At 66.2% G+C, this 55121-nt stretch carries 59 protein-coding genes and 7 tRNA genes (2 of these 66 cut by a window edge); 17 read left to right on the forward strand and 49 right to left on the reverse strand.

The features are described from left to right. The 41 genes from G4G00_RS02565 to G4G00_RS02760 all read right to left on the reverse strand — a co-directional run. On the reverse strand, positions 1–178 hold the 5' portion of the coding sequence (locus G4G00_RS02565) for a lysozyme (RefSeq protein ID WP_049397868.1). It extends 269 nt beyond the left edge of the window; the window shows 178 of its 447 coding nt (coding positions 1–178); the start codon lies at positions 176–178; its stop codon lies beyond the left edge, outside the window. After that, positions 175–366, reverse strand: coding sequence for an LPXTG cell wall anchor domain-containing protein (locus tag G4G00_RS02570; RefSeq protein ID WP_049434054.1), 192 nt, complete (start codon positions 364–366; stop codon positions 175–177). The genes G4G00_RS02565 and G4G00_RS02570 overlap by 4 nt, the downstream gene beginning before the upstream one ends. Positions 367–374: 8 nt before the next feature. Next, positions 375–2039 (reverse strand): phage terminase large subunit, encoded by a 1665-nt coding sequence (gene terL, locus G4G00_RS02575; RefSeq protein WP_240336068.1) that lies wholly within the window; start codon positions 2037–2039, stop codon positions 375–377. 8 nt (positions 2040–2047) lie between these two features. Beyond that, complete coding sequence (locus G4G00_RS02580; RefSeq protein WP_032961803.1) at positions 2048–2293, reverse strand: hypothetical protein; 246 nt, start codon at positions 2291–2293, stop codon at positions 2048–2050. Next, positions 2290–2559: a hypothetical protein gene (locus G4G00_RS02585; protein ID WP_005412393.1), complete on the reverse strand. Its 270-nt coding sequence runs from the start codon at positions 2557–2559 to the stop codon at positions 2290–2292. Before G4G00_RS02585 ends, G4G00_RS02580 begins: the two co-directional genes overlap by 4 nt. A gap of 26 nt (positions 2560–2585) precedes the next feature. Further along, the gene (locus G4G00_RS02590) at positions 2586–3071 is read right to left on the reverse strand and encodes a hypothetical protein (protein WP_164271027.1); all 486 of its coding nucleotides are present in this window, start codon (positions 3069–3071) and stop codon (positions 2586–2588) included. Beyond that, positions 3071–5875 (reverse strand): tail fiber domain-containing protein, encoded by a 2805-nt coding sequence (locus G4G00_RS02595; RefSeq protein ID WP_164073061.1) that lies wholly within the window; start codon positions 5873–5875, stop codon positions 3071–3073. Before G4G00_RS02595 ends, G4G00_RS02590 begins: the two co-directional genes overlap by 1 nt. A gap of 25 nt (positions 5876–5900) precedes the next feature. Then, on the reverse strand, positions 5901–8438 hold the full coding sequence (locus tag G4G00_RS02600; RefSeq protein ID WP_164271029.1) for a phage tail fiber protein: 2538 nt from the start codon (positions 8436–8438) through the stop codon (positions 5901–5903). Positions 8439–8477: 39 nt separating this feature from the next. Next, complete coding sequence (locus tag G4G00_RS02605; protein WP_164271032.1) at positions 8478–11642, reverse strand: hypothetical protein; 3165 nt, start codon at positions 11640–11642, stop codon at positions 8478–8480. A 6-nt stretch (positions 11643–11648) separates the two neighbouring features. After that, positions 11649–13823, reverse strand: coding sequence for a hypothetical protein (locus tag G4G00_RS02610; RefSeq protein ID WP_164073064.1), 2175 nt, complete (start codon positions 13821–13823; stop codon positions 11649–11651). Between the two features lie 3 nt (positions 13824–13826). Then, entirely contained in the window at positions 13827–14273 is a 447-nt protein-coding gene (locus tag G4G00_RS02615) for a hypothetical protein (protein WP_164271034.1), read from the reverse strand. Beyond that, positions 14258–14731 carry a hypothetical protein gene (locus G4G00_RS02620; protein WP_164073065.1) on the reverse strand — a complete coding sequence of 158 codons (474 nt, stop codon included), beginning with the start codon at positions 14729–14731 and terminating at the stop codon, positions 14258–14260. The genes G4G00_RS02615 and G4G00_RS02620 overlap by 16 nt, the downstream gene beginning before the upstream one ends. Then, entirely contained in the window at positions 14728–16860 is a 2133-nt protein-coding gene (locus G4G00_RS02625; protein ID WP_164271036.1) for a hypothetical protein, read from the reverse strand. The genes G4G00_RS02620 and G4G00_RS02625 overlap by 4 nt, the downstream gene beginning before the upstream one ends. Continuing rightward, a complete protein-coding gene (locus G4G00_RS02630; RefSeq protein WP_005412402.1) occupies positions 16860–17450 on the reverse strand; it encodes a hypothetical protein in 591 nt (196 codons plus the stop codon). Before G4G00_RS02630 ends, G4G00_RS02625 begins: the two co-directional genes overlap by 1 nt. Positions 17451–17549: 99 nt before the next feature. Beyond that, positions 17550–18503, reverse strand: coding sequence for a capsid protein (locus G4G00_RS02635; RefSeq protein ID WP_088476075.1), 954 nt, complete (start codon positions 18501–18503; stop codon positions 17550–17552). A gap of 26 nt (positions 18504–18529) precedes the next feature. After that, positions 18530–19315, reverse strand: coding sequence for a capsid assembly protein (locus tag G4G00_RS02640; RefSeq protein WP_164271040.1), 786 nt, complete (start codon positions 19313–19315; stop codon positions 18530–18532). Next, positions 19315–19458 (reverse strand): hypothetical protein, encoded by a 144-nt coding sequence (locus G4G00_RS02645; protein WP_004154577.1) that lies wholly within the window; start codon positions 19456–19458, stop codon positions 19315–19317. The genes G4G00_RS02640 and G4G00_RS02645 overlap by 1 nt, the downstream gene beginning before the upstream one ends. 16 nt (positions 19459–19474) lie before the next feature. Then, positions 19475–21031, reverse strand: coding sequence for a portal protein (locus tag G4G00_RS02650; RefSeq protein ID WP_005412405.1), 1557 nt, complete (start codon positions 21029–21031; stop codon positions 19475–19477). Continuing rightward, positions 21024–21176 (reverse strand): hypothetical protein, encoded by a 153-nt coding sequence (locus G4G00_RS02655; RefSeq protein WP_005412406.1) that lies wholly within the window; start codon positions 21174–21176, stop codon positions 21024–21026. The genes G4G00_RS02650 and G4G00_RS02655 overlap by 8 nt, the downstream gene beginning before the upstream one ends. Before the next feature lie 20 nt (positions 21177–21196). Beyond that, positions 21197–21376 carry a hypothetical protein gene (locus tag G4G00_RS02660; RefSeq protein WP_049434071.1) on the reverse strand — a complete coding sequence of 60 codons (180 nt, stop codon included), beginning with the start codon at positions 21374–21376 and terminating at the stop codon, positions 21197–21199. Positions 21377–21440: 64 nt separating this feature from the next. Then, on the reverse strand, positions 21441–21977 hold the full coding sequence (locus G4G00_RS02665; RefSeq protein ID WP_164271042.1) for an adenylate kinase: 537 nt from the start codon (positions 21975–21977) through the stop codon (positions 21441–21443). Between the two features lie 297 nt (positions 21978–22274). Further along, positions 22275–23183, reverse strand: a complete 909-nt coding sequence (locus G4G00_RS02670; protein ID WP_240336069.1) for a phage exonuclease — start codon at positions 23181–23183, stop codon at positions 22275–22277. Further along, on the reverse strand, positions 23180–23329 hold the full coding sequence (locus tag G4G00_RS02675) for a hypothetical protein (protein ID WP_005412410.1): 150 nt from the start codon (positions 23327–23329) through the stop codon (positions 23180–23182). Before G4G00_RS02675 ends, G4G00_RS02670 begins: the two co-directional genes overlap by 4 nt. Then, positions 23326–23616, reverse strand: coding sequence for a hypothetical protein (locus tag G4G00_RS02680; protein ID WP_109337041.1), 291 nt, complete (start codon positions 23614–23616; stop codon positions 23326–23328). Before G4G00_RS02680 ends, G4G00_RS02675 begins: the two co-directional genes overlap by 4 nt. Then, positions 23613–23837 (reverse strand): hypothetical protein, encoded by a 225-nt coding sequence (locus tag G4G00_RS02685; RefSeq protein WP_164073070.1) that lies wholly within the window; start codon positions 23835–23837, stop codon positions 23613–23615. Before G4G00_RS02685 ends, G4G00_RS02680 begins: the two co-directional genes overlap by 4 nt. Continuing rightward, positions 23834–23959 (reverse strand): hypothetical protein, encoded by a 126-nt coding sequence (locus G4G00_RS22075; RefSeq protein WP_275426988.1) that lies wholly within the window; start codon positions 23957–23959, stop codon positions 23834–23836. Before G4G00_RS22075 ends, G4G00_RS02685 begins: the two co-directional genes overlap by 4 nt. 28 nt (positions 23960–23987) lie before the next feature. Then, positions 23988–24353 carry a hypothetical protein gene (locus tag G4G00_RS02690; protein WP_005412414.1) on the reverse strand — a complete coding sequence of 122 codons (366 nt, stop codon included), beginning with the start codon at positions 24351–24353 and terminating at the stop codon, positions 23988–23990. Beyond that, the gene (locus G4G00_RS02695; protein ID WP_050483582.1) at positions 24350–24688 is read right to left on the reverse strand and encodes a hypothetical protein; all 339 of its coding nucleotides are present in this window, start codon (positions 24686–24688) and stop codon (positions 24350–24352) included. Before G4G00_RS02695 ends, G4G00_RS02690 begins: the two co-directional genes overlap by 4 nt. Further along, entirely contained in the window at positions 24670–26544 is a 1875-nt protein-coding gene (locus G4G00_RS02700; RefSeq protein WP_164073071.1) for a DNA polymerase, read from the reverse strand. Before G4G00_RS02700 ends, G4G00_RS02695 begins: the two co-directional genes overlap by 19 nt. A gap of 12 nt (positions 26545–26556) precedes the next feature. Further along, positions 26557–27207 carry a hypothetical protein gene (locus tag G4G00_RS02705; protein WP_088476070.1) on the reverse strand — a complete coding sequence of 217 codons (651 nt, stop codon included), beginning with the start codon at positions 27205–27207 and terminating at the stop codon, positions 26557–26559. Between the two features lie 10 nt (positions 27208–27217). After that, positions 27218–27466, reverse strand: coding sequence for a hypothetical protein (locus G4G00_RS02710; RefSeq protein WP_005412417.1), 249 nt, complete (start codon positions 27464–27466; stop codon positions 27218–27220). 165 nt (positions 27467–27631) lie between these two features. Next, a complete protein-coding gene (locus tag G4G00_RS02715) occupies positions 27632–29098 on the reverse strand; it encodes a toprim domain-containing protein (RefSeq protein ID WP_005412418.1) in 1467 nt (488 codons plus the stop codon). Between the two features lie 151 nt (positions 29099–29249). Continuing rightward, a complete protein-coding gene (locus G4G00_RS02720) occupies positions 29250–29429 on the reverse strand; it encodes a hypothetical protein (protein ID WP_004154591.1) in 180 nt (59 codons plus the stop codon). Further along, the gene (locus tag G4G00_RS02725) at positions 29426–29812 is read right to left on the reverse strand and encodes a helix-turn-helix domain-containing protein (protein WP_004154592.1); all 387 of its coding nucleotides are present in this window, start codon (positions 29810–29812) and stop codon (positions 29426–29428) included. Before G4G00_RS02725 ends, G4G00_RS02720 begins: the two co-directional genes overlap by 4 nt. An 11-nt stretch (positions 29813–29823) precedes the next feature. Further along, a complete protein-coding gene (locus G4G00_RS02730) occupies positions 29824–30186 on the reverse strand; it encodes an N-acetylmuramoyl-L-alanine amidase (RefSeq protein ID WP_004154593.1) in 363 nt (120 codons plus the stop codon). Then, entirely contained in the window at positions 30187–30624 is a 438-nt protein-coding gene (locus tag G4G00_RS02735; protein WP_049444495.1) for a RusA family crossover junction endodeoxyribonuclease, read from the reverse strand. Beyond that, positions 30608–31273, reverse strand: coding sequence for a hypothetical protein (locus G4G00_RS02740; protein ID WP_004154595.1), 666 nt, complete (start codon positions 31271–31273; stop codon positions 30608–30610). The genes G4G00_RS02735 and G4G00_RS02740 overlap by 17 nt, the downstream gene beginning before the upstream one ends. Further along, on the reverse strand, positions 31273–31431 hold the full coding sequence (locus G4G00_RS02745; RefSeq protein ID WP_164073075.1) for a hypothetical protein: 159 nt from the start codon (positions 31429–31431) through the stop codon (positions 31273–31275). Before G4G00_RS02745 ends, G4G00_RS02740 begins: the two co-directional genes overlap by 1 nt. Then, positions 31431–31715 (reverse strand): hypothetical protein, encoded by a 285-nt coding sequence (locus tag G4G00_RS02750; RefSeq protein WP_005412421.1) that lies wholly within the window; start codon positions 31713–31715, stop codon positions 31431–31433. Before G4G00_RS02750 ends, G4G00_RS02745 begins: the two co-directional genes overlap by 1 nt. Beyond that, complete coding sequence (locus G4G00_RS02755) at positions 31708–31851, reverse strand: hypothetical protein (RefSeq protein ID WP_164073076.1); 144 nt, start codon at positions 31849–31851, stop codon at positions 31708–31710. The genes G4G00_RS02750 and G4G00_RS02755 overlap by 8 nt, the downstream gene beginning before the upstream one ends. A gap of 44 nt (positions 31852–31895) precedes the next feature. Next, positions 31896–34331, reverse strand: coding sequence for a DNA-directed RNA polymerase (locus tag G4G00_RS02760; protein ID WP_005412423.1), 2436 nt, complete (start codon positions 34329–34331; stop codon positions 31896–31898). A gap of 563 nt (positions 34332–34894) precedes the next feature. Here G4G00_RS02760 and tig point away from each other — a divergent pair. The 11 genes from tig to G4G00_RS02815 all read left to right on the forward strand — a co-directional run bounded on the left by tig (position 34895) and on the right by G4G00_RS02815 (position 42125). Then, positions 34895–36190, forward strand: a complete 1296-nt coding sequence (tig, locus tag G4G00_RS02765) for a trigger factor (RefSeq protein WP_108748712.1) — start codon at positions 34895–34897, stop codon at positions 36188–36190. Positions 36191–36266: 76 nt separating this feature from the next. Then, positions 36267–36893 carry an ATP-dependent Clp endopeptidase proteolytic subunit ClpP gene (gene clpP, locus G4G00_RS02770; RefSeq protein ID WP_079220811.1) on the forward strand — a complete coding sequence of 209 codons (627 nt, stop codon included), beginning with the start codon at positions 36267–36269 and terminating at the stop codon, positions 36891–36893. 127 nt (positions 36894–37020) lie between these two features. Next, on the forward strand, positions 37021–38310 hold the full coding sequence (gene clpX, locus G4G00_RS02775) for an ATP-dependent Clp protease ATP-binding subunit ClpX (RefSeq protein ID WP_164271045.1): 1290 nt from the start codon (positions 37021–37023) through the stop codon (positions 38308–38310). A 142-nt stretch (positions 38311–38452) separates the two neighbouring features. Continuing rightward, the gene (lon, locus tag G4G00_RS02780; RefSeq protein WP_164271048.1) at positions 38453–40903 is read left to right on the forward strand and encodes an endopeptidase La; all 2451 of its coding nucleotides are present in this window, start codon (positions 38453–38455) and stop codon (positions 40901–40903) included. Positions 40904–41121: 218 nt separating this feature from the next. Then, positions 41122–41394, forward strand: coding sequence for an HU family DNA-binding protein (locus G4G00_RS02785; protein ID WP_004146343.1), 273 nt, complete (start codon positions 41122–41124; stop codon positions 41392–41394). Positions 41395–41405: 11 nt separating this feature from the next. Continuing rightward, positions 41406–41480, forward strand: a tRNA-Val gene (locus G4G00_RS02790). 26 nt (positions 41481–41506) lie between these two features. After that, positions 41507–41583 (forward strand) — tRNA-Asp (locus G4G00_RS02795). Positions 41584–41665: 82 nt separating this feature from the next. After that, positions 41666–41742, forward strand: a tRNA-Asp gene (locus G4G00_RS02800). An 82-nt stretch (positions 41743–41824) separates the two neighbouring features. Next, positions 41825–41901, forward strand: a tRNA-Asp gene (locus G4G00_RS02805). A 40-nt stretch (positions 41902–41941) separates the two neighbouring features. Next, positions 41942–42018: transfer RNA gene (locus G4G00_RS02810), tRNA-Asp, on the forward strand. A gap of 30 nt (positions 42019–42048) precedes the next feature. Continuing rightward, positions 42049–42125: transfer RNA gene (locus tag G4G00_RS02815), tRNA-Asp, on the forward strand. A 106-nt stretch (positions 42126–42231) separates the two neighbouring features. Here G4G00_RS02815 and G4G00_RS02820 read toward each other — a convergent pair. From G4G00_RS02820 to G4G00_RS02835, 4 genes are read right to left on the reverse strand one after another with little or no spacing between them, the layout of a single operon-like run. Then, a complete protein-coding gene (locus G4G00_RS02820) occupies positions 42232–43470 on the reverse strand; it encodes a nucleotide disphospho-sugar-binding domain-containing protein (protein ID WP_164271051.1) in 1239 nt (412 codons plus the stop codon). Then, positions 43467–44054 (reverse strand): hypothetical protein, encoded by a 588-nt coding sequence (locus tag G4G00_RS02825; RefSeq protein WP_164271053.1) that lies wholly within the window; start codon positions 44052–44054, stop codon positions 43467–43469. The genes G4G00_RS02820 and G4G00_RS02825 overlap by 4 nt, the downstream gene beginning before the upstream one ends. Next, a complete protein-coding gene (locus G4G00_RS02830) occupies positions 44047–45204 on the reverse strand; it encodes a glycosyltransferase (RefSeq protein WP_164271056.1) in 1158 nt (385 codons plus the stop codon). Before G4G00_RS02830 ends, G4G00_RS02825 begins: the two co-directional genes overlap by 8 nt. Then, on the reverse strand, positions 45201–46148 hold the full coding sequence (locus tag G4G00_RS02835) for an NAD(P)-dependent oxidoreductase (RefSeq protein ID WP_108752318.1): 948 nt from the start codon (positions 46146–46148) through the stop codon (positions 45201–45203). The genes G4G00_RS02830 and G4G00_RS02835 overlap by 4 nt, the downstream gene beginning before the upstream one ends. Positions 46149–46362: 214 nt before the next feature. Between G4G00_RS02835 and G4G00_RS02840 the strand changes: the two genes are divergently transcribed. Beyond that, positions 46363–48327: a peptidyl-prolyl cis-trans isomerase gene (locus G4G00_RS02840; RefSeq protein ID WP_164271059.1), complete on the forward strand. Its 1965-nt coding sequence runs from the start codon at positions 46363–46365 to the stop codon at positions 48325–48327. A 234-nt stretch (positions 48328–48561) separates the two neighbouring features. On the opposite strand, the gene G4G00_RS02845 is transcribed toward G4G00_RS02840, so the two are convergent. Further along, positions 48562–49764, reverse strand: a complete 1203-nt coding sequence (locus tag G4G00_RS02845) for a lytic transglycosylase domain-containing protein (RefSeq protein ID WP_108755532.1) — start codon at positions 49762–49764, stop codon at positions 48562–48564. Next, positions 49761–50525, reverse strand: coding sequence for a hydroxyacylglutathione hydrolase (gene gloB / locus G4G00_RS02850; RefSeq protein ID WP_108752321.1), 765 nt, complete (start codon positions 50523–50525; stop codon positions 49761–49763). The genes G4G00_RS02845 and gloB overlap by 4 nt, the downstream gene beginning before the upstream one ends. An 11-nt stretch (positions 50526–50536) precedes the next feature. On the opposite strand from gloB, the gene G4G00_RS02855 reads away from it, so the two are divergent. Genes G4G00_RS02855 through dnaQ form a run of 3 tightly spaced genes read left to right on the forward strand, consistent with a single transcriptional unit; the run spans position 50537 to position 52379 of the window. Then, complete coding sequence (locus G4G00_RS02855) at positions 50537–51181, forward strand: methyltransferase domain-containing protein (RefSeq protein WP_108752322.1); 645 nt, start codon at positions 50537–50539, stop codon at positions 51179–51181. Positions 51182–51193: 12 nt separating this feature from the next. Then, positions 51194–51646, forward strand: a complete 453-nt coding sequence (rnhA, locus tag G4G00_RS02860; protein WP_108752323.1) for a ribonuclease HI — start codon at positions 51194–51196, stop codon at positions 51644–51646. 4 nt (positions 51647–51650) lie between these two features. Further along, entirely contained in the window at positions 51651–52379 is a 729-nt protein-coding gene (gene dnaQ / locus G4G00_RS02865) for a DNA polymerase III subunit epsilon (RefSeq protein WP_108748724.1), read from the forward strand. Between the two features lie 309 nt (positions 52380–52688). On the opposite strand, the gene G4G00_RS02870 is transcribed toward dnaQ, so the two are convergent. Continuing rightward, on the reverse strand, positions 52689–53393 hold the full coding sequence (locus G4G00_RS02870) for a protein phosphatase 2C domain-containing protein (RefSeq protein WP_108752324.1): 705 nt from the start codon (positions 53391–53393) through the stop codon (positions 52689–52691). A 167-nt stretch (positions 53394–53560) separates the two neighbouring features. Between G4G00_RS02870 and G4G00_RS02875 the strand changes: the two genes are divergently transcribed. Continuing rightward, positions 53561–53651: transfer RNA gene (locus G4G00_RS02875), tRNA-Ser, on the forward strand. Positions 53652–53914: 263 nt separating this feature from the next. Next, positions 53915–54319 (forward strand): DUF6165 family protein, encoded by a 405-nt coding sequence (locus G4G00_RS02880; RefSeq protein WP_108752325.1) that lies wholly within the window; start codon positions 53915–53917, stop codon positions 54317–54319. Positions 54320–54365: 46 nt separating this feature from the next. On the opposite strand, the gene G4G00_RS02885 is transcribed toward G4G00_RS02880, so the two are convergent. Next, positions 54366–55121, reverse strand: partial view of a glycosyltransferase family 9 protein gene (locus G4G00_RS02885; RefSeq protein ID WP_108752326.1) — the 3' portion only. Its footprint extends 291 nt past the window's final position; 756 of the gene's 1047 nt are visible here — the last part of the coding sequence; its start codon lies beyond the right edge, outside the window — the gene reads right to left on this strand; it ends in the stop codon at positions 54366–54368.

Consider the following 55121-nt stretch of genomic DNA (forward strand, 5'->3'; position numbering starts at 1 on the left):
GGTCAGCCTCCAGCAGCTCCACAGCGCGTTCCTCGGTGATGCGGAGGCCGGGCTTCACGTCACTGCCTGTGTGGCCGTAGCCGATGGTCCACTTGTCTGCGGGGCACAGGTAGGCCACCAGGCGCAGACCCTCCGACTTCATCGTCAGAGGGCGCGCGAGCTGGACAGCCTGGCTCACACCGGGGCGTAGGGGTTCGACTGGCCGCCCTGGGTGTGGCAGCAGGGAGCGTGGTTGCAGTCGCACGGCGTTACCGGCGCGGGTGCGCTCGGGCCGTCGTTGTCGTCGTCGTTCTTGCGGCGCAGGAACAGGTACAGCAGGGCAGCGGCGGCGAGCGCCATCAGCCACGCAGCGAGCGTGTTGGACATTGGGTCTCCTACAGGATGTCGAGGTAGTTGTCGGGTGACGGCACGCGGCCGGTCACGGACTGGATGAAGGAGGCGTACTCGCGGTCGAGCAGCTCCTCCAGGTAGCGCTGCTCCTCCTTGGACACGTCTCGGGAGAGCTGGTCGGCCCAATACTTCACGGCCATCGCCAGCGCTTCGAGGCGGTCGTCGTGGCGCAGTGCGCCGCGGTCGCGCGTGATGCGCGTCAGCTGGTAGAACAGCTGGTACTTCTGCTCGGACTTCTGATCGGCGCGGATGATCGAGGCATCGACCACCAGGCGATGCTGGTTCAGTACCGGCTCCAGCACGTCGATGATTCGGTTCTCCTTCGAGGTGCCGTAGTGCTTCACCTCCTCGATGGAGCACGGGTACACGCGCGCCAGGACGCCGGAGAGCATCTTGGCGAACATGCCGTCGCCGAAGTTGGCCTCAATGAGGACTGCGGAGACCTTCTCGGCGCGCGCGATGTGCGCCAGGGTCTCCAGCGTGTCGTCGTCGTAGCCGCCCTTGGTCGCACCAGCACGGCGCGCGTAGAGCATGCCGCGAAGCATGCCGACGACCGCGTAGCCGGTTTCGTCGCCGCCTCGGCCCGAGGGGTCGATGGCGAGCACCTTGCTGGTGAACTCCTCCATTTCCGAGGCGAGGTACATGGGCCGGTACAGGCGGTCGCCAGTGAAGCCCACGGACGGGATGTCGCTGACGATGTACTCCGGGCCGCTGCTGTAGACCACACGGATCGGAGCGACCTCGCGGTCCACGTCCATCACGATCAGGTCGGACAGCTTGAGCGGGTACTTCTCGGCGTCGGACAGCGACGCATCGAGCATGAACTGGAGCATGAAGCCGGAGCGTCCGTAGGACGCCTCGCGCTCCATCAAGTCCTCATCGGAGAAGCGGACGCTCTCGCAGTTCTTCCAGGCGAGCTTGGGGTTCGCGTCGAACGCATCGGCGATCATCGGCGCGAGGCGGTCGCCGTACACCTGGCGGTGCTTGGTGTCCTTCGGGTAGCGCGCAGGCCAGATGCGGATGACGTAGCCGCGCTCGGGCAGCTTGTTGTAGAGCGACTCCTCGGTCTGCGGAGTGCCGAGGTAGATGATCTCGCCGCCCGGCTTGAGCACCGCATCGAACTCCTTGACCAGCTCGGCGAGCTTCTCGCGCTGCACGACGGTCATGGAGTTCTTCGGGACTTCGATGTCGTCCGCGATGATGGTGTCGGCGCGGGAGCCGGTGAGCTGGCCGTTGATACCGACCGACTTCACCGAGGGCGACTGATCGGGCTGCGCGGGGCCGACATCGAACGCCAGGTTCGAGTTGCGCTGGTCGGGACGCGGGCGCAGGTGTTGCAGCTCAGGCAGGGTTTCGATCAGGCGCTTGACGAACACCGAGAACGCATCGGCGCGTTCCTTCGATGCCGATACCACCATGATCTTGTGCTGGGGGTCTTTCCAGAGGAGCCAGCAGACGTAGGCGGCCGTCACCCAGGACTTGCCGACGCCGCGGTACGCCATGATGACGCGACGGCGCGGGCCGGTTTTCAGGAACTCGCAGATGTCGTACTGGATCGGAGTGGGGCTTGGTAGCCCCAGCTCCTTCCAGACGTACCAGGCGAAGTTGCGGAAGTCCTCGAAAGGGTGACGAACGTGGAGGCTCGTCATGCCCTCCATCAGTTCAGCCGCCCATCCTCAGCGGGATCGAACGGGAACTCGGACACCTTGTCGGCCAGCTTGCCCAGCGGTGAGCCGGGCGGCGTGGCCGCAACGTCGATGCCGTTGTCCTTGAGAAACTGCCGGGCCACGTTGAGGATCGAGGCCAGGCCCTTCGCGTCCGACTCCATCGAGTCGATGGTGTCGGCGAGCTTGTCCGCGACTGCGGCGTGCAGTCGCTCCAAGGCATCCTTGGGGGCGGTCACTTGTTGACGACGCGGTTCAGTACGGTCTCCAGCGCGGACGTGCCGAGCGACGCCAGGATGCACGCGAGCGCGACCTGGGCGACGAAGGAGACGCCGGGGATGAAAATGACGATGGCACCAGCGGCAAGGCCGGTAGCGCCAGAGAGGATTGCGCGGCCGAGCGCCTGCTTCCAGGTGATCGGATCGTTCGACGTGAGCATCTTTGCGATGCCCACGATGAGGCCGACGCCCGCGAGAGCGCCGACCAGCTTCACTTCATCGTGCATTAGGTCTCTTGTAGGTGGTGGATGCGTTAGAGCGGACGACCGAAGCTGTACTCGTAGTTGCCGGTCAGGGTGATCTGCGTGACGCCATCGGTGACGACGACAGTGAACTGCCCCATGCGGGAGGTGTTCCGCCCCGAGGCGGTCACAGTGCCGCCGAGGCCGCTGCCGGAGATCGACGCGCCGCCTGTGACGGAGCGGGAGACCACGGAGTAGTTGCCGGTGCCGCCCGAGCAATAAACGCTGAACGACTCGCTGACCGTGCCGTTGGTGGACTGAGGCCAGTTACCCATCAGGTAGCTCGGCGAAAGCGATGCTTGGAACGGTGTCGCCTTGACCGCGTTATAGAACTGCGAGGCGTAGATCGGGCCGCTCGTGGGGACGCCGTAGTTGGCTGGAACGTCGGGCACCAATCCACGTCCTCGGTAGTACTGGTCCGCGTAGATAGGGTAGCTGCCGCCGAACTCGGCGCGGATCATTTCCCAGGAGATCGGGCCGGAGCCGGGGAGGGCCATCAGGCACCTCCCCCAAGGTCCGCGACGCGCTTACGCAGCGCCTGCACCTCAGCGATCAGGAAGGGAACAGCCTTCTCCCACTGGATCGTCTTGATGCCGTTCGCGTGCGTGGCGACCATCAACGAGTAGACCTCCTCGGCCTCCTGCGCGATGCCGCCGACCTCATGCTCCGCACTCGGGTGGAACGTGGGATTCAACTCGGCGATAGCTTCGGCGTCCCAATCGAACTCGCGCACACGGAATCGGTCGAAGAAGTCGCCCACCTTGGAGGCCGAGGCGTCCACGATGTTCTTCTTGAGACGCGCATCGGACGCATAGGCGACGATGTTGCCCGTGGCGATCCAATTGTTGCTTGCGTCGCGGTAGGCGCACCACGCGAAGGCGTTGCTGGCGAGGAAGCCGTGATTATTGTCGTTGCAGTGGAGCCAGTGCGTCGTGCCCTGATCGGTGTCGTAGCAGGCGATGGTCGGGGAGTAGCTTTCCAGACGGAGGTCGCCTTCTGAGCCACCGCCCGCGGAGATCAACACGCGCTTACTGCCATAGCTGCGGATGTACGTGTTGTCCTGCATGAACCAGCCTCCGCCGTGCGGCTCGGAGTACCAGCCGGTGCCGGATTGCTGGGAGCGGAACCAGCCCGCGTTGAGGTAAATCTGATCGCCAGCCGTCAGGCGGCCCGCGATATTCGCAGCGCCGTTCCAGTACAGGTTGTACCAGCTGTTCGTGTTCACTCGGGTGATCGAGCAAACGTCGTCGCCAGCGCCATTCGTTCCGTGGATGTATGCGGTTCCCGCTGCACCCATGCCGGTCAACCGCAGAGGCGCGGCGTAGGCCAGAGTGACCTGTCCGGTGAAGGTTGCGCCGCCCAGGCTCGCCTTGCCGTCGAGTGCGGACTGTAGGCCGCTGACGTTGGCGATGGTGTGCGTGTGACCAGCATCGGCCTTCCCTGCCGGGTTGAAGTTAGCTGAGGTCCAGACGGTGCCGCCAGCGTTGAGGGACGCGACGCCGCCCGTACCATCGCCGAATCGGAACTCCAGCGAGTTCGCAGCTGGCGGCACGTAGACGTAGCGATCCAGCGACCCCAGGTACATGACGCCGGACGTGGCCTCGCCGCCATATCCCTGCGCGCGAACCTGCCCGGAGGTGAACGTCTTGACGCCGCCGACAGGCTGATCGTCGGTCACGTTGACGACATTGGCGATGTCGGTGGAGTTGTGCGTGTGTCCGACAGCCGACTTACCATCGAGAGCAGATTGCAGGCCGGTGACGTTTGCGATGGTGTGCGAGTGGGATGCCGCCGCTTTGCCGTCGAGCGCGGACTGGAGGCCGGTCACGTTGGCGATGGTGTGCGTGTGCGACGCCGCCGCCTTGCCGTCGAGCGCCGTCTGCGTCGCGGTGCTGATCGGCTTGTCGAGGTCGGCGGTGTTGTCCACCTTGTCGAGGCCGACCTGCGCCTTGGTGTGCGTGTGGGTGCTCGGCGGGTAGGTCGTCGGCTTACCGGTGACGTGGGTGTTGAAGTCCACGTCGTTGCGGGTCGCCAGTGCGCCCAGCCCGCCGATGTCGCCAGCCACGAGGGTCACGTCGCCCTGCTTTCCGGCGACGCTGGTTACCTGATCGGTGTTGTCGATCTTCTCCCAGGTAGCGCCGTAGAGCGCCTGGTCGCCGACTCGCCAGTGGATGTCACCGACAGTGCCTTCGCCGATCACCTTGTAGAAATGCCCCTTCACCGGGTTGGTCGGGAACGCACCCGTGCTGGCATCCCACGATCCCATGTAGACCAGCGAGCCGGTGACGGCAGCCTGCGCCTGGGCGGCCCAATGCTTCGCCGAGAACTCGCCCGGCGACACCTCGGTGCCCTGCGGGGCGTTCGCGTACAGGTTTGCCTTGTCGCGGGCAGCCTCGGCAGCGGTCTTGGCCGACGATGCGGTCTGCGCCGAGGTCGAGGCAGCCGACGCCGAGCCGGACGCAGCGGAGGCATGACCGGCCGCGGTGGTCGCCGAGCCAGCAGCCTCGCCAGCCTTGGTCGCCGCAGCGGACGCCTGGGCTTCCGCCCGGTTGGCCTGGGTGGTTGCCTGGGTGACCGAGGTCGCTGCGGCGGTCGCGCTGTCGGCGGCTGCGGCAGCCGATGCGGCGGCAGCGGTGGCGTCAGCTTCCGCGCGGTCGGCCGCGTCGGTCGCATAGCCCAGGATGGTCTGCGCCTGATCCCGTGACGTGGCGGCAGCAGTCGCCGCTGCCTGCGCGTCCGAACGCGCCTGACCCGCTGCGGTGGCCGACGTGCCCGCCTGGCTTGCGGAGCCAGCCGAGGCCAGCGCCGAGGTGGCCGAGGCCGTCGCCGAAGCGGCGGCGTCCACTGCGGAGCTTGCCGCCTCGGTCGCGCTGTCGGCAGCCTCGGCCGCCTTGGCAGCAGCGAAGGTCGCCGCGTCGGCGGTGGCCTGCACGTCGTCGTCGATGCTCGCGGCGGATTCCGCAGCGCGCACGGCGGATGCTTCGGCAGCGTCAGCGAAGCCAGAAGCGTCATCTGCGGACGCCTGCGCGGCGTTCGCCATGCCGGTTGCCACGGACACCAGGTCGCGTACCTGCACGACCGAGCCGGTCAGCTCGTCGGTCAGCCCGGCCACGTCCTTCTGGAGCTGCGGGAACGAGGGGAGGGTGTGGTTGTTGCCCAGGCCGTCCGTCACGACGACGGTGCCTTCCTCCTGAGTCAGCAGCGCGATCATCTGATTCTCGCGCCGGTTCCAGCGGTCTACCAGCGTCGAGAGGCGCGAGGCCAGCTCGGCGTTGGAGACGTAGCCGGGGGTAGTGCTCATGCGGTGCTTGGGTTCTCTCTGAGGGTTATCGGATGCCGAAGGCGAAGCCGCCAATCGACGTGATGAGGTAGTTCGGGTAGGCCGGGGCGTCGTAGCCGTGGACCTGCGGAGGCGGGCTGGATGCACGACACCGCACGCGGAATGCGCGGGCACCGCCTGTCCATGCGCCGGACGCCGAGAGCGTCACCGACTGCTCGTAGGTGTAGAAGTTGGACGCGGTGAAGGTGTTGCCGTCGCCGCCCATCTGCTGAATCAACGCGCGGTACATCGGCGGCTCGTGCGATGCGATGACGACCCACACAGAGTCGCGCAGCTCCTCCAAGATGACGTGCAGCCCGTAGACGCGCGTGTTCGCGGTGACGGTCACCGACACGGAGGGCGTATGGCCCTCGCCAGCCAGCACCGGAGCGCCGAGCCAGAACTCGTGGATCGCCACCCAATCGCCGAGCGGGATGAAGTTGTTGCCCGCCTGGTAGCAGAGGCTCGTTGCCCCGGTCCACCACACGCCGGTCGCCGACTGGAACTGCCCCACGATGTTGGGAGCATTGACGCGGCCTCGGAAGAACGCGCCGCCGTTGCGGTCCACGTAGAACACCGCGTTGTTGGCGTTCTTCGCGCCGGAGCCGACCCACAGGGGCCAGTCGCCGAGGTTGGAGATTTCCACGCGGAACTCGGCAGCGTTGACGATGTTGCCGTTGCCGTCGAGGGTGTGGGTCTTGAACGTGCCGCCGTTGATCGTGCCTGCGTTCGCCGTGAGAGCGGCCAGGGAGTTGACCCTGATCTTGTCCGCAGTGATCGTCCCGTCTACCACCAGCGCGCCCTGGATACCCACGGTGGACTGGCCGCCGACCGTACCGATCACGAACGGATACTTGATGCTCGCCAGGGTGCCGCCCGAGGTGTACTGCGGGTGGACGAAGGCGAAGCGATCCGCGGTCACGATGAAGTCGCTGCCGGTCTGCGGGTTGGCGGAGAGGGCGATACCGGCGACCACGGGGACGCCGTTGATGGTGCCCGCGTTGATCTTGACCGAGTAGTTGGCCTGCCACTGACCGTACATGCCGGAGTGCTGCCCGGCGACCACGTTGAACTCCTGCCGGATGGTGGCGAAGTCGCCGTCCTTGAACGCCTGGACCTGCGTGGCCGCGATGGCCTGTGCCTGCTCGGCGGTGATCTTGGTGGTGTTTAGCTGCTGCACCAGCGCGCCGGTCGGAGAGGTGACATCCAGGTCGGCCTTGCGCCAGCCGGTGCCATCCCAAATCTGCGTCAGGTACGCGCCGGTCTGCCCGGTCTTGACCCAAAAGGTCGGAACCTTGAAGCCGCCAGCGGGCGGGGAGGGCTGCGCGTCCGAGAAGATCGTCGGCGCGGTGCTGGTCTCCAGCGTGGATACCTGAGAAGCCAGGGCTTCGCGCGCGGACGCTTCGGTGTCGATGCGCTGCTCGAAGGCAGCCGAAACCGCCGACACTTGGCCGTCGATCTCATTGGCGATCCCCTGCGGCACGTTCGCGCCGTAGCTGGCCGCCATCTGCTGCCGGAATGCCGTGTTGGCACCCTCGGCGTCCGTCAGGGCTTCGGTGGTCTCGGCCAGGCCAGCGATGTTCTCGCCGTGGCGGACTACTGCCGTCTCAACGTCGGACACGCGGGCCTTGGTTGCGTCAACCTCGGCCATGACCGCGGTGCGGACTTGCGCCGCGCTGTCCTCGATCTCTGCGCCGAGGCGCTGCTCGGTGGCCGCGCGCGCCGCTTCGGTGGTGCTCTCCACCTCGTCGATGCGCTGGTTGAGCGCAGCGGAGATCGTCTTGCCGTTCTCGACCACCTGGCCTTGCAGCTCGGTGATCGCCTCGACGCGCGCAGAGTGCTCGTCGGCGATGGCGCGATTGACCTCCAGGAACCGTGCCTGGTTGCTCTGCTCGCCGTAGTCCACCCGCGCGAACAGGTCGATGATCTGCTGCGCGATGACCTTGTTGCCCTCGGTCAGCAGCCCGATCTCGTGGGTGGCTGTGCTGATCTTGTCGCCGTAGTCGCGCTGCACGTCGAAGAACTCGTGCGAGCGCATGATCTCCTCCAGGATCGCCTCGGCGTTCACGTCGATGAGGTCGATGCGGGTCAGCAGGTCTTGCAGTGCTGGCGAGCGGAGGAGCTGCTCGATGATTGCGTTGAGGTCCGGGTTGCCACCGGGGTTGCCGGGGCCGCCACCGGGGAGGCCGCTGCCGCCACCGAACTCGGCGAGTTCCTGGTGTGCGTACAGCAGTTGGCGGAACGACTTGGACAAGTCGCGCGCCGGGAGGTTCGCGCCTTCCTTGTAGTTGACCAGGAGGGCGTCAATCGGCGTGAATCGCCGGATGGTCACAGTGTAGGGTGCGTCGAGCACGCCATCCTGCGACGGAATCTCGATGGTGCTGGCGTCCACCCACGACACGGAGACAGCGCGGGCCGCGTCCGGTTCACCGACGAACGCCCGGATGTGCTCGCGGGCGATGTACGGGAACGGCACGGTGAACCGCGTAGGGCCTCCCTCGTAGGTGTAGAGCACGAAGGAAAGGCCGCGCGATAGTTCGATCATGCGTCCTCAAAAAGGTGGAGGCCCCGAAGGGCCTCCTGGTTACGGTCGATCAGTCCCGTCCTTGCGGTCGGGGAACTGCTGTAGGGCTTGATCCGCGATGTTGCGGACGCCCGTCATGTTGTTGAACCACCAAATCTTCCAGAAGTCGCGCATCTGCTTCTCGGTGATCTCCTCATCGTCGCGGATGGCCGAACCGATCATCCGCGTGCTGCCGTAGACCTTGTTGAACAGGTCGATGGACGGGATGCCCATCACGCCGTTCTCCAGGCCGGTCGAGCGGTTGTTGGCGAACACCGGGTCGTTGCCCAGGGCGTCCGCCCACACTGCGTCGGTGACGGCGGGGATGACGTTCGACCAGCTCGATTGCGCGACAGCGTTCTTGTAGAAGTTCGCCTGCGTCAGCTGCTTCTTCCGCTGCTCGGGATTGCCAGCGGTGTTGATGTACGTGCGAGCCGCCCAGCCCATCCCTGCTGCCGAGGTGGACAGGACGACCATCGCGTAGGTGCGCCAGTCGTCGTAGTGGTGGACCGAGTTCAGGAAGTGGCGGGTGTAGCTGTTGACCATGAAGCTGCGGAACTGCGTGACGATGCGGCCGGTGGTGGAGTGCATCAGCTCGATGCTGTCCGAGGCGTCACCTTCGAGAACCTGGTGTCGCGTCACGCGGAACAGGAACGCAGCCATGCGCTCGCGCGTCTGGAACGGCAGCTTGTCCGGGTCGATCTGCTCGATCTGCCGCTTGCCTTTCAGGTAGCCGAACACGTCGGCCTGGGCCTTCTCGTCGAGACCCCAAGTGCGCAGGCGGGCCACTTCCGCGTCCGCCAGCTTCTTGGCGTTCGCCATGTCCAGCAGCCGCAGCAGCGTGGCACGACCGGCGATGCGTTGGAGCATCGTGTTGATCGGGGCCATGCCGGATGCGACCGAGGTGATGTGCGTCGCCATGTTCATCGCGTTGTCGATCTTCTCGCCGTGCTTGACGTTGAACGTCTGCGGCACGAGCGCGTCCTCGTCCAGGCGCAGGAACGGCGGGTTGCGCAGCCAGTCGGTGCCGGGTGCGAACAGCCGTTCCATCACGCGCGCCTCCTGCGAGGACAGCTTGCCGTCAGCGCCGCGCACCAGGAAGTCGCGGGCGGCACCCACGGAGTTCCAGAAGTTGCGGAGACCGGCATGCGCGATGGTCGGGCCAAGCTCGGCGAACAGCGAGAAGCCAACCTGGTTCATCACGCGGGCGAAGTTCCAGTTGCGCAGGAACCGCGCGTAGCGTGCGCCGCGGCTGGCGGGGTCGAGTTCGGTGCTGCGGCCGAAGGTGGACTTGAGGCCGATGTCGATCAGGCGCTCGATGTCCTTCACGTCGTCGCCGGACTTGCGGGCGTCGCTCTTGAGCTTCGATACGAAGCGGTCGAGCTGTGCGCGGTTCTTGATGCCAGCCTTCGACGACAGCGCCGACCAGCCCGTGATCTCGCGCATGTAGCGGGTCATCACCGAGTCCACGTCGTTGTCGAACAGGTCGGCCATCGAGACCTGCACGTCCTCGCCAGCCTCGTTGCGGATGGTGGTGGAGTAGGTCTCGTCGAGGTCGATGCGCTTCTTCGCGCGGTCGAGCTTGCCCGACTCGTAGGTCTTGCGTTCCAGCTTGGACAGCAGCTCTTGCGACCGCACGGGCGAGACGCCTGCCTCGGTCAGCATGTTGCCGATCTCCTCGACCGAATCGCTGTCCAGCGGGCGGACCAGCAGGTCCATCCCGTCGCCCTCGAAGTTCGCCTGAGCGCGCTTGAGGTAGGAGCGTGCAACCGCACCGAGCAGCTCGTCGTCGATCTCGTCGCCTTCGTCGGCGGCGGCCTCCCATGCGCGACGCATGGCGGGCTTGATGAGCTGGTCGATCACGTCGTCCTGGTGGAGCTGCATTTCGCCGAACAGGCGCTTGAAGCCCTTGCCGCTCCAGTAGCGCGGCAGGTAGTTGCCGTTCTGCGCCACGTTGGCGAAGCCGTCGAGGTTGCTGTCCTGCGCCAGCTTGAGCGCATCCCGCATCGCCTTGGCGACGCTTCCGGCAGCCTTGGCGGCTTCCGGTGACACGTCCGGCGCACCGCGCACGGCACGGCCGACCTCCTCGTTGAACTTGGCGCGCTCGGAGAAGTTCCACCAATGCGTGCCCGTCCGTTGCTTGTAGGCGTCCCACGCGGCGTTCACTCCGCTCCGCCATTCCGTCTCCATGACGGCCAGGTGGCGCTTGGCGAACTCGCTGGTGGACTCCTGGACCGCGACGGAGCGATCGGTGTAGCCGACGCCATCGCGGAACAGCAGACGGCCCGCCTCGCGCACCAGCGGCGACTTGGCGCTACCCATGCGGGCGGCAAGGTCGCGGCGGACGGTGGCGAAGTGGGGCGTGATGTGCGCGTTGACCAGCGCCTTGTCGGTGAACTCCTGCTCGAATGTGCTCTCGTTGCGCAGCGGGAGGACGCCTGGCGTGGGATCGTTGGCGGCGGTGCCTGCCACGCGGGCGGCGGACAGTGAGTCGTCACCGGCCAGCCGCTTCACCACGTCAGGCTTCACCTCGCCGTCGAACAGGGCACCCCGGCGAGCGCCGAGGGCACCACCGAACGCGAACGACAGGGCGGCGCTCTGCACGCCATCCGCGAGCGTCTGCTCGGGGTCGTAGGTGGAGGTTGCGGCCGACATCAGCGCGGAGGTGCCCGCAGCCTGTAGACCGGAGCGCACCGCGTTGGCGAGGCGTCCGGCCTTGGCTGCGTACCCCAGGCCGCCCGTGGCGAGATCGAGGCCGGTTGCCACCGGGTCGGTGAAGCCGAGGGCGATCTGTCCGCCCAGGCCAAACTGCGCCAGGTCGTCGTCCGCCATCTGATTCATGAAGGCCACGGATTCCAGATAGGAGAGGTGCTCGTCGGACGTGGCCCGGCCGAACAGCTCCCACTGCTCCGGGCGCAGGCCCATCGACTCCCAACGCTTGCGCGCGTCTGCGGGAATGCGATAGCCCTGCTGCGGCTCGTAGCCCAGCTCGGTGATGAAGCGGTCGATGAAGCCGATGCCGCCCTTTGCCTGGGCAGCGCCCCATCCGTCCCATACGGTCGTCTGATCCTTCCGGCGCTGCGCGGCCTCTCGCTGCTCCTTGCGCTCGCGCACGGCTTGCACGATGGGCTGCTGGGTTGCCGGCTTGACGATGTTCTCGTCTGCGCCGGGTAGGGATTCAAACATGCGGTCTTACTTCCTCGTCAGGTACTCCAGGAAGTCCTCGGGGACTGCCGGGGTGGTGGTGGTTTGCTTGGTGCCCGCGTTGGGGACCAGCGGCTTGGTGAGGTCGAACTTGGGCAGCTCGAAAGCGGGGGCCTCGGCGGCGCTGGCGTCGCGCTTGGCGATGGCCGCGGGGACTTCCGTGGTCGCCGACTGCGAGCGCAGGTCGCGGATGTTCCGGGACTGATCCGCCCAGGTGGTGCGCTGCTCGACCCGACGACGCGCCTGGGATTCCGCGAGGTCTCCCTTCCAGCGCTGGTGCTGTGCCGCGATGGCGCGCGGGTCGAAACCGATGGCGCGGCCGGTGTCCGGGTCAGGGATCAGCCAGTTGTCGGGGCCGACGATCTGCCACTGCCCCGGATTGCGGGGATTGGGCAGGGCCGACAGCTCATCCGGGTCGCGGCCGAGCTTGCGCGCGACCGTCTGGATCAGCTCGTCTACCGCTGGCTCGGCACCCTGCGGCATGCCGATGTTCGGCACGCGGCGGCCGTTGACGGTCGTGCGCTGGGCGTCGATCTGACCGACCGCCGCACGAATGGCGGCTTCGCCGGACACGCCGCCACGAGAGGCGATGCGCTCGGCTTCCTGGCGGATGCGGTGCAGCTCACGCGGGTCGCGCGGCTTGCCGTCGATCTCCAGGTAGTCCTTGATGCCGGACTTCCAGGTGTCGTTGATGACCGAGCGGGCCTCCTCGACTTCGCGCTTCGGTTGCGTCAGGACGCGAGCGGCCTCCTGGTGCGACTGACCGCTGCGCCGGGTGTCGTAGAGATACTGGTCCAGCATTGCGGCAGCCTCGCCGCCAGCGACCGTATCGGCGTACTTCGGCGAGACCTTGCGGAGCTGTTCGTACAGCGTCGCGGCGTTCTGGAAGTTCTCCTGGAACGCCGGGTCAGCGCGCTTGAGGATGCGTTCGAGCTGGGGGATGACGATGCCCTGCCGTGCCCACTTCTGGAGCACCTGGCCGCGTGCGGCCTGCGGGGTTTCCTCCCACTCCTTACCGGCCTGCTTTTTGAGGTCGGCGTCGCTGATCTCGTAGGGATTGCCCCCGGCTACCAGCTTGCGGATGCGCTCCTCTCGGGCGCGCTCCTTCGCTTCCTGCTCCCAGCGGCGAAGCGTCTGCTCCTGCTGGTTGTTCCAGTAGCGCTTGAAGGACTGGAGGTCGCCGCCGCTCAGGCCGAACTTGCTGGCCCAGGTGTCGATGGTCTTGTGGGTGAGTTGGCCGCGATCCGCGAGGCCCTGGAGCGTCCACTCGGCCTCGGCCATCGCCTGCTTGCGTGCCTCGTCCTCGCGGTGTGCGATTACGCGGGCACCAGCGGCAGCCGCCGCGCGCAGCTCGTCGCCGTGCTCGGTGTTCATCAAGCCGGGCTGGCCGTCGCCGCGGTCCTTCTCCAGGAACGCCAGGATCGACTGAGGATCGCGGTTGCCCGCAGCCAGCTCCTCCTTGGCGGCCTCGACGTAGAGTTCGTCCACGTCGCGCTTGTTGAGGTAGGCGTACTCCTCCTGGTCCAGCATCGCGTACAGGCCGTTCATGCCCTCGGAGGTGAGGAACGTGCCACCCTTGATGCCGTCGCGGATGATCGCGGTCAGCGACTCCTTCTGCCGGACCAGCATTTCCCGCATCGAGTCGGCCTGCCACTGCTGGCGGACCTGCTGCGCGGCGCGCATGGCGACCGGCATCAGGGCCTTGCGGACCTGCGGGTCTTGGAACTCGGGGTTCTGCGTCAGCGCCGCCATCCGCTCCTTGATGAGCGGCTCGATGTCGGTGCCGGGTTCGGCCTTGGCGATCTCTTTGGCCGCTTCGATCTGCCAGTCGCGGACGCGGATGATGCCGTCTGCCTTGAGGTAGCCGCGACGCCATGACTCCGACTGCTGGGCAACGAAGTCCTCGGCCTGCCGGGGCGTACCCTCGGCGTCCTCCTGCATACGTTGGGTCGCCGCGGCGCTGTACTGCTCGCGGCTGTTGGAGATCATCTGCGAGTTGACGGAATCCGAGACGCGCGTCAGCACCGCAGCGGCGGTGCGGGAGAGGGCACCGGCACCAGCGGAGGACGCTTGGTCAGCCTGCACCGCCAGAACGGGGCGCTCGGCGAGACGCTGCGGCACCTGCGCGCGGCGGATGATCTCTTGGGGTTTCGTGCGAGCCACGGGTTACTCGTCTCCGGGAATGGAATAGCGCTTGTAGGTTTGGATGTTGCTGTAGGCGTTCGCGCCTGACTGCATCACGCCGCCCAGCGCCTCGGCATTGCCGGTGCGGATACGTGCGCGTGCTTCGGAGCCGCTTTCGACGACTCCGTTCCTGCGGTTCTTCTCGATGAGGGCCACGTCACGGCCAGCCTGGGCCATGATGTCGTTCGCCAGCAGCTCGACCGAGTTGCCGGACACTGCCGCTTCTGCTGCGGAGGCGCGCATCGCGGATCGCAGTGCGCGGGCCTCCTCCATGCGCTGTTGGGTGCGCTCGGCGGCCTGGTCGTTGATCTGCTCCTGCTGACGCTCCGCGGCTTCCTCGATGGCCTTGTTGTTCTGATTCTGGCCGTACATGGTCGCCATCGCGCTGACTGCGGCGATACCGACCTGGACTGCTACGGGGTTGCACATGGGGTCTTGGTTACTCGGACGAAGGGTGTCTTGGCGAAGCCGTAGGCGGACTCGACGCCGCTCTCGCGGAAGCCAAGCCAGCCGAGCCATCGCCGCGTGGTGACGGCGTTGACATCGACGAAGTTGAAGATGGTGCCGAAGGTGGCCGCCCACTCGTCGCTGATCCGCCGAGCTTCTCGGAGGAACGTGCGGCGGAACGCGGGAGCCACCAGGGCGTCGGTGCCCAGCAGCCAAACCGAGGCGATACCCTCGGCGTGCTGGGTGAAGCCGAAGATGCACACGGGGGAACCGTCGCGCATCGCGGCGAAACTGCGGTCGCTCGCGGTCACTGCAAATGCGAGCGCCTGGAGCGGGGTGTGACCATGCGAAGCCGCCACCTCCAGGATGTCCTCCTGCCGCATGTTCTCGGCGACGTGGAGGATGTCGCTGGCGGTGGGGCTTCGATAGGTCAGGGTCATACTCGGCTGCGGGAGACGAACATGCCGCGCCACTGTGCTGACTGGAACCAGCACTGGAACGGCAGGCGGTTGACGAGGTGCATGCGGACGCTGTTGGCGTCGCCCAGCACGGGGAACCGGCGAGAGCCGGAGTGGAACGTCGGGGCGCTGGTGCGGAACACCGAGTCGTTGAGGACGCGCGCGGTGTACGCACCGGAGTGCGACGCCACGTAGGTCTCGACGCGGCCATTGCCCTGCTGCTCGACCTCCAGCTCGAAGTACGCGCCGTCCTTGTAGGCGACCTCGATGTCACGCACCTGCGTGCGGCCCACCAGCACGGCCTGGTTCTGCCCACCGCGAACGATGGGCTTGGTCAGGGTGAGGCGGTGCTCGTAGTCCATGCCGACGACCACGCGGCCCTCGGTGTGGTTACCGGGGAGCGCGAGGCGGGTGCGGGCGTTGTCCCAGCGCGCCTTGGTGATGTCCAGGTACGCGCCGGGGTCTTGCCAGTCGTCCGTCTTGAGGACGGTGACCGTCATACCATCGGGCACGATGTAGGGCAGGTCGATCCAGGTCTCGTTGCCGAACTGCTGATAGGTGGGCTGCACCACCAGCATGCGGTCGAGCAGGAAGTTGTAGTCGCCCGTGGCATCCGCGTCGTGCTGGTTGAGCACCATACGGAACTTGAGCAGCTCGCAGCCGCCTCCTGGCGCTTCCGCGACGGCGTACAGCACGTCGTTGATGGCGTGCATGTGGACGATGCGGCCGACGCCGGAGATTGACCAGCGCGTCCACGCGGACTGCTGCTTCTCGTCGCCGATCCAGCGGACGAAGTAGACGTAGAGCTGCGCGTCGGTCGGCTCGTCAGGAGCGAAGAACACGCAGTCGGCACCACTTGCGCTCGCCATCGCTCGCATGCGGCCCGGCATCAGCTTGGGCACATGCGCGGTCACGTCGGCGGCGTCGCCGGTCACCGACAGGTCGTCGATGAAGTATTCGCGCACGCTGGCGTATGCGCCGCTGTCCTCGGTGAAGTACAGCGACTCGCCCATCAGCTTCGGCCGGATGTACGGCGAGCTGCTGTAGCTGTTGACCGGATCGCTCTTGACGTTCTTGGCGGCCAGGTACGGCTCGGCGGTCAGGAGGAACTGGCCGCCCGCAGCGGCAAGGAACAGGGCCGACTGGAACGGAACTGCGTGGTAGAGCGTGGTGACGCCGTTCGACCCGCTGACGCTTACGTCGATGGGGTCGGCGTCGAGCACCTGGGTCACCGAAGTGCGCCAGAGGTTGAACGGATCGGAGACCTCGGACATCAGCACGTTCTCCCCGGCCAGGAAGCCCAGGCGGTCCCGGTGCTTGAACACCTCGCGGATGCGCTGGCCGTCAATGGACGGGAACGGGTTGCTTTGCTCGTCACCCGCGAGGCGCGCGGTCCACTCCGGTCCACCGAAGGAGAACCAAAAGCCGTCCGCATGCACCGGATCGGGGATGCGCTTGAGGATGTGCGGCATCGTCTTGGCATCGAAGCGGTGCTTGATGCCCGGCCGGGCGACCTCCAGGTAGACCGAGGAGGACTGCTTCTGGACGTAGTAGTCGTCGAACTGCGACTCGGACGAGCCGATGATGTTGTAGATCGCGCCGGTCGGCACAACGGCCGAGCCTTTGTCACCGGGCTTCGGCAGGTCGGACATCGTTTGCGCCGATCCGTACAGCGAGCCGGGCGAAAGCTCATCGCTCTGCTTCACGTCTACCAGCCGGTTGACGATGAAGGTGGTGTCGGAGAACGTCGCCAGCGCGAAGCACGACCACGCACGCTGTCCCTGGGTGTCCAGGTAGTTGAGCGCGTCGCCCGTGGCGTTGACGGTGTACTCCTTGCCGGTCTCGTGGTCGAACACGCGGATGCTGCGGTGGCCCACGGCGACGATGTAGCACTCGTTCTCATCGCGGACGATGGAGTGGAAGGCACAGTCGTGATCGAGGGTGACGCCAAGGCCAGCAACGAACTCGGCGGGCGGGCGCTTGCCAGCGCCCATTGCGGCATGCAGCCAGGCGTTGATCGCCTTGGTGAGCTGGTTCGGCGAGCGGACGGTATCGTCCTGCTGCGACTCGCCTCCCAGGAACGAGGGATAGTCCCCCGTGATTAGCGGCATCAGCGGTCCCAAATATCAGACACGTCCGTCGAGCCACTGAGGAAGTTGTGGCCGCGGGCGTAGGTGAAGTCGGCGTGCTCCTGCGCGAAGATGAGGTATGCCTCCTCCTCGTGCTTCTCGGTGAACACGTAGAGCTGGTCGCTACCCAGCACGCTCGTCTGGAACAGACGCGCAGCGCGCACGGCGATGTAGCGGCGGGCCGACTCGGGCAGCTCCTCGTAGGCGAGGAACCAGGTCACGAAGTCGGCGGTGGGTGCCGACGAGAACGTGTCGGCGAGGGTGAGCGGGTTGATGAGGCGCGTGCCTCGGATCACCAGCGGCTCGCTTCCGCGTGCGGGGACGAGCTTGAGGATCGACTGCGGTGGCAGCACCTTGCCTTCCGCGTTGAGCGTGAAGGTGAACGACTCGCTGGTGTTGAACCACCAGCCAGCGGTTTGGACCTCGCGGCTCACCGCGCGGAGGGTGTCGCGCGCCTGCGAGGCGTACAGGTTGCCGAGCGCTTCGAGGTCGCTGATCGGCGCTTCGCCGATAGCACCGAGCAGCACATTGACGGCTTCGAGTTCCGTGGTCGGAGTGAGTTCGAGGTTCATGGATTCGGGGCAAAAAAACGGGGGACACCCATGTGGATGTCCCCCGTAGATGGAGAGAGATTGAAGCGCCGCGGGATTTGCCCAACGGCGCTGTATTGCTTACGGGGCCTTCGACAGCTCGATGGCACCGCGCGGAGCCAGGATGCCGTGACCCAGCGCGTACTTCGCCAGCATCAGGGTGCCCTGCTTCTCGCCCTGGTACACGTCCTCCAGGGACAGGTCCAGCAGCTTGAGGGTGCCGACCGCCGAGCGGTGGAAGATCACGCCCACGGTGTCCGCGAAGTTGCCGCGGTACTTGGCCGGGATCGAGGCCAGGGACGACTCATCGACACGCGGCATCGCGTTGATCTTCACCAGCGGGATGCGGGCGACCGAGGAAATGATCGCCTGGCCGTAGGAGCCGTTCGATTCCGCGTTGATGTCGCGGTCGATCAAGTCCTTGTTCTCGGTCAGCAGATACCACTGAGCCGGGGCCAGTGCACCAGTGAACTCCTGCGGGTTGTCCGGCAGCAGCTTCTCGTCGAACAGCATGCGGGCGTTGCGGAACGCATCGGCCAGCACGGTCGGATCGGAGGCCATCGTGGCGGCCTTGATGATGGCACCACCCGGCTGGCCTTCGACCTTGCCTTCGGTGGTACGAGCGGCCAGGATCGCGCAGCGCAGCTCGTTCTGCATGCGCTTGAGCGCCAGCTCCGCACCCTGCTGACGGGTGTACTCGGAACGCACGTCGTAGTGGTTCATCGCCTCGTCGATGTTGGCGATGAAGGCGTGCGAGATCAGCATCGGATCGAGGGTGATGATGGTCTCGTTGTGCTCGACCACCAGGCCCTTGATCTCGGTGCCCGGCACATGGTACTCGGAGCCGATGGTGCCGACGTTCGGGAACGAGGCGGACTTGCCGCTCTCGATGTTGCGCACCGACACGCGGCCGTCCAGCTTGTAGTTCTCGACGAAGCTGGTGATGGTTTCAGCAGTGTAGTTCTGCTTGAACAGCGCCCAGGCGTCGCCGTTGGCCTGGGCTTGACCCAGGCGGGAGGGGATTGCGTCCGACATTTAGTCCTTTCTTGAGGTTGAGTGGATTACTTGAACAGCGGCGACACGGCCAGGCGGGCGGAGACTTCCGCGCGGTAAGCCGGATCACGGTGGTAGCGCACATCGCGCATCGCTTCGACGACCTGCGCCTGCGACTGGAACGGCTTGGGACCGGCATCGGCGTTCGCCGCGGTCTTGCCGTTCAGAAGGCGGCCGTTGCCGCCACGGAGGGCGACGAGGCCCTGGACTGCCAGCGCTGCGCGGCCGGCGTCGCCGGACTGCACCGCTTCGTTGAACGCCCGCTTCTGCTCGGCGCTCAGGTTGGTCTTGGCCCACTGGACCAGGCCGTCGTAACCGGCCTTGCCGCCTGCAGGCGAGTAGACGGCGTTCTCGTAGGTCTGCACGCGAGCGCGCAGGCCATCGACGTACACGTCCACCAGCTCCTTCGGATAGCCCGCTTCCTGGAGCTTCTTGTAGCTCTCCTCGGACAGCGAGCCGTTCGAGTTGAACTCGGTGGCGAAGTCGTCCAGGTTCAGGCCAGCCCGCGCCAAGGCGTCACGCGCATCATCCGCGGTGGCGTCGTCGATGGTCGCGGGGCCACCCTTGCCACCCTTGTCGTCGGCTGGCTTGCTCAGTTCTGCGTAGGCGGCTTCCAGCTCCTCCACGGTCTTGTACTTGCCGCCGAACAGGCGCTCGACATCGGTGCCACCCTGCGCGCCCGGTGCGGGCTGCTGGCTGTCCTGGGAGTTCTGCGGCGGCTGCTGACCTGGGGTCGGCTGGCCGTTGATGCCGTCAAGGCTGACGGTCACTTCGGACTTGCCCGGCTGCGACATTACTTGTCCTCGGGCTTGTAGTTGACGATGACCAGGCCGTTCGTCTTGCGGGTGATCTCGGCCTTGCCCTTACGCTCGACGCTCGGAGCCTTCGGGGCTTCCTTGGTCGGCTTGGCGGGCTTCTCGGTGGTTTCGTTCGACATTGCGTCCTTCTCGGGGTTACGGGGTTTGGGTCATCGCTGAGGCGATATTCGGAGCGGCACGGACCATCGCCTCCTGCGCCGAGGCGTCCTGCTGCTCGGCAGCAAGCTCGTCGTCGGAGCGGATCAGGCCCTTGGTGGAAATGTCGGAAGCGGCGGCCAATCGGGAGATCGCCTCGCCACTGTTGAGGCGGCGTGCCTTCTCCTCTGCGCCGACAAGCGCATCCACTGCCTGACCGAACTCGATCAGCTTGTTCAGGTCGTGGCCGCGGCCGAGGGCGGCGATGCCAACGGTGATGCGCGGCTTGATGAGTTCCTGCGGCAGCTCGGGCAGGCGACCCTGCTTCTGGAGCTTGTGAAGGCGGCGGCGGATCAGCGGCAGCAAGAGCTGCTCGCCCGACATCGCCATGAAGCCGCTGAGGGCGTCGTCGAGTTCCTGGGTGAGCACCCGGATTTCGTAGGCGGTCACACGCTCGCCGGGGCGCTGCACGGCGGACTTCACGCCGAAGATCAGCTCCAGCGAGTTTGCCAGCCCTTCGGCCTCCTGACGCACGAAGTTCAGGTCGTAGGCTTTCTGGAGCTGGAGCGTGGTCACGTCGCTGGCCTCGCCACGCAGCACCGCGCCGGACTCGGCCTCGGTGAGCTGGCGCTCGCGGATCGTCGAGGTCGGCTTGAGGAACATGATGATCTTCGCCAGCGCGGCGGCACCCTTACGGATCGCCTTGCGCAGCGCCTCCAGCGACTCGAACGCGCCCACGTAGTCGTAGACCAAGCCCTCGCCGTAGTCGTCCACGAGGGACGGCGGGGCGCACAGGGGAATCCACGGGCAGGCGTCGATGGGGTAGGTGCCCACGGTCTCGGGCACTTCGACGCCCTCGACCTCCTGGACCACTTCCCACTCCTTGCCATCTTCCGAGCGACGTACCCAGGTGTAGAGGTTCACGTCGTCGTTCTTGGTCTTTTCGTCGCGTTCCTGGGCGAGCTTCTGCATCACCGCCGCGCGGATCGAGTCCGGCAGCATGGCCGGGGCGATCTTGTCGAGCGTGATGATCTCCAGCACGTTGCCCAGGCCATCGCGGTCGGTCACGTAGGAGGTCAGCGGGTACAGCTTCGGCTTGCCCTCGTCGGGGTCGTAGAGCAGGAAGTTGCCGAGGACGATGGCGTGCTTGGCTGCCTCGCTGAGGACCGGGCGGACGCCGCTGGTCTCCAGGTCGTTGACGATGACCCGCTCCACGTCCACCAGCGCGGCCTCCAGCTCGGAGGTCTCCACGCCAGCCTGCTCGGCGATGTTCTCGGCGACGGCCTGGTCAGGCGCGAGCTTGAATACCGAGGCGTTCGGCGGGAGCCAGGCCAGCACGATCTTCGAGGCCAGGGCGTTGACGCACTTCGGGCCGGTGTCGATGTAGGCGGAACCGGGGGTGCGCGATTTCGCGCCCTCGTCCACCCACAGGCGGGGCAGGGTGACCTTGGCGCAGCGCTTGGCGCGCGTCTCGGCTTCTTTGCGGTTGGACTTGAGATCGCCGTAGCGCTTCGCGGCCGTCTGCTTCTCGGCCGAGGTCTGCTTGGCGTCAGCCATTCGGAATGGTCAGTCCTTGGTACTGCGTAGCGTTGTTCAGGTCCAGGCGGACCTTGGACTTACGCCGCTGATCGGCCGCGTGGCCGGTCGGCTGGGTGTCCTGGCGGGTCAGCAGGATCGGGTCTTTCTCCTGCTGGTCCGGCATGTTGGGCTTGCTGCACATGGTTAGCGGGCGCGGTGATCCATCTGCTCGACCTTCCGCAGCGCCTTGAGCCGAAGGATCAGGCGACGCTCGCCCTGCCGGAGCAGGAACTCCTCCTTCGGCTGGGCGGGGTCGTAGATCACTTCGGGGTGCAGTTCGTCCAGGAGGTCGATCAGGTCGTAGGAGTGCAGAGGGATTTGCATAGAACTCCTGGGTTATGAATAGGTGGGGAAACTGTCGTTTCCCCCGATGATGACCACTAAACCCTTAGAGTCGGGCCAGCGATTCCGCGACCATCCGCAGGCGGTGGATCGGGCGGTTGTTGTCGATCACGGTGTCGATCAGGTCGCCGTGGACGCCTGCCTCGGAGGCATGCGCCGAGACCGGGGCCGCGCTGTCGCGGAGCACCTGGACCACCTGGCCGCCCCACTCACGGATGAACTGCGCCTCGTTGTCGAAGCGAACGTCCGACACCACGACGCCAGCAGCGCCGTCGCGGCGGGCCTGACGGATCTTCTGCGCGACCACCTTGACCCACAGGTCGCGGTCGATCATTTCGCGGCCCCACTCGGTGCCCACGGTCTGCATCAGGCGGCGCGGGGTCTGCCCGTTGAGCCAGTCGAGCGGCTCCTCCTTGAGCGGGCCGTCCTCCATCGCGGACACCGGCAGGCCGGTGATGTCCGCCACGAAGGCGCGGATCGGGGCCGCGAAGGACAGCTTCACGAAGCCGTGGTCGCTGACCAGGAACTCGGCCAGGGTGTCTTTGCCGCTACGGGCGCGGCCGGTGATTCCGATGATCTTCATGGGGACTCCAGAAAAGGAAAGGCCCGCACGAGGCGGGCCGAAGCGCGATGTTGCTGAGGTTGGATAAGTTTGTTCATCTTTCGCACATTGCCGATTACCTGACGTGCGTCCGTTCGGACATAATCGCCACGGCACCGGAATGCCGGGGTCACAACCAACAAGGAGAAAAGCAAATGGCTGACGAAAAGCGTCGCGTCGAGATCAAGTACCTACACAAGACCGAGCAGGGGACATTCGTCGAGTGGGGCCGCGACGTCACCTACGACGATGGCAACAACGCAATTCCTGTAACCCGCGCTATCGTTGAGTTGGATAACGGTCAGGTGATCCTCGCCGAGCCGCCGCAGATTCGCTTCTTGGACCGGAAGTAACCGGGGGCGACCACAGCCTCACCGTTCGATTGGAGGGGCTGTAGTCGCCGTAGCGCAGGATGCGCGCGAGGCGCGCCTGCACCAGGGCGTCATGCTCTGTCAGCGGCTCGGTGCCGCCGCGGGGGATGCGGGTGGTGTAGGTGGTGACGACGGTGTTCCACAGCGCGCCGAGGTGCTCCTCGACGGACGCATCGCGGTACGCCTCGTGGATGGGCATGAGCAGCTCGTCCGCGCCCTTGTGGCCGATGCCGGGGAAGCCGGGGTAGTTGTCCACCTGGTCGCCCGTGAGCACCTGCTTCATCCAGAACAGGTCAGCGTCGTGAGCCGAGATCGGCCGGACGCCCACGTCGGGACGGTTGGGGTTGTAGAGACGGATGCCGGGGATCGTCTGCATGTCCTTGTCGATGGACACGACGATGCGGCTGCCTGGCGCGCGCTTCGGATTCGGGTGCGAGGCCAGTAGGCCCAGCACGTCGTCACCTTCCAGGTTCTCGATCTCCACGATCTTGTCGCCGAACTCGTCGTAGACGAACTCGTCGAGCACGTACCACAGGGCAGGCTTGTCCTTGCTGGCACGGTTGAGCTTGTAGGTGGGGTCGATGTCCTTGCGGAAGTTGTGCTTCTTGCAGGACAGGGCCAGCAGGTAATCACGCGCGCCGAACTTCTCGACGATCTCGTCGATGTAGTCCTCCAGCTTCGCCTTCGCGCGCTCGGGCTGGATCGCTTCGACCTTGTTGCCGTCGCCGTTCCAGTCGATGTTCGCGGTGTTCGAGAACGCGAGCTGGTAGCGCAGCACGTCGGCGTCGATCAGCAGCAGCGGGCCGCGCTTGTTCATGCGTCCACCCACTGCCATCCCAGGAACGCCAGCGCGAACCAGCGGTGCAGCCAGTTCGGACGCTCCCGGACCTGCACGAAGAAGTTACCGCCGATGACCCAGGAACCGGCCGCCTGCGGAGGTCGATAGGTGACGTAGGAAGTCACGGCCGCTCCTCCGGGTGGCGCTCGTACCACGCCTGTAGCTCGGCGGCGTAGCGCTTCATCCCGGCCTGGTACTCCGGGCCGTCACCGAGCGGGTACTCGTACTCGTCGCAGACGTAATCGCTGGTGGGGATGTACGAGAATCCGCCATTGCTGTTGGGGATCAGCATCAGGCCACTCTCGGTGTGCCCTTTCAGGCACGAGCCGTAATCGGCGCGTGGCGGCCAGGGCTTCATGTCGCACGCAGCGAGGCCAGCGCACAGCGCCAGGATCAGAAGTGCGCGCTTCATGCCATGCTCTCGTGGATGCCGACGACGCAGTTGCGGCCGACTTGGCGGATGACGTAGGTGTGGACCTTGGCGATCACGCGGTCGGGCGTGATGTCACCCTGCCGCCACATTTCCAGCTCGGGTGCCTCGGCGACGCGGAAGCAGCCGGAGCAATCACGGACGAGGTGCTTCTGCCCGTCAGCGGGACCGCCGACAAGGTGAAGGGTGTAGGGACGGGTCACTTTCGGTTCTCCTTGAGGACTTCCAGGGCGCTCGCCTTGTCGGCGTTGCAGCGCAGGAGGCCGTCCTCGGCGTTGCCGCCGAAGCGGTAGAGGTCGTAGGTGGTGGTGGTCGGGTCAGCCATCACGGCGTCGAGTGAGGAGTGCGTGCCCTCAATGACGGTCGGCTGGAGGAACTGCTCCGGCACGACTTTCGAGGTGTGCGCGGCGCAGCTCGTCAGGAATGCGGCGAGACAGGTAATCGCCAGTTTCCGGGTCAGCATTTGCTGCAATCTCCACAGAGCGGTTGGTGGTGGCGCGGGCGTTCCGCAGCGCTGCATCGAAGGCAGAGCGGCGCACGGCTTCGCGGTTGAGGGTCTCGACGGTCTGCTTGAGGTCGGCCAGTTCCTTTGCCGACTCCTCCAGCTCCGTCACGCGCTGGGCCATTGCGGTGTACTTCCAGGCTGCGAAGCCGCCAGCCGCGAGCGCGGCAACGACCAGCAGCGCCGCGAGGGCGCGCAGGATGTTGGTTGGGTTCATCGGTTCTCTTGGACGTAACAGGCGACTCGCAGAAGCTCCGAGGGAGTCGCGTCGGACTTGATCTGATTCGCGCGTGCGGAGATCACGCGCACGTTGCCCCGGACGTAGCCGAGGTCAGGTTCGATGCGGTCGAGCGTGGGTGAGTTGGGGCCTTGGGCCTTGCGCCCGACAGCGCGGTACAGCGGGATGCCCAGCGCCGGGCAGAAGTCGGGGACCACGATGTCGTCCGACGTGAGGTCGAACGGCAGTCCCTTCCTTGCTGCCCGGCGTTTCGCTTGGCGCACCAGGGCGAGTGCAATGTCCCGCTTGCCGCGGGTCAGTGCGTCTCGGCCCAATTCCTTCCGATCTTGAACTCGCCATCCAGCGGACAGCGGAAGCCGAAGTGATCGCCAGCCTTGCGGATGGCAGCCTGGGCGGTCTTGCCCACGAACTCGGCCTTGTCCTCGTCCACTTCGATCTGCCACTCGTCATGGACGTTGGCGAGGAACTCGTAGTGGACGCCCGGCACCAACCCTGCGGCTTGCAGGTCGGCGTCGAGGATCACCAGGGCTTTCTTCATCACCAGCGCACCGGCCGACTGGAGCAGGGTATTGAGCGCGGCGTGGTCGCTGCGGATGTGCAGCTTCCGGCCGTCGAGACCGATCAGGTATCCCTTCTCGGCCGCCCGCTTCTTGACCCCACGTACCAGCTTCTCCAGCGCAGGCAGCCCGGCCAGGAACTTGGAGCGGAGCTTCGCCCCGGCCTGGCGTCCCTTGCCCACGATGGAGCCGAGCTTCGCGTCGCCCGCCCCATAGAGGAAGGCGTAGATGAAGGTCTTGGCGTTGTCGCGGGTGGGCAGTCCTGCCGCCGATTGGTTGACGGAGTGGATGTCGCCTTCGAGGATGACCTTGGCGTACTCGCCGCCGTCGTGCTTTGCCATGAAGTGCGCCAGGCAGCGCAGCTCCAATCCCGAGGCGTCCGCGCCGACCTGGAGCTTCCCTGTTGGGACGCAGAACAACGAGCGGCACTCGAATCCGTAGCCGCCTTCCTGGCCCTTGAGGATTCCCTTCTCCTTCGAGTGCTGGACCTTCGGCACCTGAGCGATGTTCGGCTTCGAGTGCGTCATGCGGCCGGTCACCGCTGCGTTCTGATTCACGCTGCCGTGGATGCGGCCGTCCTTCTTGATGGCCTTGAGCCACGCCTCGTCGCCTTCGGCGAGCTGGCCGAGGCGCTTGTTGACGATGAAGTGCTCCAGCAGGAGCGGGATGATCGGGAACTTGAGCGCGCCCAGGACTTCTTCGTCGATCTTCGGCTGGCCCTTCTCGGTGAACTCCTGGGGCTGCCAGCCGTACATTGCAGTCAAGCGGTCAGCGATGTGCTGGCGGCTTGCCGGGTTGAACACCACGTCCTTGTAGGTCGTGACCTCCACGCCCTTGACGTAACCGCGGCGCTTGTCGTCGCGCTTCGGTACGAACTTGCGCTTCACCACCTTCCACGGCGGAATGACCTTGCGCAGCTCGGCCTCCAGCGCAGTGCGCCGGGACACGAGGATGCACTCCAGCTCACGCGCCTTCTCCTGATCGAACAGGTAGCCGTAGCGCTGCTGACGCGAGAGGATCGGCGCGACGGCCTGCTCCAGCTCGATGGCCTCGGTAGGGAGGCCCTTGCTCACCAGCAACGCGAACAGCGCTTGCGTGACCGCAACGTCCTGGTCGCAGTAGTCGTCCATTTCCTGAGACCACTGTGCCCAGGGGTCGAGGCCGCGTGCGGCCATCTGCGCCGCGTAGTCGCCTTTCCAGCGACCGAGGCGGTAGCCCCACGCTTCGAGGGCGTGGCGGCCGATCAGCTTGCCCGGCAACACCGGGTTCGCTCCCTGCTTCTTGCGGGCCTTGAAGTCGCGGTCCTTGAGGTCCGGGTAGACCAGCGTGGACATCAGCAACGTGTCGAAGTACGCCTGGACCTTGAAGTCCGGGAACACCTTGGCGATAGCCGGAATGTCGAATCCGGCGATGTTGTGGCCGACAACGCGCTTGGCCTTCTTGAGCCTCTCGACGGCCTGACGGACTGTCATTTCGCCCGTGCCGTGATCGTTGGCGGACAGGATGGGACCGCGCGGTGCGCCTGTCTCATCTACCTCTTGGAGGGAAATGCAGTGGATCGTGTCAAGTTCGTCGAGGAGGCCATTGGTCTCGCAGTCGAATACGAGGATCAACGGCGGTCCTCCTTACGGGTAGCCGTGGTTGGTTACGGGGATTGCGCGGACGCGGCGGCGGGCGCGGAGGATGTACTCCGGCTCGGGAGCCTTCGGCGGCGTGTGGACGCCCTGCGGCGCGTGGCCGGGGAAGTCGTCGTCCTCGAACAGTTCGTCCTGCTCGGGCTGGTCGGGGTGCAGCGTGTAGCCGTAGTCCTCGACGTAGTGCGTAATGCGGCGGATGGTGCGCTCGGTGCCGTTGTTGTTCAGCACGAAAAGCAGCTTCTCCGATGCGTCGGCAACCGCGCCTTCGAGGGATACGACCACCACCTCGTCGGTGCTGGGTTCGTAGATTGCGACATGGGCGCAGCACCGCAGATCGAAGCGGGCGCAGTGCTCATGCGGCGTGCCGAACTCGAAGCCGATCAGGCTCACGAGGTGACCCTCGGGCGAGCGGAAGTTGCGGATACCGTTCGGAGCGGCTTCGCTGGTCCAGTCGCTACGGCCGCTCAGGTACGCGGCCACGTAGGTGTAGCTCGCAAGTGACACGAAGAAGCAGTCGATGTCCTTGATTTCGGTCCCGTCGTAGAACGCGCGCAGGCTTCCGCCACCCAGGATGACCAGGTGGCGGACTTCGGCCGGCAACACGTCGAACAGGGACCGAGCGTGTTGCTCGGCAGTCATGGTTGGTCCCTTAGCGGATCAGGTTGGTGAAGCGCTCGGCGACACGCAGTGCGCGCTCGGCTTCTTCCTCGTGCTCGTCGGCCTGCGAGTGCAGGACATCGGCCTTGTCGCGCAGCGTCGAGGCGGTGGCGATGCGGTCGGCGCTGATCTTGAACAGCTTGTCCACCTGGCCCTCCAGCACCTTCACCACGTCGGTCACGGTGTCCTTGCGGAACGGAGCGGTCAGCAGGTCGATTGCGATGGCGACGATCTCTTTCATTGGGGTAGTTCCTCGGCTTTGATGTGGATGACCACGCGCCGCCCAGGCTTGCCGTACATGACACGGCAGGCTTGGTCGGAGCGCGGGAGTTGGTAGGGGAGAACGAGGCTCTCAGCGAAGGAGAGCGGCGCATCAGCTGGGATGAAGCCGACGACCGAGCGGCCGTCAGTAGTCGGAGGTGGATACATCGGATGACTCGTCGGCGAAGTCGCCGTATTCGCCCGGAGCATCTGCATTGAGCAGACGGCCGGACGCGTGGTCGTAGCTGTAGTAGAGAACCTGGCCGTTCGACTGGCCGGTGAAGCGATCCTTGAGGACGCGGAAGGTCGTGCAGTTGCGCTCGGCCTCGTTCTCGGCCTGCGTGTTGCGCTCCAGGCCGAACGCGAAGTGCGTCCAGAAGCCAATCGCGCGGCTGCCCTTGAAGTGACGGAGCATCACGCGCCCGCCTTCCTCGTGGGGCTTGCCCTCCGGCGTGGCGAGGTGCGAGACCAGGTAGATGCAGATGAGGTGGCGCTGCGCGAACTGCGCGATCTTCGCCATCGTGTCCTCCAGCATCTTCCGCTCGTCCTCGGCACCGGCCGCGAACGACGTGAGGTTGTCGAGGACGATGTGCTTGACGCCCTCGGCGACAACCATGTGGGCCATCTTGGCTTCGATCACGTCCCACTCGGACGAGCCGAAGTGGTCGTAGATGAACACCTGGCCCTTGTCGAGAATCTCGAACGCGGCTTCCAGTTCCTCCTGCGTCCAGCTCCCATCGGGAACGTGGAAGCGGCGGCCTGCAACCTTGCCTGCCATGCGCTTCGCCGTCTCGACCGGCTGCTGCTCCAGGAAGAACAGGCCAACACGGTCGCCGGTTTCCTGCGCGATGAAGGCTGCTTCCTCCATCAGCCAGTCGGTCTTGCCGATGCCGGTGCCTGCGCCGAACGTGTAGACCTCGCCGTACCGCTTGCCGTAGGTCAGCGCGGTGAGGCGCGGGTCGTGCCAGGGCATGCCCATCGAGACCGGCTTGAGTGCCTTCTCCTTGAGGGAGCCGAACGTCACCACGCCATCGGGGCGCTTGGTCTGCGCTTCGTAGATGGCGCGAGTGATCGCCTCGGCGTCGCCACGCTGGAGCAGCTCGTTCGGGTCTTTCGCTGGGAGCTGTGCGATCTTGGCCTTACCGGGAGTCAGCAGCAGCGCCACTTCCTGCGCGGCGGCCTGGCCCGGTTCGTCCATATCGAACATGAGCACAACCTCGTCGAAGCCGTTGACCCACTCCAGCTCGCGCTTGATGGACTTGGCTGCGCCTTGCGCCCCGTTCGGGACGGACACCACCGGCCAGCGGAGGCCGAGTGCCTGCGCCACGGAGAGCGCGTCGATCTCGCCTTCGGTGATGACGAGGCGTCGCCCCGGTTCGTAGAGGTGCTGGCCGAACAGCCCGCACGCCTTCGAGTCGCCGATGAACGAGAACTTCTTGTCGGGGTAGCGGAGCTTCTGCGCGACGATGCCGCCATCGCGCTTGTAGTTGGCGATCTGCACGGTCTTGCCGTGCTTGTCCTTGCCGATCCAGTAGCCGTACTTACGGCATGCTTCCTCAGTGATACCGCGCTTCGCCAGGGCTTGCGGTTCACCCTTCGCAAAGTCGCTCATGGTTTTCCTGCTGGTGGGTTGAGAGACCTCCTCGCCTTCGGCTGGCTCGTAGTGACCGCAGCCGAAGCAGTAGCCGTGCCCGTCGCTGTAGCGCGCAAGATTGTCCTTGCTGCCGCAGTTCGGGCACGGCTCTTTGTGGAGGTATTCGGAGTCAGCGCTTTGCACGCTCCACGGACCACATGCGCTTGCGGTAGGAAATGCCGAGGCGACGATTCAGCGCACCCTTGACGGTGCGGCCCAGGCCGCGGAAGGGCTTGTCGGCGCGCGCCCATGCGCGCTCGAAGGCCAGGCGCATCGCGGACGGAATGACGGTGGTGGCGGTGTTGGTCATGCGTTCTTCTCCAGCAGGAACTTGGTGAATGCGGCGACTTCTTCGGTCGCATCGTTGGCGTCGAGGCCCAGCTCGTCGGTGCAGTAGTTGCGATACAGCTGGAGCAGCGCATCGACGCGGTACTGCTTCGGAGCGCGGCGGGCTTCCAGGAGCGGAGCCTTGCTGCGGCGCTGACGGCGCGACAGGCGATAGCGCGTGTACCGCTGCCCCGAGGCGTCCTCGCAGGTCTGCGTTTCGATCTCGAAGCCAGCAGCGCGCAGCTCATCGACGCGCGAGGCGAGGCGGCGGATGCGGTAGACGCCTTCGGCCTGCCACGAGGTCAGGTGCGAGTGGCGACGCAGGTGATCCAGGACGACCTGGGTTTGCGGGGGCAGCGGTTTCACGTTGGGTTCTCCTATCGAGGGAAGTCAGGTGCCCACACGACGGGCTTGCCGTAGGCGGCGAGCAGGCGTCGCAGCGCGGCGTGTTGGGCTTCGGTGAAGTTGTCCTCGGGCTGCATGGCGTCGTTGACGCCGCCCAGGAGGCAGACTTGGTATGCGGATTGGTTGTGCTTACCGGCGAGAGCGCCGGGCTGATTCAGCGGGCGACCGTCGTAGATCGAGCCGTCACGTTCGATGACGAAGTGGACGGCGATCTTCGAGTAGCCCTGCGAGCGGTGCAGGCGTGCGAGTTCTTCGCCGGTCGTGACCTGCTCGGGGCGGGTCATGCTGGCGAGGACGAACAGCGCCTCTACCGATTCCAGAGGTTTGAGGCGCACTTAGAGCTTGTAGAGGTGGACTTCGGTGCGTGGTTCTTCGTCCGGCTGCGCCCAGCGCTTACCGGAGAGCAGCCACATGACTTGCTTGTCGTCGGCCCAATAGCCGGTGGCTTTGGTCACAACGTCCATCGGCCCCTTGGCGAGGTTGTCCACGTCGCCCTTGGGAAACGCGGCCTTCGAGGTCTTGGCGCGTTTGCATACCGCGATGATGACCACTAAAACCGGATCGGTCGGCGACAGGTCCAGGTCACCGGCTGGCAGATGCTTTTCTGCGGCTTCCTTCCAGGTCTTGTAGGTCTTGCCGTAGTAGACGCCCCAGCGCGAAACCTTCGGGCGCGAGGCGGGCACCGGGTCAAACGGGAACGTGAGGGAGGCCAAATGCTTGGCCCCCCTCGCGGTGTCCACGATGACCGACAGCGGATCAGTAGTCGCCGTCATCGCCCTCGTCGTCGGAGTCGCTGTCGTCGTCCGAGTCGTCATCGCTGTCGCTGAACGGCGCGCTGTCGGCGGCCTCGTAGCCGTCCTCCTCACCGAAGCCGTAGTCCTTGGCGTTGCGCTGGCCGAACTCGACCAGCTCGATCACCTGGACGGCGACCATGTAGCAGGTCAGGTAGAACTTCTTGGCCGATTCGACGAACGAGCCGCCGATCTCGTAGGAGACCTTGAGTTCGCTGCCGCCGCCGATCTGCGGCGGGTTGTCGATCTTCTTGCCGCGGGCGTCGAAGATGTCCGGGCGCATGGTGAACTTCTTGCCGGTGCGCTTGCTGACGCCGCTGGCCTTCATCTTGAACTTCACCAGCACGCGGCCGGTGTCATCGCCGTTCTCGTCGGTTTCTTCGGTGAACACCGGGGCCACTTCGGCACCCTTCTTCTTCTTCGGGTTCTCGCTCAGGAACTCCTGGAACAGCTCGTCGCGCCGGGTTTCCAGCTTCTTCGCCAGCGCCTTGAAGTCCTTGTCGTTCGGGTCGAACGCCAGGCTCACGGTGTATTCGCCTTCCGGCTTGAACTTGGTGTCCGGTTCGTTCAGGCGCGGCCACACGGCGGTGCCCTTGGGGGAGACGAATCGTTCGCGCTTCTTGGTTGCCATCAGTTGTCGGTCTCGTAGTTGGTCGGGAGATAGATGCCCGCGCGCCACAGGTCAGCGGCGGCGGTCAGCGGGGTGTCGGCGGAAATGCCGAAGGCTTCGTTGATGTCGAAGCCGATGAGCGCCTCGTCGATGAAGGCGTCGGTGATCGGGTCACGCATCACGGGTAGTGCGGTTTCAGCTCGCGCTCCGCGTAGCGGCGCACGGCGTTGAGGGTGTTGACCTGCCGGTAGCGGCAGTCCTGCTCCATGCGCGAGACGACCCGCAGCACTTCCATCGGATCGAGGCCGAGCACTTCGCAGAAGTTCTTGAAGGCGCACGCCAAACCGATCACCTGATCGGCCGGGTGGCCGAGGGACTGCACGCTGTCGATCACGACGAAAGCGCCGCGTGCGGCGCTCTCGGCAGAACGTGAGTGCAGTCCGTCGATGACGCGATCACGCACCTGCGTGCAGCTCCGTCATGCGGTGCTTGAACTCCTCGACCGTGCCGTGTTCGGCCGGGTTGTAGACGCCGAGGACCACACCGAAGTGGTCCTGGGCAACGTAGGTGTTCAGTGCGTGCTGGTAGTTGATGCTCATGTTGATGTTCTCGCTTGGGGTATCAATTGCCAAAGGGGGATGGACTAGGCAAAGAAATAGCGCGACTCCAGCACCAGGCTGAGGTCCAGGTCGCCATGCGGCGGGAGGGGTGGGAGTTTCTCTGCCGCTTCTGGCGGGAGCTGCTCGACGAGTTGCTGTCGGAAGTCGGCCAGTACGTCGCCGCTGTATTGATCGACGAACGCCTGCCGGAGTGCGGCGGCGAGGATTGCTGCCTGGCCCGCGTGCGTACCGTAGGAGTCGTGGATCATGGCGAACGACTCGATGCCGTTCTCTGCCGCGAGGCAGGTGGTCAGCATCATGTGGCTGGCGTCGCAGGAGTGGACGAAGTTCGGGCTGATCCCGAGGGTCTGCCTGCGACGGTCGAGCTTAGTACCGCCGATGTTGACCACTAAATTCACCTCGCGGCCTCCGACGTGCGGCCGGATGCGGACGCCTTCCTCCTCGCGGTACTCCTGGAGGACCGGGAAGCCAGCGGGGGTCGTCCAGCTCACCGGCAGGTCGGCCGACGAGGCGACCTTGGAGGCGTCACGCAGCCAGTCCATCGCCGCGCGGGCTGCGATCACGACCTCGCCGATGCACTCCCACAGCAGGGTCGCCAGGTACTCGGCGGTCTCCCAATCGTCCTCCATGCCCAGCTTCTTGAACTTGGAGAGCACCTGGGCGCGCATGCCCGACTTCGTGACGCCGTAGGGCAGCGTCATCACCGGCTGCTTCACGATGTCGCGGGTCAGCTGGCCGTCCAGCTTGATCGCCAGCGGGTCGCCGCTCTCGGCACGGGCGCGCAGCTTCTCCTGGGCCACGTCCTTCACGCGCGAATAGATGTCGGCGGGCTTCGGCTGCGGGATCAGGTTGGTGGCTGCGCCGCCCACGGAGTCGCGGAGCATGGCCGAGAAGTTCTGGAGGCCGTTGCAGGAGCCGTCGAGCGCGATGGGCAGATGGGAGACGTGATCGCGGCCGTTGAGGCTGTAGCCGAGCCACTCGAAGCACGCGGCCAGCGCGCAGAACGGGCTGTCGGCGTCCATCCAGAAGCGTTGGCCGTCCAGCGGATCGAGGGCGCTGTCGAGAATCTGCTCCTCGTGCTCGCGCACCCAGGCCACGCGCTCCTCGAACGACACCTTGTCCACGCCGAAGCAGTTGGCGACGTGGATGGCGAGCCAGTAGGCACCGTCCTCGCCGAGCGGCACGCCTTGGGCGAACGTCAGCAGGCCCTTGGCCGCATCATCACCCTGCGGGGTCAGCGTCGGGGGCAGGGGGTAGCACCGGCCGCGGAAGTCGAGGTTGTGCGGGAAGTAGATCGCGGGGTACTCGGCGAACTTCTCCGCCAGGGCGATCTTCTGCGCGGCGGCGAGGCGGGTGGACACGCTGCGTGCGTTGGCCTCGTAGACCTTGGCGCGGTCGCGCTTCCATTCCTTGAACTCGTCGGCGTGGTGCTCCTTGAAGTAGTCCGGGTCGGTCTCCAGCAGGGCAGGGCGGCTCGGCAGGTCCATCAGCTCGCGCTCCGGCAGCCCGGCGACACCGCCGCCTGCGTTCCACAGCTCGCGCATTACCTCCAGGACGGGCACGTTCACCTTCCAGGCGGTTGCCTGGATGGCGTTGAGGGCCTGGTAAACGTTGGGCATATCGACCAGCGCCAGCTCGCGCTTGTAGGCGCGGTTGCGGGTACGCACGAGGTCAGCCCGGCCGCCGATGTCGGTCAGGTAGCCGCCGTCGCGGGGCGTGGTCCACGGACGGGGCGGGACGACCATCGGCATCAGCACCGGCTGGTACAGGGCGGCGCTGTCGTGGGCCTTGGTCAGCCAGTCGAGCACCTTCTGATTCCCGGCGATGAGCAGGTGGCGCTTGCCTCGCTCGGCCACGGTGACCAGCTCGACCAGCCCGGTTGCCTCGACGAACAGCTCGATGAGCTTCATGCCCACCAGCAGCGCGTCCTTGTCGGACAGGTAGAGGCGCTTGTCGTCCTCGGGGGCGAACTCGGCGTCGGCGATGACGTGCCGCATGACGGCGGTGGAGTGCCTGGCCGAGGTGGACTTCTTGAGCTGCTCCTGGACCACCCGGTACAGGCCGGGGTGCTTCTCGCGGAGCAGGGAGAAGTTGATCTCGTTGGCTACCTCGTGGCCCAGGGTGATCGCCACGGACACCGCCTTGCGGTGATCGGCGACCAGCGCGTTGACGCAGGTGAAGCTGGTCAGATAGGCGAGGGCGTGGGGGTTCAGGTGGCGGATGAACTTGAGGGCGGCGTGGCGCTTGCCCGGCTTGCCGGTGTCGGCTTCGGCCACGAACGCCATGATCGCGGCGGCGGTGGCGTCGATGCTCTCCATGACCAGCTTGCGGCCGGGGCCGGTCTCGGCCTCCTGGCGCTGCTCCCTGATCTTCTCGTAGCGGGCAATGCCCAGGCTGGTGCTTTCCTTCTCCAGTTCGAGCTGGGCGGCGTGCAGGTCGTTCTCTTGCCAAGTCGTCATCGTTTGCCCTCGGGGGATGCAAAAGTCAAAACGGGAGGACCGCACCGGGGGCTGCCCGGTACGGTCCTGAGTGGTTCGGTTGTTGGTCCTGGGTGGACCTATGTGGAACTGTAGTAGTCCTCGGTGGTGAACAGCAATGAGTAGTTCTGAATGGTTGTCCTAGGAGGAGGTCCGCCGAAGATGACCACTTTATTCGGCGTCACCTGGTGTCACCTGTCGTGGCACCCGGCGTCACCTATATGTCACCCGAAGCGTCACCTGATAGACTGGAAAGCTGTAAGTAGTTGAGTGGTCAGGACTAATCGGCAGGGGCTTCGGGATTTAGGTTCCAGTGCCGCAAGGCGTGGGGGTTCGAGTCCCCCCTTTCGCACCAGTGCCGGCCTGTCCCCGCCCTGATCGGGCCCTGCGCGGCCGCTTGACCGCCGCGCGCTGGCAGTGCACGCCGAATTGGGCGAAACTAAAGGGCTGCGGCAATGCAGGCGCGTCCCAGACGCCGTGTCCTTACAACCGATTCATCCATCATCGAGCCGGGGGCCAGGGCGCCACCGGTGGCAGGAGTCAACATGCAAGCTTCTATCGAATCCACCGGCAACCTGGAACGCCGCCTGAGCTTCTCGCTGCCGGAAGACCGTCTGCAGAGCCACATCAACGGCCGCCTGGGCGAAATCGCCCGTACCACCCGCATCAAGGGTTTCCGTCCGGGCAAGGTGCCGGCCAAGGTGATCGAGCAGCGTTTCGGCGCGCAGGTCCGTGGCGAGGCGCTGGACGGCCTGCTGCGCGAAACCTTCGACGCGGCCGTGCGTGAGCACGACCTGCGCATCGTCGGCAGCCCGCGCATCGACAAGGGCGAGGAAGGCGAATTTTCCTTCGTGGCCACCGTGGAAGTGGTGCCGGACTTCGGCGACCTGGACGTCAGCAAGCTGACCGTGGTCCGCCACTCGGCCGAGATCACCGATGCCGACATCGACCAGATGATCGAAAACCTGCAGAACCAGCGTCGTACCTGGGCCCCGGTCAGCCGTGGCGCGCAGGACGGCGACCTGGTCGCGGTGGAAACCTGGTCGCAGGCCGGCGAAGAGCGCCTGCCGGCCGAGGGCACCGAGAAGGGTTCGATCGTGCTCGGCCAGGGCATGATGTTCGACACCATCGAAAAGGGCCTGGTCGGCCTGGCCAAGGGTGAAGAAAAGACCCTGGACGTGGACTTCCCGGCTGACTGGCGCGTGCCGGTGCTGGCCGGCAAGACCGTGCAGGTCACCGTGAAGGTGGCTGAAGTGTCCGAGCCGGTCGTGCCGGCGGTGGACGAAGCCTTCATCAAGAGCTTCGGCGTGAAGGGCGGCGACGTCGAGCAGTTCCGCAGCGACATCCGCGCCAACCTGGAGCGCGAACTGAAGGGCGCGCTGATGAACCGCCTGCGCCGCGAAGTGGGCGAGCAGCTGATCGCTGCCTACGCCTCGGTGGAAATGCCGCCGCGCCTGGTCGAGAACGAAGCCCGCGCCATGCTGGCCCAACAGGTCGAGCAGGCCCGCCGCAACGGCCAGAACGTTGGCCAGGTGCCGGCCGATGCCCATGAAGGCTTCAAGGACGCCGCTGCCAAGCGCGTGCTGGTCGGCCTGGTGGTGGGCGAAGTGGCCCGCGGCAACGACCTGCGCCTGGACCCCAAGCGCCTGAACGAAACGATGCGCCTGATCGCCTCGACCTACGAAGAGCCGGAGCAGGTCATTGAGATGTACCGCAACGACCCCCAGCTCATGTCGGGTCTGCAGAACCGTGTGATGGAAGAGCAGGTGATCGACTGGATCGCCGAGCGCGCCCAGCACACCGAAGAAAAGCTGTCGTTCCAGGACGCGATCCGCCAGTAAGATCGGGCGGATCGTCCCAAACCCCGCGCCAGCCCTGGCGCGGGGGTGTTTCCCCCCAAGATAGGTACCTCACGAAATGGACAACCGGACCAAAGCCCTGAACATGGTGCCCATGGTGGTCGAGCAGACCAGCCGCGGCGAGCGTGCCTACGACATCTACTCGCGCCTGTTGAAGGAGCGCTTGATCTTCCTCGTGGGCCCGATCGACGATCACATGGCCAACGTGGTGGTGGCGCAGCTGCTGTTCCTGGAAGCGGAAAACCCGGAAAAGGACATCAGCATCTACATCAACTCGCCCGGTGGCGTGGTCACCGCCGGTATGGCGATCTACGACACCATGCAGTACATCAAGCCGGACGTCAGCACCATCTGCGTCGGCCAGGCCGCTTCGATGGGCGCGCTGCTGCTGGCCTCGGGCGCTGCCGGCAAGCGTTATGCGCTGCCGAACTCGCGCGTGATGATCCACCAGCCGCTGGGCGGCTTCCAGGGCCAGGCGACCGATATCGACATCCACGCCCGCGAGATCCTGACCCTGCGTTCGCGCCTGAACGAAGTGCTGGCCAAGCACACCGGCCAGTCGCTGGAAACGATCGCCCGCGACACCGAGCGCGACAACTTCAAGAGCGCGGTCGACTCGGTGGCCTACGGCCTGGTCGACCAGGTGCTGGAGCGTCGTCCGGAAGAGTCGATCCAGGCCGGCTGACCGGCCTTCACGGGGCCAGGGAGGCCTCGTTCCTGCAGGGTCGGACCGGGACTGGTGTCCCTCCGGCCCTGTGCTATTCTCGAATCGAACCCCCGTTCAGCGGGTGGGGTAACTGGGTAAGCGAAGCATGAGCGAAGACCGCCAAGGTCGTTCCACGGACACCGGCAAGATCCTCTACTGCTCTTTCTGCGGCAAGAGCCAGCATGAAGTGCGCAAGCTGATTGCGGGTCCGAGCGTGTTCATCTGCGATGAATGCGTAGAGCTGTGCAACGACATCATCCGCGAGGAACTTGAGGAAAAGGCGCAGTCGGCGCGCAGTTCGCTGCCCAAGCCGCGCGAGATCCTCGAGGTGCTTGATCAGTACGTGATCGGCCAGAACCGTGCCAAGCGCACCCTGGCCGTGGCCGTGTACAACCACTACAAGCGCATCGACAGCCGGCAGAAGAACGACGACGTCGAACTGGCGAAGTCGAACATCCTGCTGGTCGGCCCGACCGGTTCGGGCAAGACGCTGCTGGCCGAAACCCTGGCCCGCCTGCTCAACGTGCCGTTCACCATGGCCGACGCCACCACGCTGACCGAAGCCGGTTACGTGGGCGAGGACGTGGAAAACATCATCCAGAAGCTGCTGCAGAAGTGCGACTACGACGTCGAGAAGGCGCAGCAGGGCATCGTCTACATCGATGAAATCGACAAGATCTCGCGCAAGAGCGAGAACCCGTCGATCACCCGCGATGTGTCCGGCGAAGGCGTGCAGCAGGCCCTGCTGAAGCTGATCGAAGGCACCGTAGCCAGCGTGCCGCCGCAGGGTGGGCGCAAGCATCCGCAGCAGGAATTCCTGCAGGTGGACACCAAGAACATCCTGTTCATCTGCGGCGGCGCGTTCGCCGGCCTGGACAAGGTGATCCAGCAGCGCTCCAACGACGCCGGCGGCATCGGCTTCGGCGCCAAGGTGAAGAGCAGCGAGCGCAAGCAGGAAGTGGGCAAGGTGCTGGCTGAAGTCGAGCCGGAAGACCTGATCAAGTTCGGCCTCATTCCCGAGTTCGTCGGCCGCCTGCCGGTGGTGGCGACCCTGGAAGAGCTGGACGAGCCGGCCCTGATCAAGATCCTGACCGAGCCCAAGAACGCCATCACCAAGCAGTTCAAGAAGCTGTTCGAGATGGAGAACGTGGAGCTGGAGTTCCGCCCGGATGCCCTGTCGGCCATTGCCCGCAAGGCGCTGAAGCGCAAGACCGGTGCCCGTGGCCTGCGTACCATCGTCGAATCGGTCCTGCTGGACACCATGTACGACCTGCCGTCGCAGGAAAACGTCAGCAAGGTGGTGGTGGACGAATCGGTGATCGAACACAAGTCCGAGCCGTACCTGATCTACCAGACCCCGGCGGCCCCTGAACAGAAGGCCGCAGGCGCCGAGTGACGCTTTCAAGCTGCTGATTTGAAAGTAGTTTTCACGAACGCCTTGCATCTGAAAGCCGATGGCCCCATAACGGGGCCATCGGCTTTTTTTGTCTCCGGAAGATGCCCTCCCGGAGACGGTTTTCCCCTTCCCTGGAGCCCCCATGGCCCGTTCCCCAAGTGAGACCCTCGACCTGCCGGTCCTGCCGCTGCGCGACGTAGTGGTGTTCCCGCACATGGTCATTCCGCTGTTCGTCGGCCGTGACAAGTCCATGCACGCGCTCGAACAGGCAATGGAGGCAGACAAGCGCATCCTGCTGCTGGCGCAGAAGTCCGCCGAAACCGACGACCCGCACGCGGCCGACCTGTACCAGGTCGGTACCCTGGCGCAGGTGCTGCAGCTGCTGAAGCTGCCCGACGGCACCATCAAGGTGCTGGTCGAAGGCCTGTCGCGCGTCCAGGTCACCCACGTCGACGAGCGCGACGGCTCGCTGCACGGCCAGGCCGTGGAGATCGAGGCCGAAGACGCCCGCGAACCGCGCGAGATCGAGGCGATTGCCCGCTCGCTGATGTCGCTGTTCGAGCAGTACGTGAAGACCAACCGCAAGCTGCCGCCGGAACTGCTGCAGACCCTGGCCGGCATCGACGAGCCGGCACGTCTGGCTGACACCATCGCCGCGCACATCAGCGTGCGCCTGGCCGACAAGCAGCGCCTGCTGGAAACGCTGGCCGTGGGCGAGCGCCTGGAAATGCTGGTCGGCCTGGTCGACGGCGAGATCGACGTGCAGCAGATGGAAAAGCGCATCCGCGGCCGCGTGAAGTCGCAGATGGAAAAGAGCCAGCGCGAGTACTACCTCAACGAACAGATGAAGGCCATCCAGAAAGAACTGGGTGACCTGGACGATGCGCCGGGCGAGCTGGAAGAGCTGGCCCGCAAGATCGCCGAAGCCGGCATGCCCAAGGCGGTGGAAGCCAAGGCGCGCAACGAACTGAACAAGCTCAAGCAGATGTCGCCGATGTCGGCCGAAGCGGCCGTCGTGCGCAACTACCTGGAATGGCTGCTGGGCGTGCCGTGGAAGAAGCGCACCAAGGTGCGCAAGGACCTGAAGGCCGCGCAGGACACCCTGGACGCCGATCATTACGGCCTGGAGAAGGTCAAGGACCGCATCCTGGAATACCTGGCGGTGCAGTCGCGGGTGAAGCAGATGAAGGGCCCGATCCTGTGCCTGGTCGGCCCGCCGGGCGTGGGCAAGACCTCGCTGGGGCAGTCGATCGCCAAGGCCACCAACCGCAAGTTCGTGCGCATGTCGCTGGGCGGCGTGCGCGACGAGGCCGAGATCCGCGGCCACCGCCGCACCTATGTCGGTTCCATGCCGGGCCGCATCGTGCAGAACCTCAACAAGGTCGGCAGCAAGAACCCGCTGTTCGTGCTCGATGAGATCGACAAGATGTCGATGGACTTCCGTGGCGATCCGTCGTCGGCGCTGCTGGAAGTGCTCGATCCGGAACAGAACAACGCCTTCAACGACCACTACCTGGAAGTGGACCTGGACCTGTCCGAAGTGATGTTCGTGGCCACGTCCAATTCGCTGAACATTCCCGGCCCGCTGCTGGACCGCATGGAAGTGATCCGCATCCCCGGCTACACCGAGGATGAGAAGCTCAACATCGCCACCCGTTACCTGTCGCCGAAGCAGATCAAGGCCAACGGCCTGAAGCCGGAAGAGCTGGAGATCGGCAGCGATGCGATCCAGGACATCGTGCGCTACTACACGCGCGAATCGGGCGTGCGCAACCTGGAACGCGAGATCGCCAAGATCTGCCGCAAGGTGGTGAAGGAGATCGCGCTGGCCGGGCCGCAGGCGGCCAAGCCGAAGAAGGGTTCGAAGAAGTCCAAGGCGCAGGTCAGCGTGACCAGCAAGAACCTGGACAAGTACCTGGGCGTGCGTCGCTTCGACTTCGGTCGTGCCGAAGAAGAAAACGAAATCGGCCTGGTCACCGGCCTGGCCTGGACCGAAGTGGGCGGTGATCTGCTGCAGATCGAATCGACCCTGGTGCCGGGCAAGGGCCAGCTGATCCTGACGGGCCAGCTGGGCAACGTGATGAAGGAATCGGCCTCGGCGGCGCTGTCGGTGGTGCGTTCGCGCGCCGACGGCTTCGGCATCGATGGCGACTTCCTGCAGAAGCACGACGTACACGTGCACGTGCCCGACGGTGCCACCCCGAAGGACGGCCCCAGTGCCGGTGCAGCCATGGTCACCTCGCTGGTGTCCATGCTGACCAAGGTGCCGGTGCGTGCCGACGTGGCGATGACCGGCGAGATCACCCTGCGTGGTCGCGTGACCGCCATCGGTGGCCTGAAGGAAAAGCTGCTGGCCGCACTGCGTGGCGGTATCCGCACGGTCATCATTCCCGAGGAGAACCGCAAGGATCTGGCGGATATTCCGGCCAACGTCACTCGCGATCTGCAGATCGTGCCGGTGAAGTACATCGAGGAAGTGCTCGACCTGGCCCTGGAGCGTCCGCTGGCCCCGAAGAAGGCACGCAAGAGTGCGCAACGCGTCACGGTGCGTGGCAAGGGCAAACCGGCTTCGAACGCGCGCGTCAAGCATTGACGCGCGTTGTCGAAATGCTTGAAACCCGCGTCGTTGCTGGCTTTCCGGCTTGCGTGGGGGTAGGGCCGCTGGTATAAAAGCAGCACTCGCGAATGAGTGATCGCAATCGCTGATCGCTGAATTCGGCGAACCGTTTCCACATGGCGGCCGTGCGCAGATGGCGTGCGGTTGCTCCCCTGTCGAATAAGCGGAACCCACCGCCAAAGGAGCTGTAAAGAATGAACAAGACCGAATTGATCGATGCCGTTGCTGAAGCCGCCGACCTGACCAAGGCCGAGTCCAGCCGCGCTGTCGATGCTGTCGTTGCCGCCGTCACCAAGGCGCTGAAGGACGGCGATGCGGTCACCCTGGTTGGCTTCGGTACCTTCCAGGTGCGCGACCGTGCCGCCCGTACCGGCCGCAACCCGAAGACCGGCGACACCATCAAGATCGCTGCTTCGAAGAATCCGTCGTTCAAGGCTGGTAAGGCCCTGAAGGATGCTGTAAACTAAGCGGCTCGCTGGGGTGCTTAGCTCAGCGGTAGAGCGTCTCCTTTACACGGAGAGGGTCGGGGGTTCGAAACCCTCAGCACCCACCACAGCACCGTAGTAAAAGTTTGAGTGTGGAGCGGTAGTTCAGCTGGTTAGAATGCTGGCCTGTCACGCCGGAGGTCGCGGGTTCGAGTCCCGTCCGCTCCGCCAGTTGCAAAGGCTTCCGGGCAACCGGGCGCCTTGTTTCCTTCCCGGCCCCGGCCGGGGGAAGCAGAAAGGTTTACGACAACGTGGAGCGGTAGTTCAGCTGGTTAGAATGCTGGCCTGTCACGCCGGAGGTCGCGGGTTCGAGTCCCGTCCGCTCCGCCAGTTGCAAAGGCTTCCGGGCAACCGGGCGCCTTGTTTCCTTCCCGGCCCCGGCCGGGGGAAGCAGAAAGGTTTACGACAACGTGGAGCGGTAGTTCAGCTGGTTAGAATGCTGGCCTGTCACGCCGGAGGTCGCGGGTTCGAGTCCCGTCCGCTCCGCCAAGTTGTGAACTGGTTTCAAGGGGTATCCGAAGTTTGTCGTGGAGCGGTAGTTCAGCTGGTTAGAATGCTGGCCTGTCACGCCGGAGGTCGCGGGTTCGAGTCCCGTCCGCTCCGCCATCCCCGGATCCCAACAAGTTCTGCCTATGTGGAGCGGTAGTTCAGCTGGTTAGAATGCTGGCCTGTCACGCCGGAGGTCGCGGGTTCGAGTCCCGTCCGCTCCGCCAGCAGAGTTTGAAGTGTCATCGAAGATGCCCGTCGGTCCTGGACCCGCGGGCATTTTGCTTTTTTGGGGCTGTGCGCATGCACGTGCCCGCCGGGCGTGGCCCGCTGCTAGCGTTCAAGTGATGCGACGCGGTCCAGCACCGACTGCGCGGCCATATGCCGCTGCACCGACGCCTGCAGCGCGGGCAGCCCCGGAAATGCATCGGCCTGCAACGCGTGCGCGAACAGCGCCGGCAGATCCTCCAGGCGGCGCAGCCACAGCCCGGCACCGGCTGCCTGCAGGCGAGCGGCATGGTCAAACTGGTCGTAATCCAGCGGATACACCAGCGCCGGAATGCCTGCACACAACGCGTGGTACATCACCCCGGCGCCGCCATGGTGCAGTACCTGGTCGTAGCGCGGCAGATGGCGCGCGTAATCGACGAAGGGCAGCAGGTGCAGGTTCGGCAGCGGCTGCGCGCGCGTGGACAGATCGTGCTGGTGCCCCTGGCTGACGTGCACCTGCCAGTGCGGGTACTGCCGCGCCAATGCGGCGGCAGCCTCGGCCAGCCGTGGTTTTGCCCAGTCCTGGTGGGTACCGGCGGTCACCAGCAGGTGCCGCGCGCCGTCCACGAACGGCGGCGCTGCGTGCTCGCTGTGCGGGGTATGTAGCATCGGCCCGATGAACTGCAGCGCCGCCGGCCAGCGCCGCGGAAATTCCAGTTCCGGCACGCCCAGGGCCAGGATGCACTGATCGGAATAGACCTGTTCGCTGCCATCGCGGCGGTAGATGGCAGGCACGCCCAGGCGGCGCATCGCCGGGCGCTGCCAGGCATGCACGCCGCGCTTGAACAGGCGGATCATCTGCCGCCCCGCCGCCTGCTGCACGCGCTGCCACACCGTGCGCGGCGGCGACATGCCGCCCAGGTAGGGCGGTGGCCCATCGGCGCAGTCCAGCACGCAGGGCGAGGGCAGGCTGGTCCACCAGCGGATGCCGAGTTCGGCGGCCAGCAGGCCGGCCGGCGGCAGGGTGAAGTCAACGATGACCAGATCCGGCCGCTGCTCGGCCCAGCGCTGCTGCAGCGCGTGCCGCATCTGCGCCATCAACTGCAGGGCCTGGCGCAGCTGCGCGTGCATGCGCAGCGGGTTGGCCTTCACCGCCACGCCGGGGTTGGCGATCTGCCACAGCGCCGCTTCGTGCGCGGCCGACAGCAGCACATCGCCGCGCAGCCCACTGGCGGCAATCGCCGCTTGCGCGCCGGGCGTGCTCAGCACCGTTACCTGGTGCCGCGCCTGCAGTTGCCGGGCGATGGCCAGCAGCGGATGCAGGTGACCGCTGTAGGGCGGTGCCAGCAGCTCGATCTTCATGGCAACGCCTGCTCGATGCGCGCGATCAACGCGTGCGCCTGCGCCAGTACCGGCGCCTGTTGCAGGTAATCCATGTGGCCGCTGCGCACCCAGTGTCGCGCGCCGCGCCAGCCGGCTCGGGAGATCCAGTCCTGTCGCCCCACCAGCACCTGCAGGCGTGCGGCCGCCGGGGCGTGTCGCGCCACAGGGCCATAGGCCAATATGCTGAACCGCTGTGACAGTGCGGCCGGCAACTGCAGGTTGGCCAGCAGTTCCAGCCCGCAGCTGCCGGCCAGCAACAGCGTGTGTGGCGCCGCGTGCAGCAGATCAGCCACCGCTGCCGCATGGCGGCGGGCGAAGGCCGGCTGGCGTGAGCGCAGGTACTGGCGGCTGTTGTGCCAGCTTGCCGATAGCAGCGACACGCGGCGGAACGGCAGTGTCTGCGCGTCGTAGGGGAAGTTGCAGGGATGCAGGCGCCGGCCAGCTGCCAGCAGCGCCTGGCCGAACTGCAGTTGAGCCGGACTGAGCGCGCAGCGCGCCGGATCACTCTGCCCGCACAGGAAGGCGATCTGCAGGTGGATGGGCGGCGCGGCAGGTTCAGGCATCGTGGAAGCGATCATTGGCGCGCACATGATAGAGATGGGTACGCCAGCGGATGCGCCGCACGCAGGTCGCGTGCAGCAGGTGCAGGGGTTGCAGCAGTTCGGCCAGCACCGACAGCACCGGGCGATGGCGCACGCGCCCACTGGCGCGCCGCTGCAGCCGCATCAGTACCGCCGCACGCAGCAGCAGCACGGCGGCCGCGATCAGTGCCGGTGCCCCCAGCGGTGGCCACGCCGCCAGCAGCAGCACCGCCCACAGCAGCAGCGGCGGCAGGCCGTGCAGCAGCCCGATCAAGGCGCGTACCGGACGCGATTCATCGCGCAGCAACAGCAGCGCAAACAACATCCAGCGATGCATTTGCTGCCGGTAGCGCTGCAGCGTCGGCACATGCGTCTGCACTTCCACGCAGGCGGTGGACTGGTGCAAACGGGCGCCCTGGTCGCGCAGGGCGCGTGCCAGCGCCAGATCGTCGGCCAGCATGTGCCGCAGCGGCGCGAAGCCGCCCAGTTCGCGCAGGCGCGCGGTCCGCAGTGCGTAGCACATGCCATTGATCGACAGCGGTGCCAGCCACGGCAGCAGGCCCAGGTAGGTCAGCGCCGTGTTGTTGTTGACGAACTGCGCCATCAATCGGGAGCCGAACCGGGCGTCGTCGCGGTAGCAGGGCAGGGCGGTGACCAGATCGGCGTGCGGCAGCTCATCCAGCATCTGTGCCAGCGCCGCTGCGGACAGCCGCGCATCGTCGTCCAGCACCAGCACGACCGGCTCCTGCACGCGCGGCAATACGCCATCGAGTTTGAATGTCTTGGGATTGATGCCCTGCGGCGCCGCGGGGTGCAGCAGGCAGGTGATGGGGTGGTCGGGGTACTGCGCACACAGCTGCGCCGCCGCCGCCCGCCCCAGCGCATCGGCTTCATCCAGCAGCCAGTGGAAATGCGCGCCGGGCAGCGCCTGCAGGTTCGCCGCCAGCACCTGGGCCAGCAGTGGGTCACCGCCCAGGATCGGTTGCAGGATCGCCACTCCCCGGCCGTCGAAGCGGATGTGGGGGCTGGGCGGTCGTTGCCGCAGCACGCGCATCGCCCCCGTTGCCTTCAGGGCGAGCAGCAGCAGGTAGGCCAGTGCGATTGCGGCGCTGACGAGGTTCACGGTGTTCATTGCGCACGCTGCTCGTGGATGAGGCGTTCGATGGCGGTCTCCATGCCCAGCAGGGGCGGGCCCAGATCGGCCAGCATGCGCTGCGGGTTGAAGGTCTTTGAATAGGCGAATGCGGCCACGCCGAAGCGGGTGATGGGCGGCTCGCCGCGCAGGCGCAGCAGGCGCCAGACGCCTTCCAGCGCGCCGGCGCCGGCCAGCGCCAGACCGGTGGGCAGGCGGCGGCCCAGCGGTGGCAGCTCCAACGCGGCCAGCAGGCGCTGCAGCAGGGCCTGCACATCCACCGGCTGCGCGTTGGTCAGGTTGTAGGCCGGGGCCAGCCGGGGCGCCTGGATGGCCCGCAGCAGGTACGCCACCAGGGTGTCGATGTGGATCAGGTCGATCAGCGGTGGCCCGCCGGCGCTGACCAGCCGTGGCAACGCCCCGCGACGGGCGGCCTGCAGCAGGCGCGGCATCAGCAGGGTGTCGCCCGGGCCGAACACTGCGCGCGGGCGCAGGATGCAGTGCGGCCCCGGATAGGCCGATACCAGCGCCTCGGCTGCCGCCTTGCTGCGCGCGTAGTCGTTGAGGAAGGCCGGGCCGATCGGGCTGTCCTCGTCCAGGTCGTACTGGTGCGCGGCGCGGTAGAACACCGCCGTAGTGGACAGGTGCAGCAGGCGCGGCAGGCCGTTGGCCTGGCAGAAGGCGATGACCTGCGCGGTGGCGTCTACGTTGTGCTGCCGGTACTGCGCCGGGCTGGCCCAGGGCGCTGCCAAGGCCGCCGCATGCACCACCACGTCGGGCCGGAACGACAGGTGCAGCGGCTGCCGCAGGTCCGCCTGCACGTAGTCCGGCCGGTCCAGCGGGCGGCGGCCGACGCCCAGCGCCTGTACCTGCGGCAGCGAGGCCAGGCGGCGCAGCAGGGCGCCGCCGATGAAGCCGGACGCGCCGGTGACCAGGATGCGCATGGGCGTGGTTTCCTCCGCCCTTGCCGCGGGCCGAACGCAGGTCGCATGCCTGCCGGGGCGGCCAGTATGCGCAATGACGGCTGCGGCAGCCATGCCGGGGGGCTGGCGACCTGCCGCAGAGGCTTGTGCCGCCTGCCTTGCGGCCGTTTTTGGTGCCTGCGGCGAAGCGGGTTACACTGCCGGGCTCGCCAATCAGGCCATGTGATTCCTCACCATGCTGCAGAAACTCCGCGACAAGACCTCAGGCTGGATCGTCACTGTGATCCTGGGGCTGCTGATGATTCCGTTCCTGTTCGTGATCGACAACAGCTACCTCGGTGGTGTCGGCGCGCAGAACGTGGCCAAGGTTTCGGCACCGCCGACCTGGTGGCGCTCGGCGCCGTCGTGGTGGCCGGTGCGCTTGCTGTGGCAGCACCACGAGATCAGTTCGCAGGATTTCCGCACCCGCTTCGAGCAGGAGCGCATGCGCGCCCGCCAGCAGCAGGGTGAAGACTTCGACCCGCGTGCGTTTGAAAGCACCGAGAACAAGCTGGCCGTGCTCGATCAGCTGGTGGACGAGCAGGTCGTTCGCCTGGTCGGTGAACAGGCCGGTGTCGTCATTGGCGACGGCGCGGTGCGCGAGTACATCATGACCATCCCGGCCTTCCTGGGCCAGGATGGCAAGTTCAGCGAAGCCAACTACCGCCTGGCCCTGCAGACCGGCAACCCGCCGCGCACGCCCACCCAGTTCCAGGAACTGGTGCGTGACAGCCTGCAGCAGTCGGTCATTCCGTCGGGCCTGCAGAATTCGGGCTTCGTTACCCAGGCCGAGACCGAGCGCCTGCTGAAGCTGCTGGGCGAAACCCGCGACGTGCAGCTGGTGGGTCTGCCGGAAGTGCCGGCCGATACCGCGCCGGTGACCGACGCGCAGATCAAGCAGTGGTACGACAGCCACGGCAAGGATTTCCGCCAGGCCGAATCGGTTTCGCTGGAGTTCGTCGAAGTGAATGGCGCCAACCTGCCGGCCCCGGCCCCGGCCCCGGCCGCCGCCGACGAAGCTGCCCTGCGCAAGCGCTATGAAGAAGAGAAGGCCAAGTTCGTGGCGCCGGAACAGCGCCAGGCCGCGCACATCCTGCTGACCGGCGACGGTGCCGAAGCCAAGGCCGCCAAGCTGGCCGCCGAAGCCAAGGGTGGCGCTGACTTCGCCGCGCTGGCCAAGGCCAATTCGCAGGACCCCGGTTCCAAGGACCAGGGCGGTGACCTGGGCTGGGTGGAACGCGGCGCGATGGTGAAGCCGTTCGAAGATGCCCTGTTCGCCGCCAAGGCCGGCGAGATCGTCGGCCCGGTGAAGACCGATTTCGGCTACCACGTCATCAAGGTCGCCGCGGTGCGCGGTGGCGAAGGCAAGTCGTTCGAGGAAGTGCGTGACACCCTGGCCGCCGAGCAGCTGAAGGCCGATGGCGAGCGCGGTTTCAACGAACTGGCCAGCCGCCTGGTCGATGCCATCAACAAGAGCCCGAGCGATCTGGCCGCCGCCGCCAAGGAAGTGGGCCTGCCGCTGCAGACCACCGGCGTGATCACCCGCGCCACCGCCAGTGGCGTGGTGGCCGACCCGGCCGTGCTGCGCGATGCGTTCTCCGACGTGCGCGTGCAGGACGGCACCTCCAGCGATCCGATCGCCGTGGGTGGCAGCAGCAACCACAGCGTGGTGATCCGGGTGGCCGCGCACACCCCGGAACAGGCGCTGCCGCTGGACAAGGCCCGTGAGCAGGTGATTGCCGCCATCCGTGCCGACCGTCAGCGCCAGGTCAGCGACAAGGCCGCCGACGCCCTGCTGGCCAAGCTGAAGGGCGGCGCCAGCCTGCAGTCGCTGGCTGCCAGCGAGAAGCTGCAGGTCAGCCCGATGCCGGGCCTGCCGCGCAGCCAGCCGGTGCCGACCCCGGACATCCACCGCGCCATCTTCAGCGCGCCGGTGCCGACCGAGGGCAAGCCGAGCTACGGCAAGATTGACGTGAATGGCCACGCGTTGGTGTTCGTGGTGGACAAGGTCATCCCGGGTGACGTGAAGGAAGTGACCGCCGAGCAGCAGAAGCAGCTGAAGGACCAGTTGGCCCAGATCGATGGCGCCGCTGCGGCCAAGGCCTTCGTGGAAGCCATGCGCAAGAAGTTCGTGGTGCAGACCACCGAAGCCAACCTGTAACCCAGGGCGGCGCGCAGAACGAAAAGGCCCGGCAATGCCGGGCCTTTTTTGTTGTGTGCCGCGAGGGGGGGGCAGGCTTCGTAGAGTCGAGCTTGCTCGACTGAAGCAGTCGAGCAACGCTCGACTGAAGCCACCATGTGTAGAGTCGAGCCATGCTCGACTGAAGTGCAGTCGAGCAAGCTCGACTCTACCGGGGCGTGCAGTCGAGCAACGCTCGACTCTACCGGGCGCGGGTCAGTCTTCCACGCGCAGTACGGCGCCGGGCTTCAGCACGCTGCTGCCGCTCAGGCCGTTCAACGACAGCAGTGCCTTCACCGGCATGCCGTAGCGGCGGGCGATGGTCCAGGCCGATTCGCCGTTGCGTACGGTGTGGCGGCGGCTGCGCGGGCGGTCGGCGGCGCTGGCCACGGTACGGGCCACCTGCGGTGCAGGCGTGGCGATGGGCGCTTCAGTAGCCGCCGTAGCGGCCACGGCGGCCGCGGCGTCCAGCACACTGGCATTGGCGGCCGAAACCGGCGCCAGCACCCGGGCGTTGCCGCTCGGGCGCTTGCCTGCGGCCAGACCGGGGTTCAGGCGGGCGATGCGGGCCGGGTCCAGCGACCGTTGCGCGGCCCACTGCTGCACCGTGGTGCCGGCCGGCAGCGTGTGGTCCTTCAGCACCGGCACGGTGCGGTCCAGCGAGGCCATCACGCCCGGCTGGTCTTCCACGTTTTCCAGCACGCAGGCCAGCGCATGCAGCTTTTCCACATACGCATGGGTGACCGGCGACAGACCGGGCAGGGCGGCGGGCTTGGCATTCTGTGCGTTCATGCCGGCCTTGCGCATCGACTGCAGCACCCGGTACTCGCCGGCGTTGTAGGCCATGGTGGCCAGGCGCCAGTCGCCGCCGAACATGCCGTGCAGGGTCTTCAGGTAGCGCACCGCTGCCTGGGTCGATTCCACCGCCGACAGGCGGCCGTCGTAGCCGTTGGACATCGGCACGCGATGGTTGCGCGCGGTGGTGGCGATGAACTGCCACAGGCCGGTGGGGCCGCTGCCGTTGCGGGCATTGGGGCGGTAGCCGCTTTCCACGAACGGGATCAGCGCGAATTCGGTGGGTAGGTTGGCCTTGCGAAGTTCTTCGACTACATAGCCGAACAGCACCAGGGCGTCATCGTCCTGGTTGGCCAGGCGCGAGGGGGCGTGGGCGAACTGCTTCTGCCAGCGCGGGCTGGTGGCCTCGGCGTCGCAGGTGGGCTCGGCCAGGCCGTCGCGGAAGCTGGTGAAGATGTCCTGGCCGTTGCGCACGCTGGCCGCCGGCAGGGCCGTCGGGTCCAGCGGTACCGCGGCAGCGGCGGTCAGGTTCTGGCTGATGCCGGCGCCCAGCGACTGCGCGCCCGCGTTCCCGGCCAACCCCAGGGCAAGCCCCAGGGCCAGCGTCAGACTTCGGCGCATCATGCGCGGAAGCCGTCTTTCCAGTGCCGGAGACCGGCCATGACGTCGACGTCGTCCACGACCTCGCGCCCCAGGTGCGCCGACACCGCCGCGCGGATCGGCGCGGTATGTGTACGCAGGAACGGATTGCAGTCGAGCTCGTTGGCCAGGGTTACCGGCAGGGTGGAACGGTCATCGCGGCGCATGGCCAAAGCCTCCTCTTGGCGCTGCAGCAACGCAGCGTTGGCGGGGTCGACATGCCGCGCGAAGACGGCATTTGACACGGTGTACTCGTGAGCGCAACACAACAGCAGTTGCGCGGGCAGGGCACCCAGCCTGCGCATTGATGCCAGCAGCTGGGACGGCGTACCTTCGAACAGGCGTCCACAGCCCAGGCTGAACAACGAATCGCCGCTGAAAAGCTGTTCAGCGGTGTGAAACGCGATGTGGCTGCGGGTGTGCCCGGGCACGGATAGTACGTGGAACATCTGCCCCAGTGCCTGAACGCGTTCACCTTCGCCCACCCGCTCGGTGGCCGTGGGAATGCGTTCTTCCACCGGGGCCACCACCCGCACGCCGGGAAACCGCGCCTGCAGTGCGGGCACGCCACCGATGTGATCGTCGTGGTGGTGGGTGAGCAGGATGGTGTCCACGCGCAGGCCTTGGTCGGCCAGCGCCAGTACCGGCGCGGCATCGCCAGGGTCGATCACGACCGCGGCGCCGTCGTCGGCCGTCAACATCCAGATGTAGTTATCCGCAAATGCGGGCAGGGCAGTCAGTCGCATAGAATTGGACCATGCCCCTGCTGCAGAGCCACCGTCAAGCGAGCCTGGTGCCCTGGTTCGACAGCGAGCCGGCGCAGCCGCTGCGCGTGCTGGAACGGCAGCTGCTGCTGCCGCAGCTGGCCGCGCTGCCGGTGCAACCCTGGTTGTGGATCGCGCCCAGCCCGGCCTGGTTGCAGGACGCGCAGGCCGCCGGGCGTGGCCTGCGCCTGTACCGCACCGGCCAGGGCTACGCCGGTGACACCCGCTGCGCGCTGCCGTTGCCGCTGGCCAACGAGAGCGTGAACGCAATCGTGCTGCAGCACGTGACCGCCGCCGACGCCGATGCGCTGCTGGACGAATGTGAGCGCGTGCTGATGCCCGGCGGACACCTGTGGCTGACCAGCCTCAACCCGTTCAGCCCCTACCGGGCGCGCTGGCGCCAACACGGCCTGGTGGTGCGCACCCCGCAACGCCTGCGCCAGCTGCTGGACCGGCACGGGCTGGACTGTGGGCAGACACGCTACCTGGGGCCGCTGTGGCAGGGCCCGGGCAGCCGCGCGCGCCCCGGCTGGGCGCCGCTGCGGGCGGCCTGCCTGTTCCATGCCCAAAAACGTACGCTGGCCCTGCCAGGGCCGACCCCGCTGCCGGTGCGCTGGCACGGCACCGTAGCCACCTGATCTGGAGTTGTATTGAAAACCATTGAAATCCACACCGACGGTTCCTGCCTGGGCAATCCTGGTCCCGGCGGCTGGGCCGCGCTGCTGCGCTACAAGGGGCACGAGCGTGAACTCAGTGGCGGCGAAGCGCACACCACCAACAACCGGATGGAGCTGATGGCGGCCATCTGTGCGCTGGAAACCCTGACCGAGCCGTGCAACATCGTGCTGTTCACCGATTCGCAGTACGTGCGCCAGGGCCTGACCCAGTGGATGGCGGGGTGGATCCGCAAGAACTGGAGGACCGCCGGCGGCGACCCGGTGAAGAACCGCGAGCTGTGGGAGCGCCTGCATGCGGCCACGCTGCGCCACCAGATCGACTGGCGCTGGGTGAAGGGCCATTCCGGTGACCCGGACAACGAGCGCGTGGATACCCTGGCGCGCAATGCCGCGACCCAGATCCGCGACGGCAGCCCGGTAAACTGAGCCCATGCGTCAGATCATTCTCGATACCGAAACCACCGGCCTGGAGTGGAAGAAGGGCAACCGCGTCGTCGAAATCGGCTGCGTGGAGCTGTTCAAGCGCCGCCCGTCCGGTAACAACTACCACCAGTACCTGAAGCCCGACTGCGACTTCGAGCAGGGCGCGCAGGAAGTGACCGGGCTGACCCTGGAGTTCCTGGACGACAAGCCCGCCTTCGCCGAGGTGGCCGATGAGTTCCTGGCCTTCATCAAGGGCGCCGAACTGATCATCCACAACGCGGCGTTCGACCTGGGCTTCCTGGACAACGAACTGTCGCTGCTGGGCCCGCAGTACGGCCGGATCACCGACCACTGCACCGTGGTCGACACCCTGGCGCTGGCGCGCGAGCGGTTCCCGGGCCAGCGCAATTCGCTCGATGCCCTGTGCAAGCGCCTGGGCGTGGACAACTCGCACCGCGCACTGCACGGCGCGCTGCTCGATGCGCAGATCCTGGGTGATGTGTACATCGCGCTGACCTCGGGCCAGGAAGAAATCGGCTTCGGTCTGGACGACGAGGGCGGTGGGGCAGGGGCGGCGCTGCAGGCGTTCGATACCAGTGCGCTGCTGCCGCGCCCGCGCGTGGTGGCCACGCCGTCCGAGCAGGAAGCCCATGCCGCCCGCCTGGAGCGCCTGCGCAAGAAGGCCGGCCACGCGTTGTGGGATGGCCCGAAGGTGGAAGAAGCGGCGAGCGCGTAGGCGGTGGGGGGGGCCGCCGGGCATGGCCCGGCGCTACCACCCTATCCACGCATGGCGTGGATCTACCCTCATCGTATCCACGCATGGCGTGGATCTACAGTAGAGCCACGCCATGCGTGGCTATCAGTGGCAGCGCACCAGGATTACGGTGATGTTGTCCGATGACGCGCCAGCGCATTCGCGCTGACGCCCCACAATTTGCGCTGCAAATCGTGGGCCCCGTCTCATCATCACCCATACCCCCGCCGCTTCGCGTCCGCCCCCTGACTCAGGGGGCTCTCCCCCAGATGCAGCGTGCGTGCGTCAGGATCAGTGGCAGCGCACCAGGATTACGGTGATGTTGTCAGAACCGCCGCCGTCGAGGGCGGCGGCGACCAGGGTGTCCACGCATTCCTGGGCGCTTGCATCGTCGTAGGCCAGGGTGCGGGCAATGCCGCGGTCGTCCACTTCCTCGGTCAGGCCGTCGCTGCACAGCAGCAGCTGCATGCCCGGGCGCAGTTCACCACTGGTGGTGGCCACGTTCAGGTGGGTGGGGTCGGTTACCCCCAGTGCCTGGGTCACCACGTTGCGGTGCGGGTGGGCGCGGGCCTGTTCGGCGGTCAGGTTGCCCTGCGCCACCAGTTCCTGCACCACGCTGTGGTCCTGGCTGAGCTGGGCCAGCTGGCCGTCGCGCCACAGATAGGCCCGGCTGTCGCCCACCCAGGCCACCTCATAGCGGTTGCCCTGCACCCGCGCGGCGACCACGGTGGTTCCCATCGGCAGGGTGTCGTTGCGGCGGCGCGAGGCACGGATGATCTCCTCGTCGGCGGTGCGGATGGCCTGGGCCAGCGGCGCGCCCCGGCGGATCTCGCGCACGATGGTCTCGCGCGCCAGCGCGCTGGCCACCTCGCCGCAGGCATGCCCGCCCATGCCGTCGGCCACCAGCCACAGCGACAGCTCGCCATCACCGTAATAGGTGTCTTCGTTGAGCTCCCGGCGCAGGCCGGGGTGGGTGAGGTGTCCGAATTCGATCATGGTGGGGGCTGGGGAAGGGTGATGCCGGGGAGAACGGCATCATCACGGCCAAGCGGACATCCGGCAAGGCATGCAGTCAGAAATATTTCATCGGATGTGCGGCAATGGCTTGTGGTCTGCCTCGCTTCCTCGTATTATTCGCGTCCCCGGTTCGCCGGGGACCATCTGGAGAGGTGGCAGAGCGGTTGAATGTACCTGACTCGAAATCAGGCAGGCGTTTATAGCGCCTCGGGGGTTCGAATCCCCCCCTCTCCGCCAGATTAAAAAAAACGGGCTGCCTTAGGGCAGCCCGTTTTTTTTAATCTGGCGCGGGATGCGAAACGCGCTTTGCGCGCTTCGCCCCATGCGTTGCTGCGCAACGTATGGGGCCCCTCCCTTTGCCTGCCTCTCCCCGCCCCTGTCGGGGCAGCCCCTCAACAGAGGGGCTTGTTCCACCCGACGCGACATCGGGTTGCTGTCACGCGGGAACAGCATCTTCGCTGCGGGTTACCATGTGCGCATCATTTGCTGGAGCGTCCCCCATGACCGCTGAAATCCTGGTGCCTGTGTCTTTCGGCGAGCTGCTGGACAAGATCTCGATCCTGCAGATCAAGTCCGAGCGGATCAGTGACGAGGGCAAGCTGGCCAATGTGCGCCGCGAGCTGTCGGCGCTGGATACCACCTGGATGGGCCATCCGGCCGCGGTGAAGGACATCGCCAAGCTGCGTGCCGAGCTGAAGGCGGTGAACGAGCAGCTGTGGGACATCGAGGACGATATCCGCCTGAAGGAAAAGGCGCAGTCCTTCGACCAGGGCTTCATCGACCTGGCGCGCAGTGTCTACCTGCGCAATGACGAGCGCGCGCGCATCAAGAAGGCGATCAACCTGGCGCTGGGCTCGGTGTACGTGGAAGAGAAGTCGTACCAGGATTACGCGCCCCGCGCGTAATCCCGTAGATCCACGCCATGCGTGGATGGGCCCACCCGCCCGTCGATCAACCCCGATGGTCGGCCACGTAGCGCTCGAAGGCGGCAATGCCGTCCTCGACCGTGATCAGTTCCATCACATCGTCGAACTCGATCTTGGTGCCCCACTTCAGGTCGACCGCCTGCTTGCCCAGGTACTTGCGCGCGGCATCGTCGTAGCGGTCCACGCAGTAGCGGCGGTCCGAATACGGGCCGCTGCGGTGCGGGTTGCTGGCCGCATGCAGGCCCAGCACCTTGCTGCCCATGGCGTTGGCGATGTGCATCGGCCCCGAATCGGGGGTCATCACCAGGTCGGCGCGGGCCAGCAGCGCCGGCAACTGCTTCAGCGTGTCCCTGCCCACCAGATCCAGTGCCGGGGTCTCCAGCTGGGCCTGGATGGCATCGGCCATGCTGCGTTCCAGTTCACTGCGGCCGCCGCACAGCACCACGCGCCAGCCACGGGCCTGGGCATGGGTGGCCACGGCGGCGTAGCGGTCGGCATACCAGTTGCGGCGCACGTGGCTGGAACACGGCGAGATCATCAGCACCGGGCGGCCATCGTCCTCCCATTGCGCCGCGGCCCACTCAAAGGCGGCCGGCGGTACGGCCAGGTCCCAGCTGACCGTGTCCTGGCGCAGGCCCAGCGGCTCGCAGAAGCTGCCGATGGCATCGAGCACATGGATGCCGGGGCGGTCGGGAATGCGTTCGTTGATGAACAGCCCGTGCAGGTCCTTGGAGCGGCTGCGGTCGTAGCCGATGCGGCGCTCGGCCGGAATGAAGGCCGA

Origin of the sequence: Stenotrophomonas sp. B1-1 (genome assembly GCF_010894375.1) — a bacterium.
Classification (GTDB): Bacteria; Pseudomonadota; Gammaproteobacteria; order Xanthomonadales; family Xanthomonadaceae; genus Stenotrophomonas.

Coding starts and splice junctions, on each gene's coding strand:
- tig (WP_108748712.1), top strand. CDS start 34,895: ATGCAAGCTTCTATCGAATCCACCGGCAACCTGGAACGCCGCCTGAGC.
- G4G00_RS02840 (WP_164271059.1), top strand. CDS start 46,363: ATGCTGCAGAAACTCCGCGACAAGACCTCAGGCTGGATCGTCACTGTG.
- G4G00_RS02690 (WP_005412414.1), bottom strand. CDS start 24,353: ATGAACCCAACCAACATCCTGCGCGCCCTCGCGGCGCTGCTGGTCGTT.
- G4G00_RS02625 (WP_164271036.1), bottom strand. CDS start 16,860: ATGCCGCTAATCACGGGGGACTATCCCTCGTTCCTGGGAGGCGAGTCG.
- G4G00_RS02880 (WP_108752325.1), top strand. CDS start 53,915: ATGACCGCTGAAATCCTGGTGCCTGTGTCTTTCGGCGAGCTGCTGGAC.
- G4G00_RS02620 (WP_164073065.1), bottom strand. CDS start 14,731: ATGACCCTGACCTATCGAAGCCCCACCGCCAGCGACATCCTCCACGTC.
- G4G00_RS02640 (WP_164271040.1), bottom strand. CDS start 19,315: ATGTCGCAGCCGGGCAAGTCCGAAGTGACCGTCAGCCTTGACGGCATC.
- clpP (WP_079220811.1), top strand. CDS start 36,267: ATGGACAACCGGACCAAAGCCCTGAACATGGTGCCCATGGTGGTCGAG.
- gloB (WP_108752321.1), bottom strand. CDS start 50,525: ATGCGACTGACTGCCCTGCCCGCATTTGCGGATAACTACATCTGGATG.
- G4G00_RS02755 (WP_164073076.1), bottom strand. CDS start 31,851: ATGAGCATCAACTACCAGCACGCACTGAACACCTACGTTGCCCAGGAC.
- G4G00_RS02605 (WP_164271032.1), bottom strand. CDS start 11,642: ATGTTTGAATCCCTACCCGGCGCAGACGAGAACATCGTCAAGCCGGCA.
- G4G00_RS02600 (WP_164271029.1), bottom strand. CDS start 8,438: ATGATCGAACTATCGCGCGGCCTTTCCTTCGTGCTCTACACCTACGAG.
- G4G00_RS02615 (WP_164271034.1), bottom strand. CDS start 14,273: ATGTGCAACCCCGTAGCAGTCCAGGTCGGTATCGCCGCAGTCAGCGCG.
- G4G00_RS02835 (WP_108752318.1), bottom strand. CDS start 46,148: ATGCGCATCCTGGTCACCGGCGCGTCCGGCTTCATCGGCGGCGCCCTG.
- G4G00_RS02830 (WP_164271056.1), bottom strand. CDS start 45,204: ATGAACACCGTGAACCTCGTCAGCGCCGCAATCGCACTGGCCTACCTG.
- G4G00_RS02705 (WP_088476070.1), bottom strand. CDS start 27,207: ATGACTGCCGAGCAACACGCTCGGTCCCTGTTCGACGTGTTGCCGGCC.
- G4G00_RS02665 (WP_164271042.1), bottom strand. CDS start 21,977: ATGAAGATCATCGGAATCACCGGCCGCGCCCGTAGCGGCAAAGACACC.
- terL (WP_240336068.1), bottom strand. CDS start 2,039: ATGACGAGCCTCCACGTTCGTCACCCTTTCGAGGACTTCCGCAACTTC.
- G4G00_RS02720 (WP_004154591.1), bottom strand. CDS start 29,429: ATGACCAACACCGCCACCACCGTCATTCCGTCCGCGATGCGCCTGGCC.
- G4G00_RS02870 (WP_108752324.1), bottom strand. CDS start 53,393: ATGATCGAATTCGGACACCTCACCCACCCCGGCCTGCGCCGGGAGCTC.
- G4G00_RS02635 (WP_088476075.1), bottom strand. CDS start 18,503: ATGTCGGACGCAATCCCCTCCCGCCTGGGTCAAGCCCAGGCCAACGGC.
- lon (WP_164271048.1), top strand. CDS start 38,453: ATGGCCCGTTCCCCAAGTGAGACCCTCGACCTGCCGGTCCTGCCGCTG.
- G4G00_RS02670 (WP_240336069.1), bottom strand. CDS start 23,183: ATGAACAAGCGCGGCCCGCTGCTGCTGATCGACGCCGACGTGCTGCGC.
- G4G00_RS02825 (WP_164271053.1), bottom strand. CDS start 44,054: ATGCCTGAACCTGCCGCGCCGCCCATCCACCTGCAGATCGCCTTCCTG.
- G4G00_RS02660 (WP_049434071.1), bottom strand. CDS start 21,376: ATGCAAATCCCTCTGCACTCCTACGACCTGATCGACCTCCTGGACGAA.
- G4G00_RS02745 (WP_164073075.1), bottom strand. CDS start 31,431: ATGCGTGACCCGATCACCGACGCCTTCATCGACGAGGCGCTCATCGGC.
- G4G00_RS02710 (WP_005412417.1), bottom strand. CDS start 27,466: ATGAAAGAGATCGTCGCCATCGCAATCGACCTGCTGACCGCTCCGTTC.
- G4G00_RS02740 (WP_004154595.1), bottom strand. CDS start 31,273: ATGGCAACCAAGAAGCGCGAACGATTCGTCTCCCCCAAGGGCACCGCC.
- G4G00_RS02735 (WP_049444495.1), bottom strand. CDS start 30,624: ATGACGGCGACTACTGATCCGCTGTCGGTCATCGTGGACACCGCGAGG.
- G4G00_RS02680 (WP_109337041.1), bottom strand. CDS start 23,616: ATGAAGCGCGCACTTCTGATCCTGGCGCTGTGCGCTGGCCTCGCTGCG.
- clpX (WP_164271045.1), top strand. CDS start 37,021: ATGAGCGAAGACCGCCAAGGTCGTTCCACGGACACCGGCAAGATCCTC.
- G4G00_RS02645 (WP_004154577.1), bottom strand. CDS start 19,458: ATGTCGAACGAAACCACCGAGAAGCCCGCCAAGCCGACCAAGGAAGCC.
- G4G00_RS02650 (WP_005412405.1), bottom strand. CDS start 21,031: ATGGCTGACGCCAAGCAGACCTCGGCCGAGAAGCAGACGGCCGCGAAG.
- dnaQ (WP_108748724.1), top strand. CDS start 51,651: ATGCGTCAGATCATTCTCGATACCGAAACCACCGGCCTGGAGTGGAAG.
- G4G00_RS02655 (WP_005412406.1), bottom strand. CDS start 21,176: ATGCCGGACCAGCAGGAGAAAGACCCGATCCTGCTGACCCGCCAGGAC.
- G4G00_RS02570 (WP_049434054.1), bottom strand. CDS start 366: ATGTCCAACACGCTCGCTGCGTGGCTGATGGCGCTCGCCGCCGCTGCC.
- G4G00_RS02845 (WP_108755532.1), bottom strand. CDS start 49,764: ATGATGCGCCGAAGTCTGACGCTGGCCCTGGGGCTTGCCCTGGGGTTG.
- G4G00_RS02855 (WP_108752322.1), top strand. CDS start 50,537: ATGCCCCTGCTGCAGAGCCACCGTCAAGCGAGCCTGGTGCCCTGGTTC.
- G4G00_RS22075 (WP_275426988.1), bottom strand. CDS start 23,959: ATGGCTGACCCGACCACCACCACCTACGACCTCTACCGCTTCGGCGGC.
- G4G00_RS02585 (WP_005412393.1), bottom strand. CDS start 2,559: ATGCACGATGAAGTGAAGCTGGTCGGCGCTCTCGCGGGCGTCGGCCTC.
- G4G00_RS02785 (WP_004146343.1), top strand. CDS start 41,122: ATGAACAAGACCGAATTGATCGATGCCGTTGCTGAAGCCGCCGACCTG.
- G4G00_RS02595 (WP_164073061.1), bottom strand. CDS start 5,875: ATGAGCACTACCCCCGGCTACGTCTCCAACGCCGAGCTGGCCTCGCGC.
- G4G00_RS02760 (WP_005412423.1), bottom strand. CDS start 34,331: ATGACGACTTGGCAAGAGAACGACCTGCACGCCGCCCAGCTCGAACTG.
- G4G00_RS02630 (WP_005412402.1), bottom strand. CDS start 17,450: ATGAACCTCGAACTCACTCCGACCACGGAACTCGAAGCCGTCAATGTG.
- G4G00_RS02715 (WP_005412418.1), bottom strand. CDS start 29,098: ATGAGCGACTTTGCGAAGGGTGAACCGCAAGCCCTGGCGAAGCGCGGT.
- G4G00_RS02590 (WP_164271027.1), bottom strand. CDS start 3,071: ATGGCCCTCCCCGGCTCCGGCCCGATCTCCTGGGAAATGATCCGCGCC.
- G4G00_RS02820 (WP_164271051.1), bottom strand. CDS start 43,470: ATGAAGATCGAGCTGCTGGCACCGCCCTACAGCGGTCACCTGCATCCG.